This window comes from Sporosarcina sp. P32b, assembly GCF_002743335.1.
Classification (GTDB): domain Bacteria; phylum Bacillota; class Bacilli; order Bacillales_A; family Planococcaceae; genus Sporosarcina.
Genome location: NZ_PDZB01000016.1, coordinates 1 through 57,671, shown reverse-complemented (window position 1 = coordinate 57,671; position 57,671 = coordinate 1). Strand labels below are relative to the sequence as shown.

At 41.5% G+C, this 57,671-nt stretch carries 55 protein-coding genes and 1 other RNA gene (1 of these 56 running past the window's edge); 46 read left to right on the top strand and 10 right to left on the bottom strand.

Translation table 11 applies throughout. The features are described 5' to 3' along the window. The 16 genes from ndk to CSV64_RS11560 form a co-directional block, all read left to right on the top strand. Positions 1-427 carry the 3' portion of a nucleoside-diphosphate kinase gene (gene ndk / locus CSV64_RS11635; protein WP_085428805.1) on the top strand. Its footprint begins 20 nt before the window's first position, so 427 of the gene's 447 nt are visible here — the last part of the coding sequence; the start codon falls outside the window, past its left edge; it ends in the stop codon at positions 425-427. A gap of 115 nt (positions 428-542) precedes the next feature. Then, entirely contained in the window at positions 543-1,316 is a 774-nt protein-coding gene (locus tag CSV64_RS11630; RefSeq protein WP_099634678.1) for a CheR family methyltransferase, read from the top strand. A 23-nt stretch (positions 1,317-1,339) separates the two neighbouring features. Then, complete coding sequence (gene aroC, locus CSV64_RS11625; protein ID WP_099634679.1) at positions 1,340-2,521, top strand: chorismate synthase; 1,182 nt, start codon at positions 1,340-1,342, stop codon at positions 2,519-2,521. 1 nt (position 2,522) lies between these two features. Then, positions 2,523-3,629, top strand: a complete 1,107-nt coding sequence (gene aroB / locus CSV64_RS11620) for a 3-dehydroquinate synthase (protein ID WP_099634680.1) — start codon at positions 2,523-2,525, stop codon at positions 3,627-3,629. After that, the gene (aroH, locus tag CSV64_RS11615; RefSeq protein ID WP_099634681.1) at positions 3,626-3,991 is read left to right on the top strand and encodes a chorismate mutase; all 366 of its coding nucleotides are present in this window, start codon (positions 3,626-3,628) and stop codon (positions 3,989-3,991) included. The genes aroB and aroH overlap by 4 nt, the downstream gene beginning before the upstream one ends. 28 nt (positions 3,992-4,019) lie before the next feature. Beyond that, on the top strand, positions 4,020-5,111 hold the full coding sequence (hisC, locus tag CSV64_RS11610) for a histidinol-phosphate transaminase (protein WP_099634682.1): 1,092 nt from the start codon (positions 4,020-4,022) through the stop codon (positions 5,109-5,111). Between the two features lie 12 nt (positions 5,112-5,123). Beyond that, positions 5,124-6,236 carry a prephenate dehydrogenase gene (locus CSV64_RS11605; RefSeq protein WP_099634683.1) on the top strand — a complete coding sequence of 371 codons (1,113 nt, stop codon included), beginning with the start codon at positions 5,124-5,126 and terminating at the stop codon, positions 6,234-6,236. A gap of 15 nt (positions 6,237-6,251) precedes the next feature. Next, a complete protein-coding gene (gene aroA, locus CSV64_RS11600) occupies positions 6,252-7,547 on the top strand; it encodes a 3-phosphoshikimate 1-carboxyvinyltransferase (protein WP_099634684.1) in 1,296 nt (431 codons plus the stop codon). A 27-nt stretch (positions 7,548-7,574) separates the two neighbouring features. Next, a complete protein-coding gene (locus CSV64_RS11595) occupies positions 7,575-8,837 on the top strand; it encodes a tetratricopeptide repeat protein (protein ID WP_099634685.1) in 1,263 nt (420 codons plus the stop codon). Between the two features lies 1 nt (position 8,838). Then, positions 8,839-9,399, top strand: coding sequence for a ReoY family proteolytic degradation factor (locus CSV64_RS11590; protein WP_099634686.1), 561 nt, complete (start codon positions 8,839-8,841; stop codon positions 9,397-9,399). Positions 9,400-9,484: 85 nt separating this feature from the next. Beyond that, complete coding sequence (locus CSV64_RS11585; protein ID WP_158233038.1) at positions 9,485-9,934, top strand: DUF2487 family protein; 450 nt, start codon at positions 9,485-9,487, stop codon at positions 9,932-9,934. A gap of 369 nt (positions 9,935-10,303) precedes the next feature. Then, a complete protein-coding gene (locus CSV64_RS11580; protein ID WP_085133401.1) occupies positions 10,304-10,807 on the top strand; it encodes a QcrA and Rieske domain-containing protein in 504 nt (167 codons plus the stop codon). 22 nt (positions 10,808-10,829) lie between these two features. Next, positions 10,830-11,504, top strand: a complete 675-nt coding sequence (gene qcrB, locus CSV64_RS11575) for a menaquinol-cytochrome c reductase cytochrome b subunit (protein ID WP_029053030.1) — start codon at positions 10,830-10,832, stop codon at positions 11,502-11,504. 51 nt (positions 11,505-11,555) lie between these two features. Continuing rightward, the gene (locus tag CSV64_RS11570) at positions 11,556-12,323 is read left to right on the top strand and encodes a menaquinol-cytochrome c reductase cytochrome b/c subunit (protein ID WP_099634688.1); all 768 of its coding nucleotides are present in this window, start codon (positions 11,556-11,558) and stop codon (positions 12,321-12,323) included. A 92-nt stretch (positions 12,324-12,415) separates the two neighbouring features. After that, positions 12,416-13,027 carry a lipoprotein heptaprenylglyceryl N-acetyltransferase LhaT gene (gene lhaT / locus CSV64_RS11565; RefSeq protein ID WP_199168527.1) on the top strand — a complete coding sequence of 204 codons (612 nt, stop codon included), beginning with the start codon at positions 12,416-12,418 and terminating at the stop codon, positions 13,025-13,027. A gap of 66 nt (positions 13,028-13,093) precedes the next feature. Then, positions 13,094-13,762, top strand: coding sequence for a zinc metallopeptidase (locus CSV64_RS11560; RefSeq protein ID WP_233190451.1), 669 nt, complete (start codon positions 13,094-13,096; stop codon positions 13,760-13,762). Positions 13,763-13,800: 38 nt separating this feature from the next. Here the strand turns inward: CSV64_RS11560 and CSV64_RS11555 are convergent, their stop codons facing one another. Next, complete coding sequence (locus tag CSV64_RS11555) at positions 13,801-14,673, bottom strand: YitT family protein (RefSeq protein WP_099634690.1); 873 nt, start codon at positions 14,671-14,673, stop codon at positions 13,801-13,803. 181 nt (positions 14,674-14,854) lie between these two features. Here CSV64_RS11555 and CSV64_RS11550 point away from each other — a divergent pair, with 181 nt between their 5' ends. From CSV64_RS11550 to CSV64_RS11485, 14 genes are all read left to right on the top strand, one after another. Beyond that, positions 14,855-15,187 (top strand): nucleotide pyrophosphohydrolase, encoded by a 333-nt coding sequence (locus CSV64_RS11550; RefSeq protein WP_099634691.1) that lies wholly within the window; start codon positions 14,855-14,857, stop codon positions 15,185-15,187. Beyond that, positions 15,184-15,984, top strand: coding sequence for a 4-hydroxy-tetrahydrodipicolinate reductase (gene dapB, locus CSV64_RS11545; protein ID WP_099634692.1), 801 nt, complete (start codon positions 15,184-15,186; stop codon positions 15,982-15,984). Before CSV64_RS11550 ends, dapB begins: the two co-directional genes overlap by 4 nt. A 25-nt stretch (positions 15,985-16,009) precedes the next feature. After that, a complete protein-coding gene (gene bshA, locus CSV64_RS11540) occupies positions 16,010-17,149 on the top strand; it encodes an N-acetyl-alpha-D-glucosaminyl L-malate synthase BshA (protein WP_099634693.1) in 1,140 nt (379 codons plus the stop codon). Beyond that, a complete protein-coding gene (locus CSV64_RS11535) occupies positions 17,146-18,324 on the top strand; it encodes a CCA tRNA nucleotidyltransferase (protein WP_099634694.1) in 1,179 nt (392 codons plus the stop codon). The genes bshA and CSV64_RS11535 overlap by 4 nt, the downstream gene beginning before the upstream one ends. Beyond that, positions 18,302-19,285, top strand: coding sequence for a biotin--[acetyl-CoA-carboxylase] ligase (locus tag CSV64_RS11530; RefSeq protein ID WP_099634695.1), 984 nt, complete (start codon positions 18,302-18,304; stop codon positions 19,283-19,285). Before CSV64_RS11535 ends, CSV64_RS11530 begins: the two co-directional genes overlap by 23 nt. Positions 19,286-19,531: 246 nt before the next feature. Next, positions 19,532-20,371, top strand: coding sequence for a 3-methyl-2-oxobutanoate hydroxymethyltransferase (panB, locus tag CSV64_RS11525; protein WP_099634696.1), 840 nt, complete (start codon positions 19,532-19,534; stop codon positions 20,369-20,371). After that, complete coding sequence (gene panC / locus CSV64_RS11520; RefSeq protein WP_369823523.1) at positions 20,368-21,249, top strand: pantoate--beta-alanine ligase; 882 nt, start codon at positions 20,368-20,370, stop codon at positions 21,247-21,249. The genes panB and panC overlap by 4 nt, the downstream gene beginning before the upstream one ends. Then, positions 21,242-21,625 (top strand): aspartate 1-decarboxylase, encoded by a 384-nt coding sequence (gene panD / locus CSV64_RS11515; protein ID WP_083035608.1) that lies wholly within the window; start codon positions 21,242-21,244, stop codon positions 21,623-21,625. The genes panC and panD overlap by 8 nt, the downstream gene beginning before the upstream one ends. 334 nt (positions 21,626-21,959) lie before the next feature. Further along, on the top strand, positions 21,960-24,731 hold the full coding sequence (gene dinG, locus CSV64_RS11510; RefSeq protein WP_099634697.1) for an ATP-dependent DNA helicase DinG: 2,772 nt from the start codon (positions 21,960-21,962) through the stop codon (positions 24,729-24,731). A gap of 72 nt (positions 24,732-24,803) precedes the next feature. Then, positions 24,804-25,283 (top strand): cell wall elongation regulator TseB-like domain-containing protein, encoded by a 480-nt coding sequence (locus CSV64_RS11505; protein ID WP_099634698.1) that lies wholly within the window; start codon positions 24,804-24,806, stop codon positions 25,281-25,283. Between the two features lie 38 nt (positions 25,284-25,321). Next, positions 25,322-26,515 (top strand): pyridoxal phosphate-dependent aminotransferase, encoded by a 1,194-nt coding sequence (locus tag CSV64_RS11500; protein ID WP_233190452.1) that lies wholly within the window; start codon positions 25,322-25,324, stop codon positions 26,513-26,515. A 44-nt stretch (positions 26,516-26,559) separates the two neighbouring features. After that, positions 26,560-27,267 (top strand): DnaD domain-containing protein, encoded by a 708-nt coding sequence (locus CSV64_RS11495; RefSeq protein ID WP_099634700.1) that lies wholly within the window; start codon positions 26,560-26,562, stop codon positions 27,265-27,267. Between the two features lie 8 nt (positions 27,268-27,275). Beyond that, on the top strand, positions 27,276-27,923 hold the full coding sequence (nth, locus tag CSV64_RS11490; RefSeq protein WP_099634701.1) for an endonuclease III: 648 nt from the start codon (positions 27,276-27,278) through the stop codon (positions 27,921-27,923). Beyond that, complete coding sequence (locus tag CSV64_RS11485) at positions 27,920-28,255, top strand: YpoC family protein (RefSeq protein ID WP_099634702.1); 336 nt, start codon at positions 27,920-27,922, stop codon at positions 28,253-28,255. Before nth ends, CSV64_RS11485 begins: the two co-directional genes overlap by 4 nt. Positions 28,256-28,305: 50 nt before the next feature. On the opposite strand, the gene CSV64_RS11480 is transcribed toward CSV64_RS11485, so the two are convergent. After that, the gene (locus tag CSV64_RS11480) at positions 28,306-30,993 is read right to left on the bottom strand and encodes a transglycosylase domain-containing protein (RefSeq protein WP_099634703.1); all 2,688 of its coding nucleotides are present in this window, start codon (positions 30,991-30,993) and stop codon (positions 28,306-28,308) included. Between the two features lie 24 nt (positions 30,994-31,017). Beyond that, positions 31,018-31,629 carry a Holliday junction resolvase RecU gene (gene recU / locus CSV64_RS11475; RefSeq protein WP_099634704.1) on the bottom strand — a complete coding sequence of 204 codons (612 nt, stop codon included), beginning with the start codon at positions 31,627-31,629 and terminating at the stop codon, positions 31,018-31,020. Positions 31,630-31,828: 199 nt separating this feature from the next. Here recU and CSV64_RS11470 point away from each other — a divergent pair, with 199 nt between their 5' ends. The 3 genes from CSV64_RS11470 to CSV64_RS11460 all read left to right on the top strand — a co-directional run bounded on the left by CSV64_RS11470 (position 31,829) and on the right by CSV64_RS11460 (position 36,835). Beyond that, positions 31,829-32,206 (top strand): YppE family protein, encoded by a 378-nt coding sequence (locus CSV64_RS11470; protein ID WP_099634705.1) that lies wholly within the window; start codon positions 31,829-31,831, stop codon positions 32,204-32,206. After that, positions 32,199-34,463, top strand: a complete 2,265-nt coding sequence (locus CSV64_RS11465; RefSeq protein ID WP_099634706.1) for a DEAD/DEAH box helicase — start codon at positions 32,199-32,201, stop codon at positions 34,461-34,463. Before CSV64_RS11470 ends, CSV64_RS11465 begins: the two co-directional genes overlap by 8 nt. Positions 34,464-34,639: 176 nt before the next feature. Continuing rightward, positions 34,640-36,835 carry a 5'-nucleotidase C-terminal domain-containing protein gene (locus tag CSV64_RS11460; protein ID WP_099634707.1) on the top strand — a complete coding sequence of 732 codons (2,196 nt, stop codon included), beginning with the start codon at positions 34,640-34,642 and terminating at the stop codon, positions 36,833-36,835. 307 nt (positions 36,836-37,142) lie between these two features. Here CSV64_RS11460 and CSV64_RS11455 read toward each other — a convergent pair whose 3' ends face one another. Continuing rightward, positions 37,143-37,718, bottom strand: coding sequence for a TMEM175 family protein (locus CSV64_RS11455; RefSeq protein ID WP_099634708.1), 576 nt, complete (start codon positions 37,716-37,718; stop codon positions 37,143-37,145). 261 nt (positions 37,719-37,979) lie between these two features. Here CSV64_RS11455 and CSV64_RS11450 point away from each other — a divergent pair, with 261 nt between their 5' ends. Together CSV64_RS11450 and CSV64_RS11445 are read left to right on the top strand one after the other, a co-directional pair. Continuing rightward, positions 37,980-38,333 (top strand): hypothetical protein, encoded by a 354-nt coding sequence (locus CSV64_RS11450; protein WP_099634709.1) that lies wholly within the window; start codon positions 37,980-37,982, stop codon positions 38,331-38,333. Between the two features lie 229 nt (positions 38,334-38,562). Next, the gene (locus CSV64_RS11445) at positions 38,563-38,934 is read left to right on the top strand and encodes a DUF488 domain-containing protein (protein ID WP_099634710.1); all 372 of its coding nucleotides are present in this window, start codon (positions 38,563-38,565) and stop codon (positions 38,932-38,934) included. A gap of 71 nt (positions 38,935-39,005) precedes the next feature. On the opposite strand, the gene CSV64_RS11440 is transcribed toward CSV64_RS11445, so the two are convergent. Then, positions 39,006-39,686 (bottom strand): DUF3169 family protein, encoded by a 681-nt coding sequence (locus CSV64_RS11440; RefSeq protein WP_099634711.1) that lies wholly within the window; start codon positions 39,684-39,686, stop codon positions 39,006-39,008. Next, entirely contained in the window at positions 39,686-39,889 is a 204-nt protein-coding gene (locus CSV64_RS11435; RefSeq protein ID WP_099634712.1) for a helix-turn-helix transcriptional regulator, read from the bottom strand. Before CSV64_RS11435 ends, CSV64_RS11440 begins: the two co-directional genes overlap by 1 nt. 185 nt (positions 39,890-40,074) lie before the next feature. Here CSV64_RS11435 and CSV64_RS11430 point away from each other — a divergent pair, with 185 nt between their 5' ends. Beyond that, complete coding sequence (locus CSV64_RS11430) at positions 40,075-41,364, top strand: DUF2254 domain-containing protein (RefSeq protein WP_158233039.1); 1,290 nt, start codon at positions 40,075-40,077, stop codon at positions 41,362-41,364. Between the two features lie 43 nt (positions 41,365-41,407). Here the strand turns inward: CSV64_RS11430 and CSV64_RS11425 are convergent, their stop codons facing one another. Continuing rightward, positions 41,408-41,854: a DUF4385 domain-containing protein gene (locus tag CSV64_RS11425; RefSeq protein WP_099634714.1), complete on the bottom strand. Its 447-nt coding sequence runs from the start codon at positions 41,852-41,854 to the stop codon at positions 41,408-41,410. A gap of 127 nt (positions 41,855-41,981) precedes the next feature. On the opposite strand from CSV64_RS11425, the gene CSV64_RS11420 reads away from it, so the two are divergent. From CSV64_RS11420 to gpsB, 3 genes are all read left to right on the top strand, one after another. Then, positions 41,982-42,203: a transcriptional regulator gene (locus CSV64_RS11420; protein WP_099634715.1), complete on the top strand. Its 222-nt coding sequence runs from the start codon at positions 41,982-41,984 to the stop codon at positions 42,201-42,203. A gap of 281 nt (positions 42,204-42,484) precedes the next feature. Beyond that, positions 42,485-43,759 carry a ribonuclease H-like domain-containing protein gene (locus CSV64_RS11415; protein ID WP_099634716.1) on the top strand — a complete coding sequence of 425 codons (1,275 nt, stop codon included), beginning with the start codon at positions 42,485-42,487 and terminating at the stop codon, positions 43,757-43,759. A gap of 77 nt (positions 43,760-43,836) precedes the next feature. Beyond that, positions 43,837-44,136 (top strand): cell division regulator GpsB, encoded by a 300-nt coding sequence (gpsB, locus tag CSV64_RS11410; RefSeq protein ID WP_099634717.1) that lies wholly within the window; start codon positions 43,837-43,839, stop codon positions 44,134-44,136. A gap of 61 nt (positions 44,137-44,197) precedes the next feature. Here gpsB and CSV64_RS11405 read toward each other — a convergent pair whose 3' ends face one another. Together CSV64_RS11405 and CSV64_RS11400 are read right to left on the bottom strand one after the other, a co-directional pair. Further along, positions 44,198-44,872 (bottom strand): DNA-3-methyladenine glycosylase family protein, encoded by a 675-nt coding sequence (locus CSV64_RS11405; RefSeq protein WP_158233040.1) that lies wholly within the window; start codon positions 44,870-44,872, stop codon positions 44,198-44,200. 38 nt (positions 44,873-44,910) lie between these two features. Next, positions 44,911-47,175 (bottom strand): ATP-binding cassette domain-containing protein, encoded by a 2,265-nt coding sequence (locus CSV64_RS11400; RefSeq protein ID WP_099634719.1) that lies wholly within the window; start codon positions 47,173-47,175, stop codon positions 44,911-44,913. A gap of 502 nt (positions 47,176-47,677) precedes the next feature. On the opposite strand from CSV64_RS11400, the gene rnpB reads away from it, so the two are divergent. The 3 genes from rnpB (at position 47,678) to CSV64_RS11385 (ending at position 51,286) form a co-directional block, all read left to right on the top strand. Further along, positions 47,678-48,053, top strand: an RNA gene (gene rnpB, locus CSV64_RS11395) — RNase P RNA component class B. A 141-nt stretch (positions 48,054-48,194) separates the two neighbouring features. Then, entirely contained in the window at positions 48,195-49,322 is a 1,128-nt protein-coding gene (locus tag CSV64_RS11390) for a THUMP domain-containing class I SAM-dependent RNA methyltransferase (protein ID WP_099634720.1), read from the top strand. A gap of 62 nt (positions 49,323-49,384) precedes the next feature. Next, a complete protein-coding gene (locus tag CSV64_RS11385; RefSeq protein WP_099634721.1) occupies positions 49,385-51,286 on the top strand; it encodes an ATP-dependent DNA helicase in 1,902 nt (633 codons plus the stop codon). A gap of 58 nt (positions 51,287-51,344) precedes the next feature. On the opposite strand, the gene CSV64_RS11380 is transcribed toward CSV64_RS11385, so the two are convergent. Continuing rightward, positions 51,345-51,803, bottom strand: coding sequence for a chemotaxis protein CheX (locus CSV64_RS11380; RefSeq protein WP_099634722.1), 459 nt, complete (start codon positions 51,801-51,803; stop codon positions 51,345-51,347). A gap of 258 nt (positions 51,804-52,061) precedes the next feature. On the opposite strand from CSV64_RS11380, the gene CSV64_RS11375 reads away from it, so the two are divergent. From CSV64_RS11375 to CSV64_RS11360, 4 genes are all read left to right on the top strand, one after another. After that, complete coding sequence (locus CSV64_RS11375; RefSeq protein WP_099634723.1) at positions 52,062-55,655, top strand: dynamin family protein; 3,594 nt, start codon at positions 52,062-52,064, stop codon at positions 55,653-55,655. Further along, positions 55,652-56,476, top strand: a complete 825-nt coding sequence (locus CSV64_RS11370; protein WP_099634724.1) for a sulfurtransferase — start codon at positions 55,652-55,654, stop codon at positions 56,474-56,476. The genes CSV64_RS11375 and CSV64_RS11370 overlap by 4 nt, the downstream gene beginning before the upstream one ends. A gap of 6 nt (positions 56,477-56,482) precedes the next feature. Next, a complete protein-coding gene (locus tag CSV64_RS11365; RefSeq protein WP_099634725.1) occupies positions 56,483-57,082 on the top strand; it encodes a metallophosphoesterase family protein in 600 nt (199 codons plus the stop codon). A 193-nt stretch (positions 57,083-57,275) separates the two neighbouring features. Continuing rightward, complete coding sequence (locus CSV64_RS11360) at positions 57,276-57,470, top strand: hypothetical protein (protein ID WP_099634726.1); 195 nt, start codon at positions 57,276-57,278, stop codon at positions 57,468-57,470. Positions 57,471-57,671 lie beyond the last annotated feature (201 nt).

Genomic DNA, 57,671 nt, shown 5'->3' with positions numbered 1-57,671 from the left:
GGTAAAGCCTGACGGCGTACAACGTAACTTAATTGGTGAAATCGTTGGTCGTTTTGAAAGTAAAGGATTCCAACTAGTTGGCGGGAAATTAATGAATATTTCTCAAGAACTTGCTGAACAGCATTACGGAGAGCATAAAGAACGTCCATTCTTCGGAGAACTTGTAGAATTCATCACTTCTGGACCAGTTTTCGCAATGGTATGGGAAGGCGAGAACGTAATCTCTACATCACGCTTAATGACGGGTGCTACAAATCCAAAAGAATCAGCTCCTGGAACTATTCGTGGAGATTTCGCTGTAACAGTAGGCAAGAATATTATTCATGGTTCAGACTCAACTGAGTCAGCAAGCCGCGAGATTAACTTGTTCTTTAAAGAAGAAGAGCTTGTGACTTATGACAAAACAGTGAACAACTGGATTAATTAATCGCCAAGAACAGCCGAGCGAATTTCGCATGGCTGTTTTTCTTATACATACGACATACTTTTTCCGCTATAATAAGAACGTACATAAGAAAGAAAAGGCAACAGGGGGTTGTTAAATGTCTGATTATTCGATGTTAATTCAAGGGGTCAAGAAGAAAACCGGGATTGATTTGTCTTTGTATAAAGAAGCCCAGATGAAGAGAAGACTCACTTCACTATATGAAAAGAAAGGCTTTCGTAATTTTAAAGATTACTCTCTAGCTATTCAAACGGACAAAGCCTTATTGGAAGAATTCTTGGACCGCATGACGATTAATGTGTCAGAATTTTACCGCAACGCCATACGTTGGAACGTCTTGGAGAAAAAAATCTTTCCGCAATTATTGGAGAAGAATAGGCGATTGAAAATTTGGAGCGCAGCTTGTTCTACCGGCGAAGAGCCGTATTCGCTTGCAATGGTTCTATCAACTTATCTTCCATTGCGTGATATCTCCATTTTTGCAACGGATTTAGATATGGGTGTATTAAATCGTGCCAAAGTTGGCCTTTATAATGATCGTGCATTAAAAGAAGTGCCAAAGCCAATCATTGATAAATTCTTCATAAAAGAAGGTGCTTCCTATCAAGTGGTAGAAGATATCAAGAAGACGGTCACGTTTAAACAGCAAAACTTGCTGGAAGATCGCTATGATACGAATTACGACTTGATTGTCTGCCGTAATGTGATGATTTACTTCACGGAAGAAGCGAAAGATCAAATTTATACCAACTTCTCCAAAGCACTTAAACCAGGTGGTATTCTGTTCGTTGGAAGCACAGAACAAATATTTAATCCTGAAAAATACAATTTTGAATCAGTAGATACATTCTTTTATAGAAAAAAACACTAAACCACGTTACGGAGGAATGGAATATGCGCTTTATTACAGCTGGAGAATCTCATGGTCCACAGCTTACTGCCATCATTGAAGGATTACCTGCACAGATGGAGCTAACGGCTGAGATGATCAATAAAGAATTAAAGAGAAGACAAGGCGGTCATGGTAGAGGCCGTAGAATGCAAATAGAGAAGGACCGTGTAGAAATCTCATCAGGTGTACGTCATGGCAAAACGATAGGGTCACCAGTTACGCTAACAGTTGTTAACGATGATTGGAAACATTGGACGGGTATCATGGGCGTAGAACCACTTCCTGAAGACGTAAATCCGGAAGATGTGAAGCGTCAGATCACTCGTCCACGTCCTGGACACGCAGATCTAGTCGGCGGTATGAAATATGGCCATCGTGACTTGCGAAATGTTTTGGAGCGTTCATCTGCACGTGAGACGACGATGCGTGTAGCAATCGGAGCAGTAGCGAAACAATTCTTGCGTCAGCTTGGGATCGAAACTGTAGCCCATGTTACGGAAATTGGCGGCATTGAAACAGAACCTGCCGCTTATGCGAATCTATCCATAGAAGAACTGCGTGCGATTGTTGAAGAAGATGCGGTATATTGTGCGGATCCAGACGCGTCTGTCAAAATGACGGAAGCTATAGATGATATTAAAAAGCGTGGCGACACACTTGGTGGCGTAGTAGAAGTCATCATTGAAGGATGTCCTCCAGGAATTGGTAGTTACGTACAGTTCGATCGTAAAATGGATGGCAAACTTGCAGGTGCTATGATGAGCATCAACGCTTTTAAAGGTGTTGAAGTAGGCTTAGGATTTGATATGGCCAAAATGCCAGGCAGTGAAGTGCATGATGAAATTAGCTGGAATGAAGAGCTGGGTTATTACCGCAAATCCAATCGTTTAGGTGGACTTGAAGGCGGAATGACGACGGGTATGCCGATCGTAGTTCGAGGTGTAATGAAACCCATTCCGACGCTTTATAAACCACTAGAAAGCGTAGATATCGATACAAAGGAATCTTTCGTTGCAACGATTGAGCGTTCCGACCCTTGTGCAGTACCTGCTGCATCTGTTGTAGCTGAACATGTCATCGCTACAGAGATGGCTAAAGCAATCATGGAAGAATTCCGTTCGGATACGATGGATGGTTTACAGAAGGACATTGAACAATATAGACAATATGTAAAGGAGTTTTAAGATGGATAAGTTAACTGTTTCCGTCCGTGATCACCAATACGATGTCTATGTAGGTTCGAACACCTATGAATTATTTTCAACTGAATATGCAGAATTGTTACGTACGACAGATAAAATTGGAATTATTGCCGATGCACAAGTGGCAGAGCTACACCTTCCTTTATTGCAAGAAGCACTAGTACGTTCTGGTCGCGAGGTATCGGTGAAAATCGTACCTGGCGGCGAGAAGTGTAAAGTGCCAGAAGTATACGTGGATTGTCAGTCTTTCTTACTGACTGAAGGTTTTACACGAAATTCACTATTAATTGCATTTGGTGGAGGAGCCTGTGGGGATTTAACTGGTTTTGTGGCAGCTACGTTTATGCGTGGTATTCGCTTTATCCAATGTCCGACAACTGTGCTTGCGCATGACAGTGCAGTCGGTGGCAAAACAGCCATCAATATGCCTGAAGGAAAAAATATGGTGGGGGCGTTTCATCAACCTTCAGCTGTATTGTTTGATACCGATGTATTCAAAACATTGCCTGCTTCAGAAATGCGTTCTGGCTTAGCGGAATTGGTAAAACATGCCTTTATTTCGGATCCGTTATGGACGGAGCAATTACTGGGAAAAGAACAGTTTTCTACACCATCTATCAAGTGGCTTGAAAAAGAATTACTGCAAGGCATCAAAGTAAAAGCAGATATCGTGGGAGAAGACGAGTTTGAGAATTCTACGCGAAAGTTTCTGAATTTCGGCCATACATTTGGACATGCAGTGGAAGCGGCTTCTGGATTCGGTAGCCTCAGTCATGGTGAATGTGTCATGATTGGTATGGGGTATGCCTTCTTGCTAAGTGAAAAATACGGTAATGTACCTGAAGGATTCACGAATCGCTATCTTCATTTTGCCAATAAAAATGGCTATACATTTAAGCCAGTATTCTCTTATAGTTTCGAAGAGTTATTATCCTATATGCAGAAGGATAAAAAAGCTTCATTCGGCAAGATGAATTTTGTTTTATTACAAAAAATCGGTGAACCTTTTGTAAAAGAGATTAGTTCAGAAGAGTGTCAGTTGGCATTTGAGGAATTTAAAGCAAAATTGGAAAGCGAGGGAATTGTATGAGCATAAGGGGAATTAGAGGTGCGACAACCGTTGAACAGGATGACGCAAAAGAAGTGTTACAAGCAACAGAATCTCTTGTACTCGAAATGGCAGAGGCGAATCAATTCAAACCGGAAGATATCGGTTCTGTAATTGTTTCAACTACAGTAGATGTCAAAGCGGCATTTCCTGCAAAAGCGATCCGCTCGATTGAAGGTTGGACGTATGTACCGGTCATGTGTACACATGAAATCGATGTGCCAGGCTCTATGCGTAAGTGTATACGCGTCATGATGAACGTCAATACTTCCAAGAAACAAGAGGAAATACAACATATCTATCAAAATAACGCAGTTCAATTACGACCTGATTTACAAAAATAACAAAACAGAAGTAAAGGGGAGCGATCCTATGAAGTGGAAACCAATTTTACACACGATGAAGCCTTATACACCCGGTCGTTCATTAGAAGATGTAAAACGTACATATGGTCTGCAAGAAGTACATAAGCTCGCTTCAAATGAAAATCCTTACGGGTCATCACCTGAAGTCGCAGAATATTTACGTTCAAAGGCAGCTCAATTTGAAATTTATCCAGATGCTTACACTGCTGGATTACGCGGAAAGCTTGCAGAGTTCCATCAAATCGATCCGAATGAAATGATATTTGGTAATGGTTCAGATGAAATTGTCACACTCATTTCCCGCGCAATACTACAACCCGGTACTAATACGGTGATGGCTTCCACGACTTTCCCTCAGTACGCACATAACGCAAAAGTAGAAGGTGCCGAAATTCGTGAAGTGGCTATGCTTGAAAATGGCGACCACGATTTAGAAGGGTTTCTAAAAGTTGTTGATGAAGAAACAGCTGTCATCTGGGTATGTAATCCAAATAACCCGACAGGTAATCTATTATCGAGTGAATCCATAAAAAGCTTCTTAGATCGGGTACCTGAAACCGCACTTGTTGTTCTCGATGAAGCATATTTTGAATTTGTTACGGATCCAGCACAACAAGATGCGGTGCAGTGGATCCATGACTATACGAACTTGATTATACTTCGCACGTTCTCTAAAGCATACGGCCTAGCAAGTTTCCGTATAGGCTATGGCGTTACTAACGCGAGCGTTGTAACTGAGCTCAATAAAGTACGGAATCCATTCAACAACAGCTCACTCGCATTAGCTGTAGCAGAAGTTGCTCTTGGAGATCAGCAATTTCTAAAAGAGTGTGTAACTAAAAATGAAGAACAACGAAGACGCTACGCAGACTATGCGAAACAGCATGCATTGGCAATCTATCCGTCTGCTACTAATTTTGTATTACTTGCTGTACCTGGAGATGCAGATGCGGCATGCGAAGTGTTATTGCAAAACGGCTATATTGTCCGCAGCGGAAATCTGCTAGGCACACCAGGATTTGTTCGCGTGACGATTGGAACGCATGAACAAAATACCGGCTTCTTTAAAGCGTTCGATCAACTATTAACTAACCAATAAGGATAGATGACAATGAAAACGACTGTAAGTATAATTGGACTCGGATTGATCGGTGGATCACTTGGTCTAGCATTAAAACGAAATCCAGAAATTCATATTGTAGGTTTTGACCGCTCTTATGCAACTGCTGACGAAGCATTTCGCAGAGGAATCATCGACACGGTCGCACCTTCTGCAAAATCAGCCTGCGAACAGGCTGACTTTGTTGTTTTTGCGACGCCTGTCAATACGACGGTTGCTCTTTTTGAAGAAGCAGTAGACTGGGATTTCAAAGAACATGTAATCGTCTCTGATACAGGAAGTACGAAAAAACCGATAATGGATGCTGCGAAGGTCTTACAAGAAAAAGGGATCACTTTCATAGGTGGCCATCCAATGGCAGGTTCCCATAAAAGTGGTGTATCTGCTGCGTTGGAACATCTTTTTGAAAACGCGTATTATATTCTGACACCGAATGAATCAACAACTGAAGACCAAATCGATGTTATTGAAAAATTGCTATCACCAACAAAAGCCAAATTGATTGTTCTGCAAGCGGAAGAACACGACCGTATGACAGCGATCATCAGCCATTTTCCGCATATTGTAGCTTCTTCATTAGTTGGCCGCTTAGCTGCACAGGAAGTGCAACAACCGTTTGTGAAAAAATTGGCTGCAGGTGGTTTCCGGGATTTAACGCGCATTGCCTCAGCAGATCCTGTCATGTGGAGAGATATCACCATACAAAACCGAGAAGAATTATTGTCGCAAGTTGATGGCTGGCTCGAAGAAATGAATGGCATTCGCGCTATGCTGGAAGACAATAATCCAGAACGTATTTTTGATTTCTTTGCGCAAGCAAAAAAATACCGCGATCAACTTCCTTCTACAAATGAAGGGGCGGTCCAAGGGGCGCTCTACATGACGTTTGATTTACACATCGACGTACCCGATCATCCAGGTGTGATTTCCGAAATTACGAAAATCCTGGCAACTGCCAATATTAGTTTGACCAATATACGAATCGTAGAAACACGTACAGATGTGTACGGTATTTTAGTTGTCAGCTTTCAATCAGCTACTGAACGTAAGAGAGCTCGTCAAGTATTGACAGCAGAAACTGACTATTCTATGCACGTACTTTAAAAGGGGGAGAGCGTAATGTCAGAACAACAAACGGTTTCATTTGAAAAGCCGGTTCTTCGCGGCGCTTTACAAGTACCTGGAGATAAATCAATTTCCCACCGTGCGGTTATGTTGGGATCAATTGCAAAAGGTAAAACAACAATCAGTGGATTTTTGGATGGTGAAGATTGTCTGAGTACGATTGAAATGTTCAAGCAACTTGGTGTGGAAATTACCCGCAACGGCACAAATGTGACTGTTGAAAGTCCTGGCATTGCGAATTGGCAGACTCCGGCTGAAGCACTTGATGCGGGTAACTCAGGAACGACCGCCCGTTTAATGTTAGGCATTTTATCCGGTTCTTCCGTAACATCTGAAATGTGTGGGGATCAGTATTTATCCAAGCGTCCAATGAAGCGCGTGACGGAACCTTTAGAAGAAATGGGTGCAAATATCACGAGCAAAGGAACGGTTGATTATTTACCACTTACCATCACTGGGAAAGCGTTACAAGCAATTGACTATTTGATGCCGGTTGCTAGTGCACAAGTAAAGTCCGCTGTATTACTTGCCGGTCTTCAAGCGAAGGGCATTACGTCTGTTACAGAAATTGCTGTATCACGTGATCACACCGAGCGTATGCTAGTACAATTTGGCGCGAAGCTGGATCAACAAGATCAAGTAATCCGAATCGAAGGCGGACAGCAACTGACAGGAACAGATGTAGTCGTACCAGGAGACATTTCCTCTGCGGCGTTTTTCATGGTAGCCACGGCGTTAGTGAAAGACAGTGATGTGTCGTTCTTGAAAGTTGGATTGAACCCTACACGAACAGGTATACTGGATGTACTAGAAGCGATGGGTGTAGAAATAGAATTATCAGATGAACAAGGGTTTTCGGGTGAGCGTTATGGCACTGTACGAGTAAAGCATTCGAGTCTGCGAGGAACTGAAATTGGTGGTGATTTGATTCCGAGATTGATCGATGAACTTCCTGTGCTTGCTTTATTGGCAACACAAGCAGATGGAAAGACTATTATTAAGGATGCAGAAGAACTTCGTGTCAAAGAAACGGATCGTATTGAAGCTGTCGCTACGGAATTACGGAAACTCGGAGCAGATATCGAGACTACAGCAGATGGCATGATTATTAATGGACCGACACCGCTAACGGGAGCTACACTTCAATCATACGGTGACCATCGTTTAGGCATGATGGCAGCGGTAGCGGGATTGATCACGTCAAGTCCTGTTCATATCGATAATCCATCTTGTATCGCGATTTCCTATCCACACTTTTTCGAAGATCTATCGGAGCTAGTCAATCAATAAAGTAGAATAGAAAGCTCAGGTGAAAAAATGAATGTATTGCAGGAATTGGAGCAAATAGTACTCGATGGGGATTTAGATGCTCTACAAGATAAAATACAGAAACTGCAAGCTGCTAACGAGTATGACGCATTATACAATGCTGCAAATCTGTTGATCGAATATGGATTCATCGGACAAGCAGACGATATATTTTCTCAGTTATTGGTAGTATTCCCGGATGAGGCTCAGTTGAAAATAGATCGCGCCGCGGCTTTACTGGAACTGGGTGAAGAGGACGAAGCGTTATTATTGCTGACGGACATTTCGCCGGATGAAGATGAGTATGTACAAGCATTGCTTGCACAAGCGGATTATTATCAAATGCTCGGACTTGCAGAAACGGCATTATCTAAAGTGCGTGAAGCATTAACGTTGGCTCCGCACGAACCAATAATCCAACTCGCGGAAGCAGAACTTCTGTTGGAATCAGGAAGATACAGTGAGGCTGTGAGGATATATGAGAAGCTTCACGAGGCAACTGAAGAAATCGCTGGGGTACGACTGTCCTCACGTCTCGCGGAAGCCTACAGTGCAGGTGCAGCGTACGAGGAAGCCATTCCTTTTTATGAGGCATTACTTGACCAGGAAGCGAATCCTGAAGAGTTGTTTGGATTAGGATTGGCATACTATCAAACTGCACGCTACTCGGAAGCAGTCACACGTCTTGAGCAGTTGTTAGAAATGGATCCAGATTACTTCTCTGCTTATATGCTTGCGGGTCAAAGCTATGCACAACAAAATGAAGACGACAAAGCGTTAAAGCTTTTCAGAAAAGGTATTGAACGTGATGAGTTCGATAAAGAATTGCAGCTGGCGGCAGGGAAATCTGCTCTGAAACTGCAAATGCCGCAACAAGCAGAAGAACATTTGAAAGAAGCGCTCGTTTTAGATCCGGAGTATATAGATGCACTCGTAACGCTTGCTTCGGTTTATGAAAATCAGGAAAAAGACGAAGCGTTAATTGATTTACTGACGTTCTCTGAGGTAGATCAATTAGAAATCCCTTTACTTCATGCTTTTCTTGCATATGCTTATGAACGCACAGAAGATTACGAAAAAGCGTATGAAATGTATTTCAAAGCATATGATGGGATGAACGAAGATGCTGCTTTCTTAGATCAATATGCACGATTCTTGCTGGAGGAAGGTAAGCGTGATGAAGCGTTATCGATAATTCAGCAGTTAGTTAGAATCGCTCCGCATGAAGAGGAATGGACGGCATACATCGCGCAATCTGAAGAGGAGGGGTAAGATGAAGGCCATGGTTCCTGTAGCTGCCAAAAAAGAATTTTTAAGGTGGTTTTTAAAGCGCTATCGATTAAAGCGGCGGGAATGTGTATGGATTTTAAATTATCTTCTCAGCAACGAACATTTATTAACGAATGTTCATTTTACAAATGAGGCTCATCACTGTCCACGCGCCATGATCATTTCTACGACAGAAGTGGACAGTATCCCTTTTCGCTTCTACAAGGGTACTTTGATGACAGCTGATGCGGAAAAGTCCTTTCACGACCTCAGACTGCATCCTGACGAGGATATGTTCATCCAACTGAATTTCAAACACAGTAATAAATGTCCCGAGTATGCGAGTGTGGCGGAAGAGAATCCTTATTTGCCGGAAGATCTGCTGAAGAAAAAGAAAGACCAACAAATAGCGGAAAAGCTGTTGGAAGAAAGTTTCACATTAACGACAAATGACATGTTGCTGAAGAGAATCGACGAAGCGCTGGACAACGGTGACCGTGAGCTGTTCATAAGCTTAACAGCTATGTTGAATGAGATGAAAAAAGATAAAGACATCAGCCAATGATTTCGCCCTCCGCGGTGGAATCATTGGTTTGCGTTGAGGGAAAATATAGGCTAAACTTTACTGAGTGATGCAAGGAGGAATGACAATGAATTGGGTTCCGAAAGATGTGGATACGTATATCAATCAGAAAGAATATATTGATACTGTCGTTGTGCCTTTAATAGCTATAGACACACGACCTGAAACGATGAAAAACAGTGCTTCCTCTTCTGAGTTCTTGATGAATCTGTCGATGTTCATAGAGAAGCAGTTCAAGGGGCGTATGATGTTCATGCCGCCCGTTTCGTACACGCAGTCAACAGATTTGCAGCAAATCGCGGACACATTGTCGGAGGATTTGAAAAAATCTTCCTTTACACATGTCTTCTATCTTACGACGGATCCTAAGTGGACGAGCGTGACGGTGGAAGGTAAAGTCGTCTGGCTACCGTCTATCCCTTTGGAGACAATGGACAACCATCTACGCCAGACCATCATGGAAGACCAGCTAAGGCAAGTCCTGACACACTTTATGGAGAGTTGGAACGTACAGTAAAGGTCAAGTTATGATTATTGAAGGCTGACTTAGTGTTAGGTAGGTAATTTGTGCTACGGTAGTGTGCTCTTGACGTAAGAGTGCTACTTCATTTCGTCTTAGAACTTGAAGTAAATCAAATTTCATGTCATTATCAGTACAGACGCACTCTAAACACCGTCGTCAAAAGGGTACAAGCACTAGTTGCAACTTATTTAAAGGGAGATCGTCGTTTGTCACCAAATCTTAATATTTGTCCACAAACTTAAGTACCTACTAAAAGCATTATTGAATTTAGTTTCATATTGATATATCATAGATATGTCCTAGTATTACAATTAGCAAAAGAATGTCCGTGGGACTGACTTTGGAGTAAGAGGAGGGAAATTACTGATGAGCAATAAAGTGTCAAGACGCACGTTCCTAAGTTATACACTAATGGGAACTGGTGGGTTCATGGCATCTGCAATGCTGATGCCGATGATTCGTTTCGCAATTGATCCCGTTCTGGCTAGTGCCGGCGGTTCCGACATGATTCCAACACCGCAAAAAGAAGCCGATCTTTCGGAAGTACCGGTTCGTGTAGACTATACAATCAAAGATCGACAAGATGCATGGTATACTTCTGACGAATCTAACACGGCTTGGGTCTACAAAGAAGGCGACAAAGTCATAGCACTTTCTCCGGTCTGTAAACACTTAGGGTGTACAGTTAACTGGGAAGGCGACGAGCATAAAAACGAGTTTTTCTGCCCTTGTCACGCTGGACGTTACAAGAAAAATGGTGATAATATTCCAGGAACACCGCCGCTTGGACCGCTTGATGAGTTTGAAGTAGATGTCATCGACGGATTTGTCTATCTTGGTGGAGTAATACCGAACACATTAGTCTAAAGGGTAAGGGGGTACGACCGCAGTGTTAAATAAAATTTATGATTGGGTGGATGAACGGTTAGATATCACACCAATTTGGCGAGATATCGCTGACCACGAAGTACCTGAGCACGTAAACCCTGCACATCATTTTTCTGCATTCATCTATTGTTTCGGAGGTTTGACGTTTTTCGTAACGGTTATCCAAATCTTGTCTGGTATGTTCCTGACAATGTATTACACACCGGATATTGAAAACGCATGGAAATCAGTTTTCTACCTTCAAAACGATGTTGCATTCGGTGAACTTGTGCGAGGGATGCACCACTGGGGAGCTTCGTTAGTTATCGTAATGATGTTCCTACATACTTTGCGTGTATTCTTTACAGGGTCTTATAAGAAGCCTCGTGAATTGAACTGGATCGTCGGAGTATTGATCTTCGGTGTCATGCTAGGTCTTGGATTCACAGGATATCTATTACCTTGGGATATGAAAGCTCTATTTGCAACAAAAGTTGGGATTGAGATTGCCGCGTCAGTACCTTTCATCGGAGAACAGATTAAAATCCTTCTCGCGGGTGATTCCACGATTTTAGGTGCACAGACGTTAACAAGATTCTTCGCGATTCATGTATTTTTCCTACCAGCTGCTTTGCTTGGGTTGCTTGCAGCACACTTTATCATGATCAGAAGACAAGGTATTTCCGGACCACTATAAGAACCAGTTTTATGGTTAGGGTCATCTGAAATTTAAGAAGGAGGGAATAACATGCACCGCGGAAAAGGGATGAAATTTGTTGGGGATTCGCGCATCAAGGCTTCAGGCAAGATGGCGAATACACCAAAAGACTACTCAGAATATCCGGGTAAAACCGAAGCATTCTGGCCAAACTTTCTATTGAAAGAGTGGATGGTTGGAGCAGTTTTCTTAATCGGCTATCTAATCGTTACTCTTGCACACCCGTCACCGCTTGAGCGTCAAGCGGACCCGACGGATACAATGTATATACCGATACCAGACTGGTATTTCCTATTCATGTATCAGCTATTGAAATATGAATTCGCTTCCGGTCCTTATAACGTGATCGGTGCGATCGTCATTCCAGGATTGGCATTTATGGCATTAATGCTAGTTCCATTCATGGATACAACGAAAGAGAGACGTCCATTTAAGCGTCCGTTGCCAACAGGCTTCATGATTCTTTCATTCTTAGCTATCTTCTACTTGACTTGGGAATCAGTCGAAAACCACGACTGGGAAGCAGCAAAAGTTCAAGGTGCAATTGTGGATGAAGTAGAATATGATGAAACGGCTGAAGGGTATGAGATTTATCAGGGCTCTTCCTGTATTGGCTGTCACGGTGACTCCTTCCAAGGTGGATTGGGCTTACCGTTAACTAACACAGGTATGACAGCTGAAGAAATTATCGAAATCGCTCATGATGGCCGAGGTTCAATGCCTGCTGGTACATGGGAAGGTTCAGATGAAGATCTTCAAGTACTTGCTGAATTTATATCTGAGCTAGAAACGAAGTAAGAAAAAAGAGTCAGGAAACTGACTCTTTTTTTCTATATATTTATCCGTAAATAAACTATACATAGAAGTAGTACATTCCGATGGAAGTGGTGATGTTTTTGCGAATGTTATGGGCACAAATCTGGATGATCCTTTCACATAAATCATTCTTATGGATTCTTCTTTTTATTAATATAGTAGGCTCGGTCTACGGCTATGATTGGTATATGTGGCAATTAGAAATCACTGAGCCGAAATTCTGGATTTTCGTACCGGATAGTCCTACAGCTACTTTGTTCTTTTGTATCGCCATAATAGGCTGGCTACTCAATCGAAACTTTAAATTGATGGAGGCTCTTGCACTCATCACGTTAGTAAAGTATGGCTTATGGGCTGTCGCTATGAATTTGTTGACGCTCGTTGTAACAGGTTCAATCGGCTGGGTAGGCTGGATGTTGATTGCCTCTCACTTCGCGATGGCATTGCAAGGAATCTTATACCTGCCAAAGTATAAGTTCACAGCTTGGCATATTGCAATTGCCGCAATTTGGACACTTCATAACGATGTCATCGATTATGTTTTCGGACAAATGCCGATCTATCATGACCTGACGCAATTCAGTCCCCAAATCGGTTATTTCACATTTTGGTTATCCATTGCTTGTATTGTCATTGCCATGTGGAATTATAGGTCAAGACTGGATGTACGGGTGTTGAAAGCGTAGTTAATAGTTGCAGTAAGTAAGTAAACATTATAAAATTAAGGGTAGAGAGAAAGGGGAGAGATAGACGTGTTCTGGATTTACTTTGGTATCATTTTATTGCTTCCTATCTATGCGCAATTTAAAGTGAAAAGCACATATAAAAAGTATTCAAAGATTCGTTCTACTTCTGGGATGACCGGAGCTCAAGTAGCGAGACTCATTCTGGATCAAAATGGTTTACATGATGTAAAAGTTGTGGAAAGCCAAGGATTCTTAACGGATCACTATAATCCAATGACAAAAATCGTGGCATTGTCCACAAGTAACTATCACGAATCATCTGTAGCAGGTACAGCAGTAGCGGCGCACGAAGTTGGCCACGCGATTCAAGACAAAGAAGCTTATTCATTTTTGCGTTTCCGCCACAGATTGGCGCCAGTCGCAAGTTTAACTTCCAACGCATCATGGGTATTCATCATGATCGGGATCATCTTCTCTAGCATGAACTCTTTGCTAGGTATTGGGATTCTGTTGATGGCAGTTGGGGTACTATTCCAAATAGTCACTTTGCCAGTAGAGTTTAACGCATCATCACGTGCGATGGATCAAATCGTTCAACTAGGTATTATTCGTAACGATGAAGAACCACAAGCGAAGAAAGTATTAAGTGCAGCCGCGATGACATATGTTGCCGCAACTGCAGTAGCAGTACTTGAACTAGTTCGTTTGATTTTAATCTTTACAAACCGCGACTAATAAAGAAAAAATCCTTCTGCTCATGCAGAAGGATTTTTTTAATCACCTATAGGTCGTTTCTGTTCATCCAATGTAAATCCTTCTCCCATCACATCATGCACTTCCATCATGGAGACAAATGCTTCGGGATCTACAGAAGTGATGAGATTTTTCAATCGAATCATTTCATTTTTTCCGACTACGCAATAAAGTATTTCACGATTTTCTTTTGAGAAATGACCGTAACCTTTGAATACTGTCACGCCTCTTTCCATTGAATCTGAGATTTTACTAGCAATTTCATCCGGGAAGTTTGTGACGATGAATGCACCTCTAGCGGAGTAGGCTCCTTCTTGCACGAAATCAATGACACGGGCACCGACGAATAACGCAACTAATGTATACATCATGGAGCGATAATCTAAATAGACAGCCCACGATAACAAAATAATAGCTGCATCAAACACAAACATCGTTTTGCCCATTGTAATTCCATATTTTTTATGCACGAGTCTCGCAATGATATCAGAGCCACCTGTCGTCCCGCCGCTTCTAAATATAATACCTAGTCCTACACCGATGAAAACGCCGGCAAATAACGCGACAAGAAACAGATCACCTTCCATATGGATGTTCACTTGATACTTCATGAAGATTTTAATGAAAAGCGACACGGCTACCGTACCAATGACAGTATATATAAAGGAACGTCTACCGAGCATCTTCCAGCCTATTATGAACATTGGAATATTCAGCACTAGGTTCATTAAAGCGGGATCCCAATTAAAAGCAAACAACAAAATCAAGGTGATCCCGGTAAATCCACCTTCTGCCAGTTCATGCTGAATCGTAAAGTTCACGAGTCCGAAACTAAATAGTGCTGCACCTAACATAATCAATAAGATATTTCGTATACGAATTCCAGTGAACAAACACAACACTCCTCCCGTTAATTGACTCTAGATGTAATTGAGCTTCTTGTTCTATGTAGCTTGTCCCATATACGCGCGTATTATCATTCGACCATACGTGCAATATACATAGTATGTGCTAAATATTATATTTTGACAATAGCCAGAAGAATGCATACGATAGGAAGGGGAGTGGATTACGATGACTAAAACAATGGAACAATTGCAACAAGATGTGGATACATACATAACCGGCTTTAAAGAAGGATATTTTCCTCCAATGGAACTCATCGCTCGGCTATCAGAAGAGTTAGGGGAATTATCCCGTGAAGTGCAGGATCGCTACGGTATGAAGAAGAAAAAATCTACAGAGGCCGTACGAACGTTGGAGGAAGAAACGGGCGATCTATTATTCGTCCTCATCTGTTTTGCCAACTCACAACAAATTGATTTATCCGAAGCGCTTGATTCCGTAATGACAAAATTCAACACAAGAGATAAAGACCGTTGGACGAAAAAGGAGGAAGAAGAATGACGATTAAATTAGCGATAGCAGGTGCACGTGGAAGAATGGGTGGAACTGCTATAATAGCAGGCACGGAAGCAGCAGACATTGAGATTGTGGCAGTACTTGATTATAAACATGATGGAGAATATTTACATAATGGAACAGTTACAGATGCCAAAGACGGGATACCGATTTATACGTCGCTCGAAGCTTTGCATGCTGCACACCATCCCGATGTACTACTCGATGTCACAGATCCAGATGCTGTATTCGCTAATGCAAGTCAAGCGTTGTCACTCGGCATGGACGTGGTAATTGGAACATCCGGCTTGACTGCTGAAATGCTTACAGATTTAGAGAACTTGTCTAATGAACAGCAAAAAAGCTGTATTATTGCACCAAACTTCTCTATTGGTGCGGTTCTCATGATGAAATTTGCTCAACAAGCTGCTCGTTACTTAGGGGACGTTGAAATAATAGAAATGCATCATGATCGTAAATTGGATGCACCGTCTGGAACAGCTGTCAAGACAGCTGAGATGATCCGTGAAGTACGTGCAGCTCACATTCAAGGGCACCCAGAAGAACAAGAGACACTTAAAGGTGCACGCGGTGCAGATATTGAAGGAATGAAAATCCATAGCATTCGTTTACCGGGATTACTCGCACATCAAGAAGTACTACTTGGCGGTGAAGGGGAATTACTCAAGATCCGACATGATTCATTCGATCGAAAGTCCTTTATGCCAGGAATACTACTGGCAATCCGTGAATCTGTTTCTTCTACACGATTCATTTACGGTCTTGAAAAAATTATAGATTAAACTTTTGCAGTGAGGCGGTTAACGTATGCAACAAAGAAAATTAAAAGTAGGCGTCATTTGTTATCCTTCACTCGGAGGGTCAGGTGTAGTGGCAACGGAGTTAGGACTAAAAATGGCGGCTAAAGGTCATGAGATGCATTATATTACATCTAGTAAACCGTTTCGATTTTTAGATATCCATCCGAATATCCATTTTCATGAAGTAACGATAGAAGGCTATGCAGTATTCAAGTATCCTCCGTATGACATCGCCCTTGCCAACCGCATCGCGCAAGTCATTGAATCAGAACAGCTGGATTTACTGCATGTCCACTACGCAGTCCCACATGCGATCTCCGCTGTTCTGGCGAAAGATATGGCACAATCATCTATTGGTATCATTACGACTCTACATGGCACCGATGTGACGATTCTCGGTCACGACCCTGCATTAAAAAACACATTGTCTTATGGTATTAATAAATCTGATCGTGTCACGGCTGTATCCCGATCGCTACGTAATGAAACGATCGAGTTGCAACAACCGACGACAGAAATTCGAACGATTTATAACTTCATCGATGAAGAAAAGTATTATCCACGTGAAGTGGGACATCTTCGGGAAGAGCTCGGCATTGCAGCAGATGAAAAAGTCCTAATTCATATATCTAACTTCCGTAAAGTGAAGCGTATTCCCGATATTATCGAAAGCTTCCGTTTGCTAGATCAGCAACATAAAGCAAAATTGTTATTAGTGGGTGAAGGCCCGGAGAAATTTGATTTGGAGAAATATGTTGAGGATAATGGGTTGCAAGACGACATTTTGTTCCTAGGGAAGCGTGATGATCTGCCCGAATTATTATCCATCAGTGATGTGATGCTGTTGCTTTCCGAGAAAGAAGCGTTTGGTCTCGTGTTACTTGAAGCGTTTGCTTGTGGTGTGCCAGCTGTAGCAAATGCGATAGGTGGTATTCCAGAAGTTGTGGAAGACGGGGTCAACGGATTTTTGGTGGAATTAGGTGATGTGCAAGCCGTCGCAAATCGTGTGACACAGTTGCTGAGTGATTCCACATTACATCAACAAATGAAGAGGAATGCTATGCGAACTGTAGTGGAAGAATTCAGTTCCGAATCAATAGTAGAACAATATGAAGAATTATATTATGAAGTGGCGGCGATGAAATGACAGCTTCATTCGGTTCAGCAGCGAGCCGGCAAGTACTTAGAGAATTGCACGCAGCGGGCTATGAGGCTGTATTTGTTGGTGGGGCAGTACGTGATGCCGAGCTTGGTAAAAAACCATTGGATATTGACATTACGACTTCCGCCACACCGCATCAAGTGAAAGAGGTGTTCCGCCACACGATTGATATAGGCATTGAACATGGGACAATCCTTGTGCTGATGCATGGCGAGCCGATTGAAGTGACGACATACCGGACAGACACTACATACAACGAACTGAGTCATACCGTCTATGTAACTTCATTGCAAGAGGACTTGCAACACCGTGACTTTACGGTCAATGCGCTTGCTATGACAGTTGACGGAGAACTTATTGATTTATTTGATGGACTTAAAGATTTGAGGCAAAAGGTTATTCGTTCTGTTGGAAGACCGGAAGAACGCATTCAAGAAGATCCGCTGCGAATTTTCCGTGCTTTGCGTTTTTCGTCTGTTTTAGATTTTGAAATAGAATGGCAAACATTGTATTCGATGGGACAACTAGCTTCATCGTTACGTCATGTAGCAATTGAACGGATCAAAACAGAAATGGATAAACTGTTTCAAGGGCTGAACCCTTCACGGGCGTTTCATTACGGACGTGAAATTGGATTACCCAAACTATTTTCCGAGTTATTTACAGCGTTTGAATCACTGGATCGCTATACACCTTTTCTACACGCACGCCATGGCTTCGCAGCGATGCTGACAGTAACGGACACATCGGCAACAGAACTAGCTAGGCTCTACAAATTATCCAATGAAGAAAAACGCTTCCTGAAACTATATGAAGAAGCATATGCTGTACGTACAGAACGACCATTTGACCTTTGGGATTTCTATAGTTATCCAACCGACGTACTGGAAGTAGTGGGAAGAATCTATTACACCAATCATGAAGGTCATGATCTCAGCAGTCAACAAATTGAACAACATAAAAAGCAGTTGCCGATTCTGCAACGTGCAGACTTGGCGTTCACAGGAAAAGATTTATTGATATGGTCAGGAAAAAGCGGTGGCAGATGGACAAGTGAGTGGATTATGAAAATTGAACGAGCGGTTGTCTACGGACAAATCGAAAATGACGCACTGGCGATAAAGGAATGGTTTATAAATGAAACTTCCCGTGAAAAATGAATTGTTAAAACGATTATTTGCCGCACAAGGTGAGCCCATATCGGGTCAAGATATTGCCGATGAATTCGGTCTTTCCCGCACAGCAATCTGGAAATATATAAAAGAACTTGAAGAAGAGGGCTATGAAATTGGGTCACAACGTAAAAAAGGCTATTACTTAATAGAAGCACCGGATTTAGTCAACCAAGGAAATATCACCGAATATTTAACGACACAACGCTACGGTCATACAATTAAATACTTTACAACCGTGCCTACTACGCAGACCATTGCACATGAAGATGCGCAAAATGGAGCGGAAGATGGCACGTTGATTATTTCGGAAGAGCAGACAGCGGGTAAAGGACGTTTAGCGAGACCTTGGAAATCAAAAGCAAATCGAGGTATTTGGATGAGTTTGATTATTCGTCCTGATTTGGCACCTCAATATGCGCCACAACTGACATTGGTTGCAGCGGTCGCAATTGTTCGCGCGATTGAAGAGGTAGCGGATATTCAACCGGTTATTAAGTGGCCAAACGATATATTAATAAATGGCAAAAAAGTTACAGGTATCCTGACAGAGCTTCAGTCCGATCCCGATCGTGTCAAAGCAATTATTTTAGGGATGGGAATCAATGCCAATCAGCAGCAGTCTGATTTCCCTGAAGAACTTCAGACAATAGCGACTTCATTGCGTATTGAAAAAGGAGAAATGATTAACCGTGCGCAATTAGTGGCGGCTATTCTTAAGTACCTTGAGCAATATACAGATTTATATGTCGAAAAAGGATTTGCGCCAATTAAAATTTTATGGGAGAGCTATGCTGCGATTACGGGTAAGAAAATCAAAGCGAGTATGGTCCATGAAACAGTTGAAGGTATTGCACTTGGTATTTCTCATGATGGCATGCTAGAACTTCGATTGGCTGACGGCACTGTACGTGGAATTTATTCAGCAGACATTGAAGTTAAGAATTAAAACTATACAGAATCTTACTGTTTTGATATAGTGTACGCATAGGGCGGTATCGATTTTGGAGCTGCACCTGTTTGGCAAATGAATTATATACGAGATCTGCCTTGATCTATTTAGACAGGGACGGAGGAAGCATAATCAAACGCTTACGCAACCCTTCTGTCCAAATTTGGATCAGTGGGGTTTTATTTTTGGTTTTTTTGCCTACCAAACGCCTGCTGAAATCAGACGTAAAGGAGAAGATGAACAGTGAAATCTACAACAGATTTTTCGAAAATGAAAGCGAACGGTGAAAAGATTAGTATGCTAACTGCATATGATTATCCGACAGCGCAAATTGCAGAACAAGCCGAGATTGATGTACTTCTTGTCGGGGATTCCTTAGGGATGGTCGTGCTTGGCTATGATTCGACAGCACATGTAACGCTTGATGAAATGATTCACCACGGTAAAGCGGTTCGACGAGGTGCAAAAGATACATTCGTAATCGTAGACATGCCGTTTGGTACGTATCACGGATCTGCTGATACCACATTACAGAATGCTTTACGTTTATTCCAGAAAACTTCAGCGAATGCATTGAAAGTTGAAGGAAGTGGTGCGGTCATCGATAAAATCAACTTGATGACGACAGCTGGCATGCCGGTATGTGCACACTTAGGATTGCTTCCGCAGTCTGCTGGGGTTAGTGGCGGATACAAGGTACAAGGGAAAACGGCAGCTGCAGCTAAACAACTGATTGAAGATGCTAAAGCTTGTGAAGCAGCGGGTGCGTTTATGATTGTACTGGAATGCATTCCTTTCCAATTGGCGAGAGAAGTCGCGCAGGCAGTATCTATTCCTATCATTGGCATCGGTGCGGGCGCTGAAGCAGATGGCCAAGTACTCGTATTCCATGATATGGTGCGCTACGGTAATCATAAATTACCGAAATTCGTCGAAAGTTACGCAGAAGTCGGTAAAGATATTGAAGGTGCAATGAAGTTATATAATTTAGCAGTTAAGGATGGATCATTCCCTTCTGAAAGCCATCGCTTTACAATGAAAGAAGAAGAACTTGAAGCATTGTACGGGGGCAAGACACTATGAATACTAGTGCCACCATGCAAATAGTTCGGTCGATCGCAGAGTTGCAAAACATCTTAAATCCTAGAAAGCGTGAAGGACGCACGGTAGGTTTCGTACCGACAATGGGCTTCCTTCACGAAGGCCATATGGAATTAGTAGAAGAAGCTAGAAGAGACCATGATATTGTCGTAATGAGTATTTTCGTTAATCCTGCGCAGTTTGGACCAGGAGAAGATTACGAAGCATACCCACGCGATGAACAACATGATGCAGAACTGGCTTCCACAGCAGGTGTCGACTATTTATTTATTCCGTCTGTTGATGAAATGTATCCTCGTAAGAGCGGCATTAGTATTTTACCTGGAGAACAAGCATCGCGACTATGTGGAGCTTCGAGGCCAGGACATTTCGACGGAGTATTGAAAGTTCTGTTGAAATTATTCAGCATCGTCGATCCAGATGAATCGTATTTTGGCATGAAAGATGCGCAACAACTAGCGATTATCGAAACGTTCGTTCGTGATTTTAATCTTCGCACGTCGATTGCACGTGTACCTACTGTTCGAGAAGAAGACGGACTTGCAAAAAGTTCTCGTAATGTTCGTTTGCTTGAACATGAACGGAATGAAGCGAGTGCAATCTACCGTGCACTATCACAGGGGAAACGCAGTTATTATGAAGGCGTTCCACTGCAAGAAGTCGCGAAGATTGTGCGCAAAGCGATCGAAGAAGAAACATCCGGTACAATTGATTATGTCGAAGTACTTGCGTATCCGTCACTGGAAGAGAAGATCGATGATACGCAGGAAGTAATCTTGGCCGCTGCGGTACAATTTACTCACGCAAGATTGATAGATAATATTATTATGTCAACTATAAAGGATGAGAAGAATGTTTAGAATGATGATGAATGGAAAATTACACCGCGCTACTGTGACGGAAGCTAATTTGAATTACGTAGGGAGCATTACAATCGACGGAGCGCTATTAGAGGCTGCGGGTATGTTGCCGAATGAGAAGGTGCAAATCGTCAATAATAATAACGGTGCGCGCTTCGAGACGTATATTATCGAGGGAGAGCCAGGCAGTGGAGTAATTTGTGTCAATGGAGCTGCAGCGCGTCTAGTGCAGCCAGGCGACATCGTTATCATTCTTTCCTATGCTTATGTGTCGGACGAAGAGGCTCGTACTCATCAGCCGACTGTGTTGATTATGGATGAGCAGAATCGTGTGAAGGAAGTTATCACGGAAAAGCCAGGCGTCGCTATATTCTAATGAGTACTAAACCCCCATTTGAGAGTTATTCGAATGGGGGTTTCATTTGTAGATTAAGTAAGTGGAGAAAGGTAGCAAAGTCGATCTGCGTTCCAGGCGGGCGCTTTCCGAGGGAGGGATCTTGGGCTAAGCAAACCTTTCGTTGTTCGGTTTGCTCCAGCTGGGCCCACAAGAAAGCGTCCTAAGGTGGAGCTTCAATCACGAACCGCTATCAGAATTACTTTTTCGTTTATTGGTTCAAATGGTTTTCGGTTGCCCTGAATGCAAGACGTGAGTCGTCGTGGTAAGTGTGATACAATTTGCTTTAGAAACCAAATAGGAAGTTGATGATGGTATGTCTACAAGCAAATATGCAGTTGTCGATTTGGAAACGACTGGTCATTCGCCTTCAAATGGAGATCGGATCATTCAAATTGCAATTGTTTTTATTGAGAACAATAAAATAATAGATACATATATGCGTTACGTGCATCCGCAGCGCTCGATTCCGCCTTTTATTCACCAACTTACATCCATCGGTGATGAAGACGTGAAGGATGCTGCTCCTTTTGAAAACATTGCTGAAGAAGTGGCGGATTTGCTTGCTGGATGTATTTTTGTCGCACACAATACAGATTTTGACGTATCGTTTCTACAAAAAGAATTGGTTCGTTGTGGTGTATCCAAATGGCATGGTAAGACAATTGATACAGTAGAGCTGGCGAAGATTATGTATCCTACTTTATCTGGCTATCGTTTGCAGGATATTGCCGAATCATTAAATATTTCGTTAAAGCAGGCTCACCGGGCAGATGATGATGCGGAAGCAACGGCATTGTTTTTATTGCAGGCTATTGAGAAAATCAAAACGTTACCTAAAGAGACGCTGAATCGTATGCATGAGCGTTCATTCGCAATGAAATCTGACGTTTCAACATTATTTTATGAAGCACTGAAGCATGTACGTGGAAAGGAAACATCCGCTGACTATGCGCTATTTCGTGGGATTCCGTATTTGAAATCAAAGCTACCTGCAACAGCATGGTCACAGCCGATAGATTTTCCTGCCGATGTTCCGGCGAAAGATCGAGTCATGCAGAAAATTGATCCATCTTACCATGTGAGAGAAGGTCAGGCACAATTGATGGATTTAACATGGCAAGCTTTTGTTGAGAAGAAGCAAATCGCTGTAGAGATTCCAACCGGTGCTGGCAAGACGATCGGTTATTTAGTGCCTGCTTTAATCCGTGCATATGAAACAAAGCGGCCTGTTGTCATTAGTACGTTTACGAATCACTTAGTCGACACACTTGCGGAAGAAGTCCAGAAGCTTGAAAAGGCTTTGCAGGTGACGATTCCAACGACCGTTGTTAAAGGCATGGCGAATTACATTTCATTTGGGAAATTTGAGGAGCTTTTGCATTTTAATGATGAGGTTTACGATGACTCCATCACCATCATGCAGTTATTGGTCTGGTTAACAGAAACGACTACTGGTGATTTGGATGAGGTCAATGTATCAGGTGGTGGTCAGTTATTTATCGACCGAATTCGTAAGCGTTCGATGCGAGTGAAGAAAGACGAACGAGTAGCAGATTTTTATACACATACAATAAAAAACTGTCAGCAGTCGATGGTGCTATTGACGAATCATTCGATGTTAGTAAATGACCAACAGCGTTATGATCCGCTGTTTCACTCCATCAGTGGTTTGGTGATTGATGAAGCCCATCAACTGAACCAAGCGGCAATACGGACTCACCAACAAGTGTTTTCCTATACGAAATGGAAATATGTAATGAGTCAATTGAACGGTTTAAGTAGCTGTCAATTACTGTTTGATATTCAAGATATCTTAAAGCGATTTCATTTCAATCACAAAACTACTACCGAACGACTTCAACATTCATTCAATGAATTCATGCTCGCATTCGATGAATCGATGCTCGTACTAGTGAACTCGAACTCAAATAGCGATAATAAGCAGACGACAAGAACAGTAAAGCCATTGTCCAAACGTCTGCGATCGAATGAAATTTTCGACAAAGTGTTGCGTAAGATGAATGATTATATCGGTGTTACCGAGAACTATGCCATGCCAATCCAGAATTTGTCGAGCGAATTGACCTTGCATGAGCAAGCAGCACTAAATGAATGGTTTTATTGGGTCAATGAAATGAAAATTAAAGCTGGCGAGTGGATTGAATTATTTTTAGAACAGCCAAAATCAAGCACGACCATTTGGATGGAAAAAGATAGTCGAAGTTTGCCTGGCAGTTTACAGATCAAGAAAAGTCCGGTAAACGGTGCACAAGTAATCCGTGATTTTATAGATACGTTTGAAGGGGAGGCAGGCATCGTTTGGACGTCCGGAACGTTAACCGCGGGGCAGCAGGACCGCTTCGTACTAGACCAGGCAGGATTGCCTTCTAGCGTCCCGCTTTACACATTTGATGCACCCGCGAACTTCTATGAAGGTGCTCATACGTTGATTGTGGAAGATATGCCGGATATTCAGCAAGTTTCAAATGAAGAGTACATCGAAGCGGTGGCAGATGCGTTAATCCAAACAGCGGTTGCGATTGAAGGACGCGTCTTTGCATTGTTCTTGTCTCATGACATGTTGAAGAAGACGCATCAAGCGGTAATCGACAGTGAGTCATTACAAGAAGAATACATGCTGATCGCACAAGGTGTTAGCTCGGGGAGCCGACATAAGTTGCTGAAGACGTTTAAACAGCAAAAGAAAGCCGTATTATTCGGCACGACAAGCTTCTGGGAAGGTGTGGATGTTCCAAGTGAACAATTATCGGCAGTAGTGGTCGTTCGTTTACCGTTTACTTCACCCGAGGAACCTTTATTTAAAGCTCGTTCAGAAGCTTTAGTAGCGGAGCATAAAAATGCATTCACCCATTTAGGTTTACCGGAAGCGATACTGCGTTTCAGACAGGGATTTGGTAGATTAATCCGTTCATCAGATGAACAAGGGTTCTTCATCATATTGGATCGACGCATAGACACGAAATCCTACGGCACATCCTTTTTACAAGCATTGCCTACGTCATCTGTAAAAAAAGTATCTTTGGAAGGTCTAGTTAACGAGATCGAAAATTGTTATAATGAATGATGTACAAATAGAAAGCAGGTTAGAAAATGAATCGAACAAAATCAGCGGTTCATTCGATAGGAAGTGGCACTTATGCTCAACTGGATTAAGTTTCTATTCCTATTTTTACTCGCGCTCGGGTTCACGATTACTATTGTCGTTTTCTATCAAGCAGAGAAACCGTTTGCTGCATCTGAAAACATAGTGAAAGAAGCTGTATTGGAAAATAATGTTCTTGAAAAAGTAGATAGGATGGATCATTTTCATGGTAAGACGTCATGGATTACCGTCTATGGTACAGATAAAAATAACCATGAAAAAATCATCTTTGTGGAAGAAAAGACGACGAAAATTCTGAAAGCCGTATCAATTAAAGATGGTATTACTAAGCGAAAAGCCACAGACATCGTAAAAAATGAGAAGAACGTTAAAAAAGTCCTCAATGCTTCATTGGGTATGGAAAATGACACTCCGTTTTGGGAAGTCAGCTATCTGGACGACGAGGATTTCTTAAACTACGCGTATCTGAATTTTGCAGATGGAAAATGGTTAAAGCGAATTTCAAAACTATAGAGAAAAATGGAATTAGGACTAAAAGGAGAGCGGTCAATTTGAGAAAGCAATTAGCGTCCAGAGTAAATACTTTATCACCATCTACAACATTAGCGATTACAGCGAAGGCAAAAGAAATGAAGGCAGCGGGCATCGATGTGATCGGACTCGGAGCTGGAGAACCTGATTATAACACGCCTAAAAACATTTTAGAAGCAGCGTATCAATCAATGAAGGATGGCAAGACGAAATATACTCCGGCCGGTGGTCTTCCGCAACTAAAGGATGCCATAATTGACAAATTGAAAAGAGACCAAGGATTGACATATACACGCAAGGAAGTGTTAGTCGGTATTGGAGCAAAGCATGTGCTCTATACACTTTTCCAAGTACTTCTGAATAAAGGTGACGAAGTCATCATCCCTTCGCCGTTTTGGGTGAGTTATCCTGAACAAGTGAAGCTCGCAGAAGGTACTCCTGTGTTCGTTGAAGGAACAGCTGCTGAGCAGTTCAAAGTATCAGCCAAGCAAATTCGTGATGCCATCACGGATCAAACAAAAGCCATCATCATCAACTCACCGGGTAATCCAACAGGTATGATTTATTCGAAAGAAGAACTCACAGCCATTGCAGAAGTTTGCCGTGAAAAAGATGTATGGATCATTTCGGATGAAATTTATGAAAAGCTTGTTTATGATGGTAAAGAGCATGTATCGATTGCGCAGCTTTCAGATGATGCCAAAGATCGTACATTCATTATTAATGGAGTATCGAAATCCCATTCAATGACAGGCTGGAGAATAGGATATATTGCGGGTAATGAAGAAGTAGTAAGCGCAATGACAAACCTCGCTAGCCATTCTACATCCAATCCGACAACGACTTCGCAATATGCAGCAATTGAAGCATATAACGGACCTCAAGACACTGTAGAAGTCATGCGGAAAGATTTTGAATCCCGTTTAAATCAAGCGTACCCCAAGCTTTCTGCTATCCCAGGTTTCAATGTATTGAAGCCACAAGGCGCATTTTATTTATTGCCAGACGTACAGGAAGCAGTAAAGAAAACTGGTTATGCCAACGTAGATGATTTTGCACAAGCATTATTGACAGAGGCTAAAGTTGCTGTCATTCCGGGTTCAGGATTCGGTTCAGATACTACGATCCGTCTTTCTTATGCCACATCGATCGATCAGCTGGAAGAAGGAATTGCACGTATCGATCAGTTTGTAAGAGATCATTGGAAAGCGTAATACAGAAGCAACCAACAAGTTGCTGATGAGAGGAAGTTTCAAATATGCAGCAAGATGAGCGGCTGAAAATTTGGATGGAGCAGGGAAATGTTTCTATTTCCCAGCTCTTTTTTCAACATTATAAACAACTGCTGATTTCAGATAGTGACGCCATGGTATTATTGCATTTGATTGCATTTCAAGGAGCGGGGAACTATTTTCCAACGCCTACCGATATCGCGAATCGTATGCAACTACAAGAGAAAGATGTAACGAATTGTCTACAACGTATGATGCAAAAAGGATTGTTTTCTATTGAGCAAAGTACCGATGAAAATAAAGTATTACATGAACAGTTTTCATTTTATCCTTTGTGGAAACGATTGATAGATGAAGTCGAAAAACAATCGATGGAAATCGAAGAAGAAGTGGTCAAGCATGAAGAGGGAGAAATCTTCTCGTTGTTTGAACAGGAATTTGGTCGCTTCCTATCCCCTATGGAATTTGAAACAATCGGTATGTGGATTGATAAAGATGGTCATTCAACGGAAATCATTCGCGCGGCATTAAGAGAAGCCGTATTAGCACAAAAAATGAGTTTGCGCTATATCGACAGAATTTTATTTGAATGGAAAAAGAAAAATGTAAAAACGATGCGTGATGTAGAAAAGCAGACTAAAGCGTTTCGTCCTACGACGGTAGCAACAACGCCGCAAGTGAAAACGACGATTAAAGATGTGCCTTTCTACAATTGGCTCGAAGAACGGGAGTAGGTGAGACGATGCTGACAAAAACACAGTGGCAAACATGCTTGCAAACGTTCGATGAGATGTTTCCCGAAGCACATTGTGAACTCGTTCATAAGAACGCTTTTGAATTGCTGATCGCGACACTTTTATCAGCGCAATGTACGGACGTATTAGTCAACCGAGTGACAGCAGAGCTATTTAAGAAATATAAGACACCGGAAGACTATTTAGCCGTACCCATTGAGGAATTACAGCAAGATATTCGTTCAATTGGTTTGTTCCGTAATAAATCAAAAAATATCCAAGCACTTAGCCTTCGTTTGATTGAAGAATTTGGGGGAGAAGTACCTCCTAATCGAGATATCATGATGACGTTGCCAGGTGTGGGCAGGAAAACAGCAAATGTCGTCGTGTCGAACGCGTTCGGTGTGCCGGCATTAGCTGTCGACACACATGTCGAACGTGTAGCGAAGAGATTAGGTATGAATCGCTGGAAAGATCGCCCGATTGATGTAGAAGAAAAAATCATGCGTTGGACGCCAATGGAACAGTGGACACAAACCCATCATCAAGTAATTTTCTTTGGTCGCTATCATTGCAAAGCGCAAAATCCCAATTGTCCAGAATGTCCGTTATTGGATTTATGCCGCGAAGGCCGGAAAAGGATGAAAGCGAAATGACACATGAACAATTAAAGAAAAACGTACAACAAGTACTCGATATATGGGGACAGCAAAAGCCTGAAGTAGAAAAGGCATACGCCGTAAATGATCCGCGTAAATTGGAATTAATACAACCAGCTATCGATCAACTCGAATGGATAGTTGAGCAAAGCGAAGAGTTTCAGAATCCACACACAGGAAAAATGTATCACGTACTCGCACCAAATAATTATGGGGAACGAATCGAGTTTATCAAAGTTCAAAAAAACAGTCATTATGCAGTCATACAGCTGACTATGCTGTATGATGAGATGAAAAAGAAAGCAGCGCGGTTACGTGTTCAACAGTAAATAAAAAGAGCGACTCTACACGTTGTTTGACGTGTGGAGTCGCTCTTTTTTTAATTGGAAGAGGAGTCAGATGAAGTATCCCCGGCATCGTTAGGATTTTGACCTTGTCCTTGATTGCCTTGGTTCCCTTGATTTCCTTGTCCTTGGTTAGACTGACCCTGACCTTGGTTTTGATCCTGATTCTGGTCTTGGTCATTCTGGTCGTTAGTGCCATCTGAATTGTTCGAGCCGTCTGGTTCTGATTGATCGGGCTCTTCATTGTCTATATCATTATTGTCTTCCGAATCATTTCCAGATTGATCATCCTCGTTATTGTTTTGATCATCTTGGTTTTCATCGGGTTCAACGATAGGCTCATCTTCAATGACCGGTTCATCAGCACCTTTTATCGAAAGGGAAGCTGTAGCCGATCCACTTGTATACCCGCCCATATTGGCACTGACATAGAATGTGTAGTTCTTACCGTACTCCACACCAGAGTATGTGGTTTGTTTATCGGATGTCGTCGTAATACTTTGTGGTCCACCCCCATCAACAGAAACACTGACGTTGAATGTGGGGCTTCCGAGACTGCTGTATTTATTCGGCACATCGTAATTCCATTGTAATTGAACTGTATTGGAATTCGCATCGAATTGTGCAGTTAATCCATCCGGACTTGGAATTGAAACCTTTTCAGGAATTGATGCTTTTTTAGGTAATGTGCCTCTGACAAATAATTCATTACTGACGAGGTTACTATAAGTGAATGAACTAGCAAGCATAATAGGGTCGCTGCCTTTGACGATTGCTGCTTCTTCAACGGAGTCGGGTTGAACGAACGTACCTGGATCTTTGGCGATACTGCTCATAACATCTCTGAATAAATTTTGCGGTACATAGCGTCCATTGTCATAGGTCTTAATCGGTGAGAAATCTCCATACCCGCCCCATGTTGAAATGGTGTACTCGGTTGTATAGCCTGTGAACCACGTATCAGGCACAAAATGACTTTCCATATTGTCTTTTTTCATTTTTTTAGCTGAATAATTTGTTGTACCTGTCTTTCCGGCAATGTCCATATTGCTAATATTTGCTCGAGTACCTGTTGCTTCATACTCGGTAAGGACATCACGCAATACATCTGTAAGCATGTACGCAGTAGAATCTTTCATTGCAGTGACAGGGTCCGGACGTAAATTCTTTTCCGTCTTGCCGTCACGCAAGATCAGCTTATTGACAGTATGAGGTTTTGTATAAATACCTCCATTACCAAAAGCAGCATAAGCGCCTGCCATTTGAACTGTGGAGAATTCATCCCCGCCACCAAGCGCGTTGGAAGAATCTATATTTTTATACGTAAATCCAAGTTTCTTAGCAAAGGCTTCGGCTTTTTTCGGTCCTACTTGTTCAAACGTTTTGACTGCAGGTATATTTCTTGACCAATATAACGCCTGCCGCATAGTCAAAGTACCGAGGAATTTACCATCTGCGTTTCCAATGGCTGTACCTGAACCTTTATAGCTGTAAGGTTCATCTACTACCTTTTGACCTGTAGACCAATCTAGCTCTTCAATTGCCGGGCCATAAGATAAAATGGGCTTAATACTCGAACCTGGTGCACGTCTGACTTCGGCGAAATTCAAGTCACGCCCCGAATAATTGCGTCCACCACCAATAGCAACGATCGCACTTGTTTTCGTATCCAACACTGTCATACCGGCTTGCATTTCATCTGATTCATAATAGCTTGGATCATTGATTTTGGCTTCTACAGTTTCTTGTACTTTTGGATCTAAAGCAGTTTGAACTGTAACACCTTCAGATAAAAGATCCGTAAAACCTGCTGCTTCAATTTCATCTAGCACTGCATCTACATAAGCTGGGTATTTACCGAACACTTCGCGATTTTCTTCTGCTAATAAAGTGGAAGTAACTGGGACCTTTTTCGCTTCGTTCATTTCAGCTGTCGTGATTTTACCGTGACGTTCCATAAGTGTTAGTACAATATTGCGTCGCTTTTCTGAGCGCTCCGGATTCTTAAATGGATTATAGCCGTTAGGAGACTGTGGCATACCCGCGAGCATAGCCATTTCAGGTAACTCCAGTTCGCCTACTTTTTTACCGTAGAAGTAACTTGCACCTGTACCGATTCCGTAGCGAGTGCCTGACATAAGAACTTTATTGAAGTACATCTCGAAAATTTCTTCTTTTGTATATTCTTTTTCCAATTTGTGCGCAAGCCAAGCTTCCTGCGCTTTACGCTTTAATGTTTTTTCATTCTTCAGGAATGAGTTTTTGATGACTTGTTGTGTCAATGTCGAAGCACCTTGTGATCCGAATCCACTACGGAAGTTGGCAATAATTGCTCCTCCAAGACGATAAAAGTCAATTCCGCCATGCTTAAAGAATCGAATGTCTTCCGTAGCTAAAATAGCATCTTTCATTTGCTCGGGAATTTCCTTATACGGGACGAATTCCCGTTTCTCTGCACCGAACTTCATGAATACATCGCCATCTTTTGTCACGAAGTTCGAAGTCAGTGGATCTTTCAATAGCTCTTCGTCTAAATCAGGTGCAGTACTTGCATAATAAGCGAATAATGAAGCTCCGCCCACTAGCACTAAAAGAAACAGTGCTGCAATTCCTAAAAGGATTTTCTTCCATAATTCATTAGGAAGTTTCTTCTGCGGACGCTTCGGTTGCTCCTTCACTTGTTTCGATCTTCTTGCCGTTCTCGAGTTTATGTTATCACTCATAGTAGTTCCTGCCTTTCGCTTTCATTAATCTGTCTTGCGCTTCATCGAATCCGCCACGGCTTGTATATAATCTAGCCGAGGATGAAAACCGGTATTGATTTCGATAGATCGTTCTTCTATTTCAGATAACGTAATAGACTTTCTTCCGCCATCTTCCATGCGTTGCCACAGAGGATAGAATTCCTCAAAGGGCAGTAAGAAATATCGATCCAACAATGTAAAATTGACAATAAAAAAAGCAAGTCCGGATTGGTCGATTACTTGCTTCATATGCTGCACTTGATGCAAATGAATATTTTGCAGGGGCAAGGAAGTTTTGTTTTTTGTTTCCTTCGCTTCAAAGTCCACATAATATCCATTCCACACACCATTATAGTCAGTTGTCGAAGGTGTACGGAAATACGCTTCTGTGATCACCGCAGCACTTCTTGCAGGGTAGCGGACATTGACGATTTGTATGGGAACCGGCTTTTTATGGATGACGGCAAGACCATGCGCCAAATAGTATTCATTTGTGTCGTTGAGTTCGTCTTCTAATGATTTACCCCGATTACTAAAGGAGTAGTCATAGGTTTTCTTTTTCGTAGAAGACACGGAAGGATTGAACTTTTTTCCGTTTGGATAACGTATCGCCAATGTGACCACCTCGTACTCTACATCATATCATACCGACTATTAGACGAGTTACCAAAAAGAAAGTTTCCAACGTGTCAAAAGTAGTCAAATTGGTGACGTCTTGGAATGTTTGTTCGTAGAAAGTGGAGCTACAGTTGAATATCTGATAAAATGAGGGGAGTACATTGATTATAATGAATTCTAAAGGAGTTTTATATAAATGAGCAAGATTGAAGACACAAAGCTATTGCTGACAATTTGTGATGAATGCGAACAACGGTTTTATCATATGCGTGAGACGGATCATGATCCTGATTTCTTTGAAGAAGTGAAGCCATATGCCGATGTAAGTCACAAGGCAATCGCGCAGTGGGCGGAAGAGATGAAGGTGTGGATACAGAAGGAAAAGCCACGGTATGTGCATGAAGTACAAGTGGATTCACTGAAAGACTCGATGACACAATTCGTCGTCCAATCATTCTATAAAGCAACTGGAAAAAAACGTTTCATTCTATCTATCCGTGCGGCGCGCTATACATTGCAAACGGTTTTGGACGCAATGAACGCGGACCGGGGAGAGGACCGTGTGAATGAATAAACAAAGTATACCCGATACTATTCAAGAACTATTCGCAGACTCGCGCTTTGGGCCAAATATTGCCTATATCGAAACACTAAAAGAGCAAGAAGCCGTCACCGCGGAGTTTCCTCCAGTTTTACATTCGTCGATTCGTAAAGCGTTGGCAACGAAAGGGATCACACAGTTATATAGCCACCAGCGACAAGCGTTTGATGAAGTGCGTGAAGGTCACTCGATTACCGCTATAACGCCGACTGCCTCAGGGAAGTCACTTTGTTATCATTTGCCAGTATTGCAGTCGATTTTGGATGATCCATCTTCACGGGCTCTGTATTTATTCCCAACGAAAGCATTGGCACAAGATCAGTTAGCAGATTTGCATGATTTGATTGAAGCGAGTGGCGAAACGATTTTAAGTCATACGTATGACGGTGATACAGCACCTGGCTTGCGAACCAAAGTGAGAAAATCTGGACATATTATTTTAACGAACCCGGATATGCTTCACTCGGCCATACTGCCTCATCATACTAAATGGATTTCATTGTTCGAGAACTTGAAATATATCGTGGTCGATGAGCTCCATACGTATAAAGGTGTGTTCGGTAGTCATGTGGCGCATGTTTTAAGAAGATTACAGCGTATTTGTCGATTTTATGGCAGTGATCCAATTTTTATTTGTACGTCAGCAACGATTTCAAATGCCAAGGAATTGGCGGATAATTTGACGAATAAAGATATGGTGCTAATAGATCAGAATGGGGCACCACGCGGTAAGAAACATTTTGTGTTTTACAATCCGCCCATTGTTCACGATGTGTTTGGTATACGAAGAAGTGCAGTGCTTGAGGTCCGAGATCTTGGCGCATTTTTATATCAAAAGCATATTCAGACCATTATTTTTGCCCGAAGTCGTGTGCGTGTAGAAATGCTCGTGACTTATATGAAAGAGCTAACGAAGAAAAAGTTATTCGATAAAACTGTAATGGGCTATCGTGGCGGCTACTTACCATCAGAACGTAGAACAATCGAAAGTGGTTTGAAAAATGGTGATATTCGCACCGTAGTCAGTACAAACGCTTTGGAACTGGGTATTGATATCGGTCAATTGCAAGCGTGTATCATGACGGGTTACCCGGGAAATATTGCCAGTGCATTGCAACAAGCGGGTCGTGCGGGTAGACGCCAAGAAGATGCGCTAATTATTTATGTAGCGCAATCGATGCCACTTGATCAATATATTATTCAACATCCACAATATTTGCTCGGACGGCAACCGGAAGAGATTCATATTCACCCGGACAATATGCTGATATTGATGGATCATCTGAAATGTGCTTCATTCGAACTGCCATTTAGTTCAACTGAGACGTATGGTGAATTTGAAGTACAAGAATTATTAGCTTTTTTGCAAAGTGAAGGTGTGTTGTTACAAACATCGGATAAATGGCATTGGATGACCGATCGTTTTCCTGCTGGAGAAATCAGTTTACGGTCGGCTTCACAAGAAAATGTCATCATCATTGACCAGTCACTTCCGAAAGAAACGCGCGTCATTGGAGAGATGGACCGATTCAGTGCCATGACATTATTGCATGAAGAAGCAATTTATTTACATCAAGGAACGCAGTATCAAGTGGAGAAGTTGGATTGGGAAGAAAAGAAAGCGTATGTGACCGTCGTCGATGTCGATTATTTCACCGATGCCAATCTCGCGGTGGAACTGAAAGTAATCAGTGAAGACAAGCGAATGGAAGATGGGGAACGTACGTTAGCTTACGGTGATTTAGCGGTACTTGCCATTCCGACCATCTTTAAGAAAATCAAGTTTGATACACATGACAATATTGGGTCAGGTCCGATCTCGTTGCCGGCGGAAGAAATGCATACGTCCGGTACATGGTTAACGTTCGATGTTCCCGAAGACTGGGAAAAGTCAGACTTGACCGATGCGATGACAGCTGCTGCCTACTCCATTCAGTCGTTAGTACCTCTATTCATCAAATGCGATCGAAATGATATCCATGTCGTGCCACAAGTGAAAGCGATTCACATGGAGCGACCGACATTCTTCATTTACGATAGTTATCCAGGTGGAATTGGTTTAAGTGAAAATATTTATAGTCGTTGGAAAGAATTATTGATGCTTGCAGCCGATCATGTAGCGGAATGTCGTTGTGAATATGGCTGTCCTGTTTGTATTGGAGCGCAGGAAGCAGGACAGAAGAATAACAAACACCGTGCACATAGCTTGCTAGTAGAGTTGGCCAAGTGAGTAGAAAAAGAGTCGAAGTGAATCACTTCGACTCTTTTTTTATGGATAAAAAGAAATAAGTAAATAAATTCATGAAAATCAAAAAACTTCCCGACTCTCTAACCAAACTGAGGTATATTCTGATAATATGAATATGTATAACTATCAGACTAGTAAAAATGGGGAGGTAAAAACAGATGAATAAAAGAAAAGTTCATAGGTTTGGTGCGACATTTGCTGTCGCTAGCGCCATTGTAATGGCAGGGGGTTCTGTTAGTGCAGCAGAGCAATGGTATACCGACGTATCAAAGGATAACACCCATTATGAAGCAATTAAAGCGTTGACGGATCAACAAATCATTAGTGGATATCCCGGAAATCAGTTTAAGCCTGGGAATTCAATCGAACGACGTCACGCGGCGTTAATTTTGGCAAAGTTAGGGGACTTTGAAGAACCGAATAATGTGGCGGATGCATTAAAAAAGTTTAAAGATATTTCAGCGGACAGTTTCTACGCGAAAGAAATGGCAACTCTAGCGAACGCGAATGTGTTTAAAGGGGACTCAAATGGCAATTTTAAACCGACAGCAGCCCTCACGCGTCAACAAATGGCGAATGTTCTAGTGAATGCATTGGATCTTGAGAAATACGATACAGGCAAAAAAGTGACAATTAACTTATCAAATGTAGGAGAGTCCCATAAAAGAGGTGTGCAAATCCTTGCGAATCTCGGCTTGACCGATCAACTGACTAATTTCAGACCGAACGAGCCTGTTACACGGGGCGCATTCTCATCATTCATTCACCGTGCCAACCAATTAAATCCAGGTGATTTCACATTATCATTGATGCATATGAATGACTCGCATGCACGCGTTGCAGAAATGCCCAAAGCCATAACTGCTATTAAAGAAGTGCGAGATAAAAAGCCCGATGCATTGCTTCTTCACGGCGGAGATGTATTCTCAGGAACATTGTATTTCTCAGAGTTTGAAGGACAAGCCGATCTAGAATTGATGAATTTAATGGGTCTGGATGCAATGGTATTTGGTAATCATGAATTTGATTTAGGCGACAGTAAAAATGGCCACCAATCATTGGCGAATTTTGTGAAAGGCGCCAACTTCCCTGTAATCGGCACCAACATAGATTTTTCCAAAGACCCAGCTATGAAAAATCTAGTAAGTGAAACGGAATTTACAAGTACGCCAGCATTGGGAGAAATTCATAAAGGCTTGATCAAAGAAGTGAATGGGGAAAAAGTTGGAATCTTTGGATTGACTACAGAAAGTACGGCATTTGTCGCTAGTCCAGGAGCAGTAGAGTTTTTGGATTATAAAGAGTCAGCTGAAAAAGCCGTAGCTTACTTTGAGAGTCAAGGAATCAATAAAATTATTTCTGTAAATCATCTAGGATTTGATAGTGACCCATCTGTAGGGAATGATTTACTTCTAGCTCAAGCCGTTGATGGGATTGATATTATTGTAGGTGGTCATTCACATACGAAATTAACAGAACTGGTCATTGTCGATAAAAATGTAAGTGGAGAAAGCAAAGATCCTACAGTTATAGTTCAAGCTGATCAATATTTGACTCATCTTGGAACATTGGATGTAGAATTTAATAATCAAGGTGTCATTACAGGGCATGCTGGTGAATTAATCAGCTTGAAAGACAAAGCGAATGATGCAGAGGCAGCGAAAGCACTTCTGAAGTATTCGGGCAAAATCGATGAAACGTTTGGTAAAGAAATTGGCGCAACATTAGAAGTAGATCTACCAAATCCGAGAAGTCGCGGAGATGAAGGTCCGACTGATAGTGTCCGTGCCAATGAAACAGCACTTGGTAACTTAGTAACAGACGGAATGCTTGAGAAAGCGAAAGAATATGATGCGAAAACAGTCATTGCTCTGCAAAATGGTGGTGGAATCCGCAACCATTTGAATAAAGGACAAGTCACAGTCGGAGCAGTAATTGAAGTACTGCCATTTGGTAATACATTATCTCTTGTCACGCTAACAGGTGCAGAAATCAAAAATACGCTTGAGCATAGTGTGCGAAACTCTCCTAATGAAGAGGGCGGTTTCTTGCATATGTCCGGAATGAAGATGACATTTGACAGTAGTAAAGAAGTAGGCAAACGTGTTCAAACTATGCAAGTAAAAATGAATGATGAGTTTGTTGATGTCGAGATGGATAAAGAATACGTGATCACGACAAATGCCTTTACAGCAAGAGGCGGAGATGGGTTTAAAGTTCTTGGAGAAGCCTATGAAAATGGACGTGTAACTGATCTCGGTTTAGACGACTGGGTCAACTTACGCGATCATATGATCAAGCTTGGGACAGTTAAGCCTGAGATTGAAGGACGAATTATTGATTTGAATAAGTAATGTGTGTTCACTGATAAGTGCTAGTTCTTAATCTAACGGGTTCGGAACATGCGAAGGAAACGTTAAAAATCATAGCAAATGAGGACGCAAATTCACAGGTGAATTTGCGTCCTTCTTGTCGTTGAATTAACATTTTTATGCTACATATTGCTGAATCACTTGCTCTCTCTATCGAAACCGTCTTCGTATCCAAACCTTCCCATACTCGTTGGACATTAAGCTTTACAACGTATCCACATTCTTTTCCATCTGTTTGCGATTAGACCATTTATGTGGAATAAAAGTTACATACGACAATTTTTTGGGGCTACTGTACAAACGTTTTTTCAATTCGTTTATCTGGGATGAACCAAATAATTGCCACTACTAAATACAAACCATACGAAACAGCCGGTACCCAAAATGCAAATACTACCCCAGTGACATACAGTAGCATGGACACTTTACCTTTCCAGTCAAAACCTATTTCTTTCGCTAAATCTGATTCTGTCCCTTCGCATTGAACGACTTGGTTTTGTAAGAATAAGTACGACACAGCACAAAGGAAAAGAATCACACCATAAAATAATGTTGGGACCGCTTCTAACGGGTTCATTCCTACCCAAGCGGTCGAAAACGGAATGAGCGACATCCAAAATAACCAATGCAAATTACTCCACAGTACGTGTCCGTTCAAACGTGTTAATTTATGAACCAAGTGGTGATGATTGTTCCAGTAAATACCGACATATACGAAACTTAACATATAACTGACGATGGTCGGTATCAATATAAGGAATGCTTCTTTATCTATGGCGGTTGGTGGCTTCAGCTCTAAAACCATGATCGTAATGATGATTGCTAGTACACCATCACTAAATGCTTCCATACGACTTGTCTTCATGTAGTGACACTCCTTTTATCCTTCTTCTTTCTATTCACAAATTTTCTCTCTTTCAAACAGTCATCACGTTATTTTTTTATAGTATCCCTGTAACTCTTTAATATGGAATACTCAGGAACATGTAATTATAAATATGATGATAATTATCAATTGTCCTGAAAAAAAATTACTAGATGTATCCTTTCCGCACTATGCCTCTATATAGCATATGAGGAGATGAAAATGTATCTCTTACATTTGATTTCATTAGGAGGACACTATATGTATTTATTACTCGATGAACCATCATTTACATTGCAAACAACCTTAGTTATGGAAGTAGGATTTAATGAAGCCTTTTTACTGCAGCATCTACATTATCGTTCGCTTATATCAAAAAATGTACGGGACGGGTATAAATGGGTATATAAAACGTATGAAGACTGGAAAGAAGAAATCCCATTTTGGTCACTCAATAAAATCCGACGTACTATTTACAGTTTAGAGTCACAAGGTTATCTGATTTCCAATTCTTCATACAATAAAATGAAAATTGACAGAACGAAATGGTATCGCGTCGATTATACGAAGCCAATCTTTCAAATTCAAAATGGTACGGTGGACGTTTCAGATTGAAACGAGTACGGCACAAATGGAAACGACGGATGTACTCGAAATGGTCAAATGGAGTGATCCAAACTGGGCAAACCTATTACCAATGTATTATTAAGTAAATGAAGAATAAAGATAGTGTCGAGATGAATCTCGACGCTGCATCCTTTGTAATACATTAAAACCAAATGACCTGTTCATTTATAGAATATAGGGTAGAAGAATTAGGAGAACCGAATAGGAGGAGATCAATATGCCAGTTCAAATCAAGCGGGTTTATGAAGATGCAGAGAAGACTGATGGATTGCGAGTGCTAGTGGATCGTCTATGGCCACGTGGAATGAGTAAGGAAGATGCACATGTGGATGAATGGCTGAAAGAAGTAGGACCGAGCAAGGAACTTCGTCAATGGTTTGGTCATGATCCTGATAAATTTGAAGATTTTAAGAAAAAGTATAAAGAAGAATTGAAAAACAATGAAGAACAGCAAGAAGAGTTAGAAAAACTGAAGGATTGGACGAAGAAACATAAGAAGAATATCACGCTAGTATTTGGAGCGAAAGATGAAATCAATAATCAAGCTGTCGTATTAAAAGAAATCTTGGATCATCAGCAAGTGGAGTGATCAAATACAAATACTCGCTGTTCAAGGAAATAAACACTTGAACAGTGAGTATCAATACATCGAGCTACTGTTCATTTATTTCGTATCGTTAGCAAATATTGTGCGTTCGTTACAATGAGTATGAGTCCTACAATGAAAATAGAGAATAACTGGGAATCCCCCGTGCCCACGGAGTACAGAATAAATAACATCAATGCGATAATCAATGACAGATTCATCGTGTTAAACGTTTTATAATAGCCTTGAAGCATAACGAATCTCTCGCCTTCATCCGAAGCGGCTAGCAATTTCTTAGCAAAGTTTTTCTCAGAAGCAGAGGGAAGATCACGGTCCGGATAAACAATTTTCATCAAACCGGGGACCAACATGGAAAATATGATGGATATTAGTAGGACGCCTCCGGAAGTTAGTAATAACCACGTTGGCTGATCGGTGATGATAGAGACGCCAAGAGCCATGATACTTACGATCAGCGCGATGGTATTACATAAATTTAGGTCACTGAATCGTTTATACTGCCAAACATCGCGTTCATCTTCGTCAACACCCGTCAGAGGAAGATAGGCATTCTTTTTCATTTGAGCAGAACTGACAGCACTGTAGACAAAAAGCAATAAAGTGATAGCGATCAACACACTATTCACCTCAAATCCAATGGGCGGAAAGCCTGCCTTGAAGTCAATAGATAACGCGGCATACATTCCAAAAAATCCAACTGCAGCTCCGATCAGTGTCCAAATGATTATTCTCATTATAATTCCTCCTCCTCAAAAATAAAAATGCTTTCAATTGTTTCATCGAAAATATGTGCAATCCGTTTCGCTATAAGCAAGGAAGGCACAAATTCTTCCCTTTCAATTAAGCTAATCGTTTGCCTAGATACTTTTGCTCGCTTGGCAAGTTCCGTTTGGTTGAGCCCGTCACGCGCTCTTAATTCTCTTAATCTTGTTCTCACTAGCCTCACCTCTTCATTGTATTGTAACGTATGGTGTTCATCTTGACAACTATACTTGTCAAGATGACTATTTTACACGTCGTTTTGTACTCTGTATACCGTATTTAATATGGTTTTTAACTAGCAAAATAGGGTACATTAAACGGAATGGTTACTTAGGCAGTAAGGAAACGGAGATGAGGTCTATGCTCACAAGATTACTCGTGAAGATGCGTGAAAGTATTTGGTTTATTCCGAGCGTTTATACGACATTTGCCTCTATTCTTGCGCTCGCAACGGTATTAGTCGACACGAAGTATAACAACGCCCTGAAAGAATACATACCTAGTTATTTCAGGACAACAGTGGATTTGGCACAAACTATTTTAGGTACGTTATCAGGTGCATTGCTAACTATGACAACCGTTACGTTCTCAACCATCATGGTCGTGCTGACGATGTACTCTTCACAATTTTCACCCCGTGCACTTCAAAACTTCTTGAATAAATCATCTACCCAACGTGTACTAGGAATCTTTATGGGTGGCTTTGTTTATACGATATTATCGTTATTATTTATGCGCAAAGCATCCATTAACCACGAAGTGATTTCCGCTTCTGTCGGAGTCGTGCTTGCGGTGATTTGTCTTGCATTCTTTGCGTTTTTTATACATAACGTCGGAACTTCGGTTCAAGTCAGTCGGTTAATTCGTGAATTAACCGAAGATGTGCTAACTGCGCTCAAAAGTGAGAAAAAAGGAATGAAAGAAAATCGTGCCGTTTGGAGTGATGAAAAACCATTCTTCATGCAGAGTTTTCCTTTTGTAACGGAACTCAAGAGTCATGATTTTGGATACATACAATATATCGAGTATGAAAAATTGACAGAATGGGCGATTGATCATCATGCCATTGTAGATGTCGTGAAGCCAATTGGAGCTTTTTGCGGATCACATAGGAGCCTAGCTACTGTATATTCTCAGAAAGAACTTGCTGTTGACGATCTTTCATCGCATTTCGTATTAGGTGAAGAACGCTCAATTTTACAAGATGTAGAGTATGGCATCGAAAAGATCGTGGAAATTGCGTTGCGTGCGCTTTCTCCAGGAATCAATGACCCTAATACCGCAATCCGGTGTATTCATTCGATAGGGGAAGTGTTGCAGCGAGCTACTTTGTTGCCAGGGGGAGTCGCGGTGACGTATACCGAGGAGAACCAACCAAGTATAGTGGCGGTATATCCAAGTACGCGAGACTATTTCTATGCAGCGTTCAGTCAAATTAGTTATTACGGTAAAGAAGATGCAAGTATTCTTAATGCTTTACTAGACGCACTACTGTATATTGCACGATATTCGGAAGATCAAGAGACAAAAGATCTAGTGTTGTTGATGTCCAATTATGTGTGGAACCATTTTACTCATTCAGTACTTGAGTCATTGGATAGTTCAAGGTTACAAGAGAAACTTCAAGTCATCCATGAACTAACGAAGTGAATAAAGCGGTGAATGTCTAATAGGCATTCACCGCTTTTACTAGCTATCCATATGCTTTCTGATGTGCTTTTTTTCGCTTAATATAATCTTCATCTTCGCGGATAGCGTCCCATCGTTCTTTGAAAATTTGTGCAGACTTTGCTTTAACAGGATCCATATCGCGCTCTTTTACCGTTCCGTCTTCATTATATTTCCGTCCGCTTTTATGATTTGCATAGCGACGTGCACGGGTATATCCCATTTGAATGAATTTACGCGCCATATCCATTCCAACGAAGTCTTCCTGCTTTCGATACTCTTCAAAAAGTTCATAAATTTGAGTGGCAGACTCTTTCGCGATTTCGGGTGTTTTAAAACGCCAATGCGGTAAAATTTCACTTTTATAAGGTTCAACGAGCAACACACCTTGTTCGCCTCTTCCTACTCTATATAATTCTGGGTTTTTGCGTAAGTCTAACGTACTGTAATCTAAGTCGTAATTGAATGGCATATCCTCACATCCTTTTTTCTCTACAGTACCCTGGAAAGAACTACAAAAAACGTGAAAATTAATTATGTAAAATTCTTTACAACAGAACACACATTCTTTATACTGGAGTAAAAGGGAGGGAACGAATGTGCGGTCTTCATTAGAAAAGGCATTACGATATGGTGATATTCTCGAAGTGATGTACCAAGCGAAAGATGGCTCCATTAGCAAACGAAAAATTCGTGTACTGAATCTACATGGTAAAACATTTACAGCGTACTGTTTTCTGCGAAACTCTAAACGAACTTTCCTGATCGACCAAGTACTGGCAGTCGTTCCTGTAAGAGAGAAAGAAACGGTAATCGTTTAATCGAATAAATATAGAAGGAATACAAGCGATCTATCCGGTTTTCATGGATGCATCGCTTTTTTCAATGTTCGAGATAAGATATATTAAAACGTTTGAAAATCAAATTTCATATACATCTAGACATATCATGTATAATTTAGAGCAATACGATCATTTCTGAGGTGAAGTTATGATAGACCAGAATGTAACTAAAGGGAAATTTAATAGGTTATATAGACAAGGGGTTCAACATATAGTGGATAGCCAACAATTAGAGGAACAGATAGATGAGTTGAATCGTCATGTCATATGAGCAGAAACTGATGACGATGAAGTCGCTGTTAAAAAAGACGACAGTTGTTCAGGAAGTGGAAGAGACGTTCAAGACGCCACCAGCACCAAACTATGAAAAACGCTGGCTGACGACAGGTATGGAGAAAATTGAAAATGAATTCGGTGTCGTGTATAAGCGTGTTATTCATTATCCGCTCGATACGATGCATGGGGACTTTCGCTTGGGCGATGTGAAGCAAAAGTTGCTAAAGTGGTCTGAAGCGGATTACATGCATCCTTTATCGCCAAACGCCGGTAAGTTGTTATTTTTTGATACGGAGACAACAGGTTTAAAAGGCGCTGGAGCTGTCATTTTTTTAATTGGACTGTTGGAATTACAGTCCGATGAATTCGTCATGACACAGTATGTGTTGCCGAATCCAGATCATGAAGCGGCATTTCTGTATGCTTCAGAATTATGGAGAGAAGGACTAACACTCGTCACCTATAACGGGAAAAGTTTTGACTTCCCTCAACTCCAGACACGTTGGTCATTGCATAGGAAGCTATTGCCGCCACTGCCTGTACCGCATCAAATTGATTTGTTACATGGATCGCGTCGAATTTGGAAAGGGCAGATGGAATCATTCAAGTTGACCGAAGTAGAGCGAACGCAGCTAGGCTTTCACCGGAAAGATGATATTCCTGGCCATATGGCACCTATTATTTATCAAGATGCAGTGAAAAATGGTCGTGCAGAAATTTTAATGAAAGTCATGTGGCATAATGAATGGGATATTCTGTCGCTTGTGACACTGTTTAGTCTGTCTACGGATATTGTCATGGAGGAAACTAGTCAGCAAAATGCTCAAATCGCAACGAATATCGCCAAATGGTTTCAAGATCTTGGTTTGAAAGATCATAGTTTTTCAGAACTTCAACGAATTGCGGAAGTCTACGGGACGAGTTATCCTATAACGCATTATCATCTAGGATTTTTATTGAAGCGCCATAAAGAATTCGACAGGGCCATTCAGTCATTTGACATCGTCGCCACGCATGGCACAGGCAGGGAGCAAGTACTAGCTAATGAGGAACTAGCAAAATTATACGAACACCAAATAAAGGATTATTCGCTGGCATATGAGCACATACTACGTGCGGATCAATTATTGCAACAATCCAATGATTTCACGCTGCGCTTCAGTAATCGGATGAAGAAATCTTTAGAAAAACGGGAAATGCGAGTGAATAGAAAGTTATTTCCTGGGCAAGCGCAAGAAGCGACAGATGAAGAACAATAGTCTTTTTCAGTAAGACAAAGAATGACAACATATGCTATAATGACCTTATGGAATCATAGACGGAAGGACGTTTTGTCATGGAATTTAAGCTAGATACGAAAACGATTTTGGAAAAAGAATTTAAGCAAGCCATTCGGGGTTATAAGCAAGAAGAAGTGGACTGGTTTTTGGATGATGTCATTCAAGATTATGAAACATTCAAAAAAGAAATTGCACGTCTACAAGAAGAGAATACTAGATTGAAGTCTGAAGTCAATTCTTCTCAAAGACGCTCTGCAACACCGGCTCCTCAAACGACGAATATTGATATCATTCAACGCATCGCGAACCTAGAAAGAGAAGTATTTGGCGACAAACTAGTTCAGCCTGAAGAATAAAAATTTTACCTTGAAATAAAAGCACCGCCACAGTTTATAATATGTGGCGGTGCTTTTTGAATTATTGAAGTTCATTTCTCGTATCGATCAATTCCTCAATCGAGTCAAAATCCTGAACGAAACCTAGATGAATTGCTTCCCAAAGATAATAGGATGCAATGGAACGATTGGGTGCCCAAAGCGGTGATTTCTCAATAAGTAGTTGACGGCGTTCGGATTTTTCCACTCCATATAGCCATTGTGCAGATCGCTGGATTCCTACATCATCGATCGCAAGCACGTCTTGACGGCCGAGTGATAAAATCAAAAACATTTCTGCTGTCCATTTACCAATCCCTTTGACATGAATCAATTGCTTGAGAATCGCGTCATCATCATAGTCTGCAATATTCCGAAGATCCAGCTTACGGTTCGCTATTTTATCCGCAAGGTCCTTTACATACTCGGCTTTTCTCATAGTCAAGCCGACTTCCCTTAATTTTTCCAAAGACGTGGCTAGCAATCCGTCCACTGTTATACGACCTCCGAGCAAATGTAGCAAACGTGCGTAGATGGCACTTGCGGCACTTACTGAAATCTGCTGACCTATGATGGACCGTACAATAGAAGATAGATAATCTGATCGTAATGAAACTTCAATATCACCAATGAGTGTAATCAATTGTTTAAGTATAGGGTCCTTCGCGCAAATAGATTTGACTACAGGATCTTGTATACGAATTCGAAGTGTTTCCAAATCGCTCACCTCTTATCTTGAAGTTAACTAGTAAAGATTCAAACGCCATCCTTCAACCATTTTGCTGTTAGCGTGTCCGCAGACAGCATTTCTTGCGGTGTTCCTTCAAAGAGTATGGTACCTCCACGCTTCCCACCGCCCGGACCTAGCTCGATTACCCAGTCACTGGCTGCAATGAAGTCTAGATTATGTTCAATGATGATCACGGAATTCCCTTTGTTTACAAGTTTTTGGAACAATTCAAGCAGCTTATCATTATCGCTCATATGCAACCCTAATGACGGTTCGTCTAACAGGTAGATTTGTCCTTCATTTTGTAAGTGACTCGCCAGTTTAAGTCGTTGAATTTCTCCACCGCTAAACGAACTAGTTGTTTGTCCTAATGTGAGGTAATTTAAACCGACTTCATCCAGCATATCCATTCTTTTTAATATCTTCGGCGAAACAAAATACTCTTGTGATTCGTCTACTGTCAACTCCAAGATTTCTGCGATGTTCTTTCCACGGTACACATAGGAAAGAGCCTCATCGGAATAGCGTAACCCGCCGCAAGCCTCGCAAACTACTGTTACCGGATCTGCAAAGGCGACATCAGGAGTGGTGACTCCTTTTCCATCACATACTGGGCAAGCGCCTAATGAGTTAAAGCTAAATAGACCAGCCGGTTGTCCCGTTTCTTTCGCAAGGATCTGCCGTATGTCATCCATGATTCCCATATAGGTAGCTAGCGTCGAGCGGCTAGAGATTCCGATACGGCCTTGGTTAACTTTAATTATATCGGGGTATTTTGCTGAGAACGCTTCAAATAGTAAAGAACTCTTCCCTGAACCTGAAACACCGCAGACAGATACGAGAACGTTTTTAGGGATATCAATCGATACATCCTTTAAGTTATTATTATTCGCTCTAGTCACGGAGAAATGTCCATTTGACTCACGTGGGTTCTGATTGATTTCTAATTTGTGATCAAGTTTCGTTAATGCAGAAGCATTCTGTAATCCATTTGGCTCACCTTGATAAACAATCTCCCCACCAGCAGCACCAGCGCCTGGCCCCATTTCCACAATTTCATCCGCTACCTTTATAACGGATAAATCGTGTTCAATCACGATGACGGTATTATGGTTAGCTTTCAAGCTTTGTAGCATTTGAATGAGCATATCCACTTCTTCTGGATGAAGGCCAGCACTTGGCTCATCGAAAATATACGTAATATTGTTTAAACTGCTACCTAAATGCCGTGCGATTTTCACACGTTGCGCTTCTCCACCAGAAAGTGTCCCCATTTTTCTTGATAGACTTAAATAGCCAAGTCCTAAGTCAATTAGTTGCTCTACGTTGGGGATTGCTTGTTGCGCAATAGACTCACCTAAAGGATCACGTATGTTTTTTAGTTCTGGCAGAAGCTCTGTCAGTTCCAAGTGATCGTACTCAGCGATATTGAAACCGTTGATTTTAGACTTCAACACTTCAGGATTTAATCCTGAACCATCACAGGTTGGGCATAATGTGTGTGTCGATACAGCTAGAACATCTTCTTGTGATGTTTGTTTGAGCTTTGAGATATCTCGATTAATATAAAGACGTACAAATCTAGGTAATAAGCCATCCCACTCATGATCATGCGGACCATCTTTCGTATGGAATGGTGCAAACACTCTTTCACCTTCAGGAGGACCATAGATCAATAAATTGTATTGATCTGGCGGGTACTCTTTAATTGGCAAATCGGGGTCGAATAATCCACCTGTCATCATCCATCTACCTTGCCAACCAGAAGGGGACAAGGGCTTAAACTTTACGGCGTACTCACGAAGTGACTTGTCCAAGTCGATAATTTTATGCAAATCAGGGTACACGACTTCACCGAAACCATTACACTCTGGACATTTACCAAATGAACTTTGACTGGAGAAATCAGTAGCCGAGCCAATTGCAGGTGTACCGATGCGCGAGAACAAAAGACGGATCAATGGATGAATATCCATATACGTCCCAACTGTCGAGCGAGTATTACCCCCAACAGGTTTTTGCTCCACCACAATAACTGGGCTCAAATGCTGCATTAAATCAGCACGTGGCCGTTCGTAACGAGGCATTTGGTTTCGTACATACAGTGGGTAATTCAACGTCATCTGACGTCTGCTTTCCGTCGCAAGCGTATCAAACACGACCGAGCTCTTGCCCGACCCAGATAAGCCAGTAAACACCGTAATCTGTTCCTTCGGCAAATTTAAATCTATATCTTTCAAATTGTTTTCTCGTAGTCCGCGCAAAACAATCTCATCTTTGATTTCCTTCATACAATAGCCCTCCTGTACAACGTAAATACTAGTCTTGCTAGATGATTTCCCTATTTTATAGAAGTTACACTATGTAATTTGGGGAAATTGAGGGGGGCAGTATAAAGAGCTGCTTCCAACACTTTGCTAATGCTAAACGATCAATTTTATGTGGTATTTAGTTGAAAAAGTGATTAATTAACGTAAGCGAAGTCGTCTGCGCTCATTAATTCGGTTAAGCGCTCATACTTTCGCTTCAACCGCTCTTAACTTCCAGCAACCGCTCATACTTCACCCGTATCCGCTCTATACTGCATTCTAACCGCTCATAAACTAGTTATAACCGCTCAATCCACACTGTATCTACATCAAATTCTGAACACAATCTGCTTTTGAATTAAAATAAGATCTTAGATAACACTAATTCGCCCTCCATATCACTCCAAACATAAAATCTAACTGTTTCAAACGAATCCATTGTATAACGAACTGATTTGGTGTATACTCAGGAGTGCCATAGAGAGTATTCAGGTAATCGCTGCAACTTCGGTTGTAGAGGAAAGTCCATGCTCACACGGATCTGAGATGACCGTAGTGTTCGTGCTCGGTGAAAAAATAAGCCGGGGCAATGCATCTGCATTGATGGCGGGAATAACTCCTAAGTCTTCGGATATGGACTAGATTCTCTGAAAGTGCCACAGTGACGTAGTCGGCATGGAAACATGTCGAGTGGAACGGGTAAACCCCACGAGTGAGAAACCCAAATTATGGTAGGGGCGTTCTTCCAAAAGAATTCAATGGAGGAAGGAACAGGCAATTGTCTGTAGATAGATGATTACCACTTCAAGTACGAGGCGCGAGCCGTTTGAGTACCGAAGAACAAAACATGGCTTACAGAATATTCTATGGCATTTATCTTACAATTAGCTCTCCTACAGTTTTGGGAGAGTTTTTCTTTTTATAGAAACGAACGTATACATATACCTTTCTAAAGATAGAAGGGACATATTGACCGAAAGAAGAGAATGGAGTGTTGAAACATGAGTAAATACAATTTAGTAGCAACTGCTGCCATGGGACTCGAATCCATCGTAGCATCTGAAATAAAAGATCTTGGTTATGACTGCCAAACAGAGAACGGAAAAGTCTATTTTACGGGTGACGAAGAAGCAATCGCGAGAACGAATATGTGGTTGCGTGTAGGTGACCGTGTTCGGATTATTGTCGGCGAATTCAAAGCCTTTACATTCGATGAGTTATTTGAACGCACGAAAGCTTTGCCATGGGAAGAGTTCTTGCCGGTAGATGCCGCTTTCCCGGTTTCAGGTAAATCCGTCAAGTCAAAATTATTTAGCGTGCCAGACTGTCAGGCGATCGTGAAAAAAGCGATTGTGGAACGATTGAATGGCGCGTATAAACGAACTGGATTCTTAAGTGAATCAGGTCCACTTTTTAAATTAGAAGTTTCTATATTAAAAGATAAAGTAACATTGACAATAGACTCAAGTGGCCAAGGCTTGCATAAACGCGGCTATCGTATGGCCCAAGGGGATGCACCACTAAAGGAAACGATGGCAGCTGCACTCGTTAAGCTTTCTAAGTGGAACCCGAATCGTCCATTTGTAGACCCGTTCTGTGGTTCTGGTACGATTGCTATTGAAGCCGCGATGATTGGACAAAATTTAGCGCCAGGTTATAATCGTTCTTTCTTAAGTGAAGAATGGCCTTGGATGACAGCAGATGTGTGGGATCGTGTTCGCGAAGAAGTAGAAGACGTTGCGAAATATGATTTACCACTTGATATTCGTGGCTTTGATGTAGATCATAATATCGTCGCTGTGGCACAGCGGAATGCTATGGAAGCAGGATTTACAGATTTGATTTCATTCGAACAGCGAGACGTGCGTGATTTGAGTCTTGAAGGACAAAATGGAGTTTTGATCGCCAACCCGCCATACGGTGAACGACTTGGTGAAGTGGAAGAAGCAGAAGATATTGCAGAAGTACTTGGTGAGATTATGAAACAATATCCATCATGGTCCGTATATATTTTATCTTCACTTGAAAACTATGAAACGATGTACGGCAAACGTGCAACGAAAAAACGTAAACTATTTAACGGTTTCATCCGTACTGATTTATATCAGTTCTGGGGACAGCGTTCATAATTAGACGGGCAGGAAGAGGAGTAGATCCCTCTTCCTTTCGCTTGCAATCAGGAGGAGTCAGTATGAGTACAAAAATTCCATTTGAGTTGGATAAAGGGCAAACGTTTTATGAATCTCTCAACGATTGGCTCGGAGATACGTTATATGATGATTTAACAGAAAAAGGATTCGAATGCCGTGATGAGCAAATTTATATGGCATTTCAAATAGAAAAAGCACTGAAAGAAAAAAACGTCTTGCTTGCAGAAGCAGGAGTAGGTACAGGAAAAACGATTGCCTATTTACTACCGGCTATTGCGTATGCACGTTATACAGGTAAGCCAGCTGTAATTTCCTGCGCGGATGAAACACTGATCGATCAATTGATCAAAGAAGAAGGCGATATTCAGAAATTGAGTACCGCACTCAATATGACAGTGGACGTACGTTTGGCGAAAGCGCGTAATCAGTATATTTGTCTAAAACGTCTGGAAGAAACAAGCATGAAGACGAACGAGGATTTTGTCGATTTAGTTGAAGATCAGTTACCGGAATTCGTGAATGCGGAGCGTTCTTTACAGTCGGTCTATCCTTATGGTGAGCGTTCAAATTATCCTTATTTAGCTGATGAAGAGTGGGAAATGATCAATTACCATCCAATTATGCAATGTGCAGCTTGTGATATTCGTAATCGTTGTGGGCAAACGATTCATCGTAATCATTATCGTGAAGCTACTGACTTGATCATTTGTTCACATGACTTCTATATGGAGCATTTATGGACAAAAGAATCCCGTGTTAGACAAGGTCAGTTACCTTTATTACCTGAAGTATCAATGGTTGTTTTTGATGAAGGACATTTGCTTGAGTATTCCGCACAGCGTGCATTGACATATGAAGTGCAAGAACAAACGATTATCAATTTGCTTGAACGTATTATGGTTGACGGCATCCGAGAGAAAACGTTGCAGTTAATGGAGCAATTACTCGAAACACATGAACTGTTTTTCAAACAGTTGAAAAGTAATGCCGTTCAACATGACAATGAACGTCTGACAATCGAAAAGAATCAGGAAATGATGAAGCTTGCTAAGACAGCAGTCGCATTATCGCATGAACTTCTCGAAGAATTTGTTTTTGAAGGCGAATTATATGTGATTCCTGAGTACGACTTAAAAATTGTCGAAGAGTATTTGGAACAGTATATTTATTCAATGGAGCTATTTGCGGGTGACAATGACGCGGTAGATTGGCTTGAAAATCGTCGTGAAGAAAGTACTTTGCTCATTATGCCGCGACTTGTCACGTCTATCTTGAAAGAGAAGTTATTCACTGGAACGATGCCGATTATCTTCTCTTCTGCTACATTGTCAGTTGAGAAATCATTTGATTACTTGGCATACAGCTTAGGTATCGTAGATTATCAATCATTTTCAATCGCATCACCATTCGACTATGAAAATGTCATGAAAATTCATTTAGAACAAGGCAATACGCAAGAGAACGTCACGCGTCTTTCCGAACTTCTCGAAGAAGAGGAACAGACATTGGTATTGTTCAGTTCCAAGCAATCGATGATGGAAGCCTATGATCAATTACCGCTCGAACAAAGTGTCATGGTGACGTATGAAGGGGAACGTTCCTTATCGTCCTTAGTGAAAGATTTCCAACAGCAGAAAGTGAATGTCTTCTTCTCTTATCATTTATGGGAAGGTCTGGATTTGCCGAATGACGCGTTGACTCGTGTCATCATCTTTGACTTACCGTTTCCACCGCATGATCCGCTATTCCAAGCTAGAAGGGAATTTGCGGAAGATCCGTTTGACGAAGTAGACTTACCATTTATGCTATTGCGTTTGCGACAAGGAATTGGACGATTAATTCGAACGAGCGATGACCACGGTACAATTCATTTATTTGTAAAACCAGAGAATATAGAATTATTACCGGTCATGGAACGTGTGTTGCCTGTACCATTCTCGTGAACAAGATAGAAAAAGCGTGCAGACATCGGAGTTCCGATATCTACACGCTTTTTGCCTGTCATCGTTCTTCGTCAATGGTAAGCAATAAATTTAGCGTCTGGCCATCTTCAAATTTCACTGGGATTTGAAATGCCTGCTTAAAGCCATAAAACTTTGTTTGTCCTGTCATGACAGTAGGTGGTGAAATATCTAACGTCAGATCAGCCTTTTCTAATACTGTACAAAGGTTTCCCGCAATCATATTCCCGAGTTCTCCAGTAAATGACTCGGCCATTTCTCCTTCGATCTGCATACCGAACATAGCTAGACCGATGTCACTGATAATGGAATGGGTAGGCTCTACAATTAAACGACCTTTAATATCTCCAATAAGACCGATCAATACACTGATTTCACGTTGTTCATACGGTTGCTGTATAAGGGTGGGAGAAAGCACTTGGAATTTTAATGGAACAACAGTAGTGAGGGAGGCAATCGTTGCATTTAAAACTTTTTGAACATTTGTTGCTGTATCCATCTAAAGGGACATCCTTTCACGAACGATTTTGTAGTTCAATCATATCACTAAACATATCTAAAAGACTAGATAAATTTTGAATGAATAGTCCTACTATCACTATTCATTCAATTTCCACAAAATTTGCTTGGATGATTATACAAATCACACATGCATCATACATTCTTCATTAATAAAGTAATACTTATAAAGTAACTATCTATTTTTTCACGCATTAATGGTATGATGAGATGAGTTTAAATTGAAAGGACGACGATTATGTCTACAAATCATGAGTTTTTACAGCAGTCTGCTACATATGGACAAATTTTTTCAAACAACGAAGATGATGAACGCAAAGCAAAGACGACATTACTCGCTAATAAAATAATCGACAAAGAATATACAATTGCTTTTGCTGGACACTTTTCAGCAGGGAAATCTTCGACAATCAATGCATTAACAGGAGACGACCTTTTACCATCTAGCCCTATTCCGACAAGTGCGAATATTGTGAAGGTGCATAAAGCGGATGAGGATTATGCCATTATCCACCGCGTCGATGGAAGTGCGGTGAAATTCAGCGGTCATGGTTTCTCTGAAGGCGTAAAAGCCTACAGTAAGGACGGGGCTGAAGTTTCATTAGTTGAAATTGGTCATACCGAATCCAATTTACCAGAAGGAATTACGGTAATGGATACACCAGGTGTAGACTCGACAGATGATGCACATAGACTATCTACCGAGTCTTCATTGCACTTAGCGGATCTTGTATTTTATACGATGGACTATAACCACGTACAATCTGAAATGAACTTCCGCTTCACAAAAGAATTAATGCGTTATAACAGTAATGTGTATTTAATTATTAACCAGATCGATAAGCACCGTGACAGTGAATTATCATTCGATGAGTTCAAAAAGTCCGTTGAAGATTCGTTTAAGTTATGGGGGGTTGTGCCAAAAGGAATTTTCTACACGTCATTGAAACAACTGGATCACCCGCATAATGACTTTGAAAAAGTTAAGGCGATTGTTGACGGTTCGATTGAACACCGCGAAGAGAACTTTGAACAGAATATTGAACAATCATTATTAAAATTAAAAGATGAGCATATGACATATCTTCAGCAGCAAGTAGATGACTTGAAGGAGAACCATTCGGAAATCTTAAGCGAATCCGAGTGGGAGCAGTTTGAAGAGTTAAATCAAGATTTGAAAGATGCGAAAAAACGTTTAGAACTAGTCTCGGGTGACGAATTCTATGTGAATTTTGAAAAAGAACGCAATGAATTATTGTCGAACGCGGGACTAGCGCCGTTTGAAACAAGAGAATTACTGAAAGATCATTTGGAAGCGAAGTCACCGAAATTCAAAGTCGGTTTACTATTTGGCGCGAAGAAGACAGCAGAAGAGCGCGAAAGACGTCGTCAAAAGCTAGATGATAATATTTCAGGTCTAGCCCACACGCAAATCGAAATTTATATGAAGTCTTTGATGAAGAGTTCATTGAAACAAGCAGGGATTTTAACCGATGAGCGTTCACTTGCGATTGATAATATGGATCTGACACTACCGTTTGACGAAGTGGATGAGCAACTCCATGTACAAGAAGTGATCACCGGCGAAACCATTTTGAATTACGCAGAGCAAATGAAACGTGCTATTCATTTAGTGTACAAGCGCAAAACGGATAAATGGAAACAGGAAATGTCAGTGATTGCGAAAGAATCCGGTGGCGAGCAATCAGGACCTCTAGTGGAAACGATTGCGGTGTTGCAAGAAAAAGTAGATGCACTAAAAGAAATGAATAAATGGCAAGAGCGTATGGAATGGGTCGATAAAGAAATCGCCAATCCGTCAGCACCGACGCGTATGGGCCGCGATCAACTCGTTGCTAAGTGGGAACAGCCTAAGAAAATTGAAACAATTGAATATGTAGCGAAAGTAGAAGAGCAAGAAACGGTTGCTGAAGAAGTAGAAGAAGTGGTGGAAGAACAACGTCAAATCGTCGATTCAGAAAAAGCAATCATTCATGCACAACACATCGCAGGGTCTGTTGAAGCCATTCCAGGATTTGCAGAAACGGCATCGTATTTGATGACAAAAGCAGATCGCTTAAAAGGGCAAGAATTCACAGTTGCGTTGTTTGGTGCATTCAGTGCGGGTAAATCTTCATTCTCAAACGCGTTAATAGGTGAAAAAGTATTACCTGTTTCACCGAACCCAACAACCGCTGCGATCAACCGAATTCGTCCAGTAAGTGAAACGCACTTACATAATACTGCAGATATCCACTTGAAAGATGTTGCCACGATGACAGAAGACGTAGCGCTCTCTTTCGGTGCACTTGGTATCAATATTTCTTCACTTGAAGATGCTTTCAATAAAACAGATGCTGCGATGAAACAACCACTTGAAGACGAGAACTTGCACATCCATAAGTCGTTCATCAGCGCATTCCAGAGAGGGTATCCACTCTATACGCCTGCACTCGGTACGACGTTGACGGTAGAGCGTGAAGAGTTTACGAAATTTGTTGCACAAGAGGAACGTAGCTGTTTCGTCGAATCGATCGACTTCTTTTATGATTGTGCCTTAACTCGCCACGGTATTACATTAGTGGATACACCGGGAGCGGATTCGATCAACGCGCGTCATACCGACGTAGCATTTGAATATATTCGTAATGCCGATGCGATTCTTTTTGTAACGTACTATAATCATGCATTCGCACGTGCCGACCGTGAATTCCTTATTCAGCTGGGCCGTGTAAAAGATGCATTCGAACTTGATAAAATGTTCTTTATCGTCAACGCAATCGACCTTGCTTCGAATGAAGAAGAAGGAGAAGAAGTAAAAGGCTTCGTTGCGAATGAATTGCAGAAATTTGGAATCCGTAATCCACGAGTGCACGGTATTTCAAGCCTTGAAGCGTTGGAAGGTAAATTAACACAACAACCGAATCCATTAATGGTCGATTTTGAAGAGAAGTTTTATTCATTCCTAGAGCATGATTTGCGCGCGCAAGTTGTTCAGGCTCTGGAAGAAGAAACGACGAAAACAATCGATCGTCTAGCTTCGTTAATCGATAGAACGATTCAAAACCGTTCACGTAAAGCGGAAAGACTAGAGGAACTCGCGACTGCTGAAAAGGCAATTAAAGAGCGCTTTGAAAAGAGCGCAAGTGAGATCTTAGTGAAATCCACTCAAGATGAATTGAGTGAACTTGTCTACTATATTTTGCAACGCGTCTTCTTGCGTTTCGGCGATTTCTTTAAAGAAGGCTATAGTCCGTCCACGTTCGCGAAGAACTCATCGGATAAAGCATTAAAAATTGCGTTGGCGGAAACAGTCAATATGGTAGGCTTTGACTTAACACAGGAATTAAAAGTAACGAATTTGCGTATTCTCCAGTACATGAAGAAGCAGTTGCTAGAACGTCAACGGATGGAAGTTCGGTCATTATCCGAAATGGATCAGTCGATCGTGCCTTCACCATATGAGCCAAATGACAAAGACATGCTGTCATTTGATACGCCATATGAAGAACCTATGGTATATAGTGCGGTCAATAAATCCTTCAAAAATCAAAAATCGTTCTTTGAGCGCGGTGATCGCGATATCTTAAAAGCGAAGCTGGAAGAAATATTGAAAAAAGATGCATCGAGCTATCTTGGCGATCAGAAAGAACGTATTGAGAAGTGGGCAGACTTATGGATCGACGATGAAGCAGAAGCATTACGCGTTCATTTATTGCAGGAAAGTCTAGTGCAAATCGAATCGGAGCGTACATTGCTTGATGGTTCGGAGCAGCTGGAACAATGGCAGAAAACGTATGAAAAAATCCGTCAAGAGGAGTTGGTTCAATGACACAAGTATTCGTATCTATTCACGATATAGAGACAGGTCATGCGAAATGGATCGATGCGCGCTTTTCATTGCAAGATGAAGAACGTGGCAAACTTGATTATCAAAAAGAACACGTAAAAGGCGCCGTTCATTGGGATTTAGCAGAAGATCTGTCCGGCACTTCTTTAGAAGGTGGACGTCATCCGTTGCCTTCTACTGAACAGTTGACTGAACTATTCCGTAAAAGTGGACTGGAACGTACAGATACAATTTTGATTTACGACGATGGTGGGAGTCCTTTTGCAACACGTGCTTGGTGGATGTTGCAATATGGAGGCTTCACGGATGTGCATGTTGTAACAGAAGGATATGCTGAATTACGCGAAATCGTTGACGTAACAAGTGACTCTGTAACACCTGCACGCTCAACAGTGGAACCGCAGTGGCAAGATCACTTATATGCAAGTAGAAGTGAAGTCGAAGAAGTGGTGGCGGGCAATCGAGCGTCACAACTTGTCGACGCTCGTTCTGAAGTTCGCTATCGGGGAGAAAAAGAACCGCTCTACCACAAGGCGGGCCATATACCGACAGCGCGAAACTTTGATTGGGAACAATTAAAGCAAGATGGACAGTATGACGTGCAGCAAGCGAAAGAACAATTACAACAAGTTGTGTCACCTGAAGATGATGTCATCGTCTACTGTGGCAGTGGTGTAACGGCTTCCCCTTTATTCGCAGCACTTAAAGAACTGGACTATCCAAATGTAAAACTATATGTTGGTAGTTTCAGCGACTGGATTTCAAAAGACGACGCACCGATCGAAACCGCAATAAGGGGTTGAAACACGATGCAATTTGCATTGCTCGGAGATATTCATTCATCAAAAGAAGATTTGCAAGCCGTTCTGGCGCAAATTGCTAATGAAGCACCTGAAGCGACTCTTATTGGGACGGGTGATTTATACGAATGCACGGTCAGCAAAAAAGACCTTCATGGGCAGATTTATCACACTATCGAAGAAGTGATCAAACATCCGGATGGTATCGATGAGCTATTCACTTTTTCGTCCATTTACGGCAATCAAGAACAACGCATTCTGCTGCTGACCAAGCAAACGGAACCTATACGGGACTTCTTGAACGACTTACCGGAGACTTTGAAGATAGATGAGGCAATCATCATCCACGGTCACCAATGGCCGCATAACGAAGCGGCGGCGTGGCTTGCTGAGCATCTACCAGAATCACGCGTAGTGTTTCACGGACATACCCATCGGTCAGGCATTACAAGCGATGGGAAACACATAGCGATTAACTGGAACGAAGAGATGTCAGTGAGGGGTTCACGAACGGTGGTCAACGTAGGGGCTGTAGTGGGCTCTAGAGAATGGGTGTTATACGATTCCGAAGAACAAACCGTTAGATTTATGAAAGTGTCACAACACTAAATAGGTTTATGTCTGACCTGTTTAGTTGAGAAGTGAATAGTGAAATAGTAAGGGAAGCATCGCATTTTGCGGTGCTTTTTTATTTTTGAAATGCATTTGGATATCTTTGGTATAATCGTATTGAAGTGCAGAGAGTTTTTGACGTTCAGTAAGCGTGTCATTTTGTAATGTACACTGTGAGGAGGAAGACGCAATGAAAGTAAGAGCGATTTTTATTGGCGATGTTAGATTTGATCAATGCCCAGTTTTTGAATTGAATACCGAAACGAACTATTTTGAAATGATAATTGACAAAGAGATTAAGTATGAAAAAGTAGTGGTTGAAGAAGATGAGGAGTTTTTGATTTTTGAAATTGAAAATGATGTGGCAACCATGAGGAATGACTAAAGCATAAACATATAGTTGAAGTGGAATTATTTACGAGACGAACCATATAGGATTAAATTCATACTAGGATAGGTGGAAAATGATTTCAATTGATAGAAAATTAAGGTTAAAGGATTTGGAGATTTTCCGCTTTTTAAAAGATAATGTAGTATTAGCTTATATCATCATCGAAGATACTCGGAAACCTTATACAGAGGAAGA

Excerpts from the sequence above, each read along its gene's own strand:
- CSV64_RS11630 (WP_099634678.1), top strand. The coding sequence starts at position 543 with ATGTCTGATTATTCGATGTTAATTCAAGGGGTCAAGAAGAAAACCGGG.
- aroC (WP_099634679.1), top strand. The coding sequence starts at position 1,340 with ATGCGCTTTATTACAGCTGGAGAATCTCATGGTCCACAGCTTACTGCC.
- aroB (WP_099634680.1), top strand. The coding sequence starts at position 2,523 with ATGGATAAGTTAACTGTTTCCGTCCGTGATCACCAATACGATGTCTAT.
- aroH (WP_099634681.1), top strand. The coding sequence starts at position 3,626 with ATGAGCATAAGGGGAATTAGAGGTGCGACAACCGTTGAACAGGATGAC.
- hisC (WP_099634682.1), top strand. The coding sequence starts at position 4,020 with ATGAAGTGGAAACCAATTTTACACACGATGAAGCCTTATACACCCGGT.
- CSV64_RS11605 (WP_099634683.1), top strand. The coding sequence starts at position 5,124 with ATGAAAACGACTGTAAGTATAATTGGACTCGGATTGATCGGTGGATCA.
- aroA (WP_099634684.1), top strand. The coding sequence starts at position 6,252 with ATGTCAGAACAACAAACGGTTTCATTTGAAAAGCCGGTTCTTCGCGGC.
- CSV64_RS11595 (WP_099634685.1), top strand. The coding sequence starts at position 7,575 with ATGAATGTATTGCAGGAATTGGAGCAAATAGTACTCGATGGGGATTTA.
- CSV64_RS11590 (WP_099634686.1), top strand. The coding sequence starts at position 8,839 with ATGAAGGCCATGGTTCCTGTAGCTGCCAAAAAAGAATTTTTAAGGTGG.
- CSV64_RS11585 (WP_158233038.1), top strand. The coding sequence starts at position 9,485 with ATGAATTGGGTTCCGAAAGATGTGGATACGTATATCAATCAGAAAGAA.
- CSV64_RS11570 (WP_099634688.1), top strand. The coding sequence starts at position 11,556 with ATGCACCGCGGAAAAGGGATGAAATTTGTTGGGGATTCGCGCATCAAG.
- lhaT (WP_199168527.1), top strand. The coding sequence starts at position 12,416 with ATGTTTTTGCGAATGTTATGGGCACAAATCTGGATGATCCTTTCACAT.
- CSV64_RS11550 (WP_099634691.1), top strand. The coding sequence starts at position 14,855 with ATGACTAAAACAATGGAACAATTGCAACAAGATGTGGATACATACATA.
- dapB (WP_099634692.1), top strand. The coding sequence starts at position 15,184 with ATGACGATTAAATTAGCGATAGCAGGTGCACGTGGAAGAATGGGTGGA.
- bshA (WP_099634693.1), top strand. The coding sequence starts at position 16,010 with ATGCAACAAAGAAAATTAAAAGTAGGCGTCATTTGTTATCCTTCACTC.
- CSV64_RS11535 (WP_099634694.1), top strand. The coding sequence starts at position 17,146 with ATGACAGCTTCATTCGGTTCAGCAGCGAGCCGGCAAGTACTTAGAGAA.
- CSV64_RS11530 (WP_099634695.1), top strand. The coding sequence starts at position 18,302 with ATGAAACTTCCCGTGAAAAATGAATTGTTAAAACGATTATTTGCCGCA.
- panC (WP_369823523.1), top strand. The coding sequence starts at position 20,368 with ATGAATACTAGTGCCACCATGCAAATAGTTCGGTCGATCGCAGAGTTG.
- panD (WP_083035608.1), top strand. The coding sequence starts at position 21,242 with ATGTTTAGAATGATGATGAATGGAAAATTACACCGCGCTACTGTGACG.
- dinG (WP_099634697.1), top strand. The coding sequence starts at position 21,960 with ATGTCTACAAGCAAATATGCAGTTGTCGATTTGGAAACGACTGGTCAT.
- CSV64_RS11505 (WP_099634698.1), top strand. The coding sequence starts at position 24,804 with ATGCTCAACTGGATTAAGTTTCTATTCCTATTTTTACTCGCGCTCGGG.
- CSV64_RS11495 (WP_099634700.1), top strand. The coding sequence starts at position 26,560 with ATGCAGCAAGATGAGCGGCTGAAAATTTGGATGGAGCAGGGAAATGTT.
- nth (WP_099634701.1), top strand. The coding sequence starts at position 27,276 with ATGCTGACAAAAACACAGTGGCAAACATGCTTGCAAACGTTCGATGAG.
- CSV64_RS11485 (WP_099634702.1), top strand. The coding sequence starts at position 27,920 with ATGACACATGAACAATTAAAGAAAAACGTACAACAAGTACTCGATATA.
- CSV64_RS11480 (WP_099634703.1), bottom strand. The coding sequence starts at position 30,993 with ATGAGTGATAACATAAACTCGAGAACGGCAAGAAGATCGAAACAAGTG.
- CSV64_RS11470 (WP_099634705.1), top strand. The coding sequence starts at position 31,829 with ATGAGCAAGATTGAAGACACAAAGCTATTGCTGACAATTTGTGATGAA.
- CSV64_RS11465 (WP_099634706.1), top strand. The coding sequence starts at position 32,199 with ATGAATAAACAAAGTATACCCGATACTATTCAAGAACTATTCGCAGAC.
- CSV64_RS11460 (WP_099634707.1), top strand. The coding sequence starts at position 34,640 with ATGAATAAAAGAAAAGTTCATAGGTTTGGTGCGACATTTGCTGTCGCT.
- CSV64_RS11455 (WP_099634708.1), bottom strand. The coding sequence starts at position 37,718 with ATGAAGACAAGTCGTATGGAAGCATTTAGTGATGGTGTACTAGCAATC.
- CSV64_RS11450 (WP_099634709.1), top strand. The coding sequence starts at position 37,980 with ATGTATTTATTACTCGATGAACCATCATTTACATTGCAAACAACCTTA.
- CSV64_RS11445 (WP_099634710.1), top strand. The coding sequence starts at position 38,563 with ATGCCAGTTCAAATCAAGCGGGTTTATGAAGATGCAGAGAAGACTGAT.
- CSV64_RS11440 (WP_099634711.1), bottom strand. The coding sequence starts at position 39,686 with ATGAGAATAATCATTTGGACACTGATCGGAGCTGCAGTTGGATTTTTT.
- CSV64_RS11430 (WP_158233039.1), top strand. The coding sequence starts at position 40,075 with ATGCTCACAAGATTACTCGTGAAGATGCGTGAAAGTATTTGGTTTATT.
- CSV64_RS11425 (WP_099634714.1), bottom strand. The coding sequence starts at position 41,854 with ATGCCATTCAATTACGACTTAGATTACAGTACGTTAGACTTACGCAAA.
- CSV64_RS11415 (WP_099634716.1), top strand. The coding sequence starts at position 42,485 with ATGTCATATGAGCAGAAACTGATGACGATGAAGTCGCTGTTAAAAAAG.
- gpsB (WP_099634717.1), top strand. The coding sequence starts at position 43,837 with ATGGAATTTAAGCTAGATACGAAAACGATTTTGGAAAAAGAATTTAAG.
- CSV64_RS11400 (WP_099634719.1), bottom strand. The coding sequence starts at position 47,175 with ATGAAGGAAATCAAAGATGAGATTGTTTTGCGCGGACTACGAGAAAAC.
- CSV64_RS11390 (WP_099634720.1), top strand. The coding sequence starts at position 48,195 with ATGAGTAAATACAATTTAGTAGCAACTGCTGCCATGGGACTCGAATCC.
- CSV64_RS11385 (WP_099634721.1), top strand. The coding sequence starts at position 49,385 with ATGAGTACAAAAATTCCATTTGAGTTGGATAAAGGGCAAACGTTTTAT.
- CSV64_RS11380 (WP_099634722.1), bottom strand. The coding sequence starts at position 51,803 with ATGGATACAGCAACAAATGTTCAAAAAGTTTTAAATGCAACGATTGCC.
- CSV64_RS11375 (WP_099634723.1), top strand. The coding sequence starts at position 52,062 with ATGTCTACAAATCATGAGTTTTTACAGCAGTCTGCTACATATGGACAA.
- CSV64_RS11370 (WP_099634724.1), top strand. The coding sequence starts at position 55,652 with ATGACACAAGTATTCGTATCTATTCACGATATAGAGACAGGTCATGCG.
- CSV64_RS11365 (WP_099634725.1), top strand. The coding sequence starts at position 56,483 with ATGCAATTTGCATTGCTCGGAGATATTCATTCATCAAAAGAAGATTTG.
- CSV64_RS11360 (WP_099634726.1), top strand. The coding sequence starts at position 57,276 with ATGAAAGTAAGAGCGATTTTTATTGGCGATGTTAGATTTGATCAATGC.